The organism is Pantoea sp. X85 (assembly GCF_029623675.1).
Classification (GTDB): domain Bacteria; phylum Pseudomonadota; class Gammaproteobacteria; order Enterobacterales; family Enterobacteriaceae; genus Pantoea; species Pantoea leporis.
In genome coordinates this window covers 1,150,427-1,208,097 of the sequence record NZ_CP121108.1, presented here as the reverse complement: position 1 = coordinate 1,208,097, position 57,671 = coordinate 1,150,427, and the positions used below count along the sequence as shown (strand labels likewise).

55 protein-coding genes and 1 tRNA gene (2 of these 56 running past the window's edge) are annotated in these 57,671 nt (G+C 52.2%); 38 read left to right on the top strand and 18 right to left on the bottom strand.

Going from position 1 to position 57,671, the window contains the following annotated elements; all coding sequences use genetic code 11:
- Positions 1-754: the 3' portion of an aminotransferase class I/II-fold pyridoxal phosphate-dependent enzyme gene (locus P6287_RS05530; protein WP_277974637.1), read on the top strand. Its footprint begins 602 nt before the window's first position; 754 of the gene's 1,356 nt are visible here — the last part of the coding sequence; its start codon lies beyond the left edge, outside the window; the stop codon is at positions 752-754.
- Here the strand turns inward: P6287_RS05530 and P6287_RS05525 are convergent.
- From P6287_RS05525 to pagP, 3 genes are all read right to left on the bottom strand, one after another.
- The gene (locus P6287_RS05525) at positions 732-1,163 is read right to left on the bottom strand and encodes a GNAT family N-acetyltransferase (protein ID WP_277974636.1); all 432 of its coding nucleotides are present in this window, start codon (positions 1,161-1,163) and stop codon (positions 732-734) included. The two genes, P6287_RS05530 and P6287_RS05525, sit on opposite strands and share 23 nt — an antisense overlap.
- 354 nt (positions 1,164-1,517) lie before the next feature.
- Positions 1,518-1,727 (bottom strand): transcription antiterminator/RNA stability regulator CspE, encoded by a 210-nt coding sequence (gene cspE / locus P6287_RS05520; RefSeq protein WP_007890714.1) that lies wholly within the window; start codon positions 1,725-1,727, stop codon positions 1,518-1,520.
- A gap of 150 nt (positions 1,728-1,877) precedes the next feature.
- Complete coding sequence (gene pagP, locus P6287_RS05515; RefSeq protein ID WP_240632918.1) at positions 1,878-2,411, bottom strand: lipid IV(A) palmitoyltransferase PagP; 534 nt, start codon at positions 2,409-2,411, stop codon at positions 1,878-1,880.
- Positions 2,412-3,397: 986 nt separating this feature from the next.
- Between pagP and P6287_RS05510 the strand changes: the two genes are divergently transcribed.
- Positions 3,398-3,643, top strand: a complete 246-nt coding sequence (locus P6287_RS05510; RefSeq protein WP_110865704.1) for a hypothetical protein — start codon at positions 3,398-3,400, stop codon at positions 3,641-3,643.
- A 106-nt stretch (positions 3,644-3,749) separates the two neighbouring features.
- The gene (locus P6287_RS05505) at positions 3,750-4,832 is read left to right on the top strand and encodes a malate/lactate/ureidoglycolate dehydrogenase (protein WP_277974635.1); all 1,083 of its coding nucleotides are present in this window, start codon (positions 3,750-3,752) and stop codon (positions 4,830-4,832) included.
- A gap of 39 nt (positions 4,833-4,871) precedes the next feature.
- Here the strand turns inward: P6287_RS05505 and gntT are convergent, their stop codons facing one another.
- Positions 4,872-6,188, bottom strand: a complete 1,317-nt coding sequence (gntT, locus tag P6287_RS05500; protein ID WP_101763267.1) for a gluconate transporter — start codon at positions 6,186-6,188, stop codon at positions 4,872-4,874.
- A 283-nt stretch (positions 6,189-6,471) separates the two neighbouring features.
- On the opposite strand from gntT, the gene P6287_RS05495 reads away from it, so the two are divergent.
- Complete coding sequence (locus tag P6287_RS05495) at positions 6,472-7,623, top strand: iron-containing alcohol dehydrogenase (RefSeq protein ID WP_233501651.1); 1,152 nt, start codon at positions 6,472-6,474, stop codon at positions 7,621-7,623.
- A 32-nt stretch (positions 7,624-7,655) separates the two neighbouring features.
- Here the strand turns inward: P6287_RS05495 and P6287_RS05490 are convergent, their stop codons facing one another.
- From P6287_RS05490 to P6287_RS05475, 4 genes are all read right to left on the bottom strand, one after another.
- Positions 7,656-9,584 (bottom strand): methyl-accepting chemotaxis protein, encoded by a 1,929-nt coding sequence (locus P6287_RS05490; RefSeq protein ID WP_192236650.1) that lies wholly within the window; start codon positions 9,582-9,584, stop codon positions 7,656-7,658.
- 125 nt (positions 9,585-9,709) lie between these two features.
- Positions 9,710-10,537: a Cof-type HAD-IIB family hydrolase gene (locus P6287_RS05485; RefSeq protein WP_101763270.1), complete on the bottom strand. Its 828-nt coding sequence runs from the start codon at positions 10,535-10,537 to the stop codon at positions 9,710-9,712.
- 108 nt (positions 10,538-10,645) lie between these two features.
- Positions 10,646-11,131 carry an RcnB family protein gene (locus P6287_RS05480; protein ID WP_192414138.1) on the bottom strand — a complete coding sequence of 162 codons (486 nt, stop codon included), beginning with the start codon at positions 11,129-11,131 and terminating at the stop codon, positions 10,646-10,648.
- 798 nt (positions 11,132-11,929) lie between these two features.
- Positions 11,930-12,160 carry a DUF1272 domain-containing protein gene (locus tag P6287_RS05475; RefSeq protein ID WP_277974634.1) on the bottom strand — a complete coding sequence of 77 codons (231 nt, stop codon included), beginning with the start codon at positions 12,158-12,160 and terminating at the stop codon, positions 11,930-11,932.
- 204 nt (positions 12,161-12,364) lie between these two features.
- Here P6287_RS05475 and P6287_RS05470 point away from each other — a divergent pair, with 204 nt between their 5' ends.
- Positions 12,365-13,489 (top strand): AI-2E family transporter, encoded by a 1,125-nt coding sequence (locus tag P6287_RS05470; RefSeq protein ID WP_101763272.1) that lies wholly within the window; start codon positions 12,365-12,367, stop codon positions 13,487-13,489.
- 111 nt (positions 13,490-13,600) lie between these two features.
- Positions 13,601-14,281 (top strand): HAD family hydrolase, encoded by a 681-nt coding sequence (locus tag P6287_RS05465; protein WP_101763273.1) that lies wholly within the window; start codon positions 13,601-13,603, stop codon positions 14,279-14,281.
- Between the two features lie 125 nt (positions 14,282-14,406).
- On the opposite strand, the gene P6287_RS05460 is transcribed toward P6287_RS05465, so the two are convergent.
- The 6 genes from P6287_RS05460 to P6287_RS05435 are packed head-to-tail and all read right to left on the bottom strand — an operon-like array spanning position 14,407 to position 18,972.
- On the bottom strand, positions 14,407-14,982 hold the full coding sequence (locus tag P6287_RS05460; RefSeq protein WP_101763275.1) for a TerD family protein: 576 nt from the start codon (positions 14,980-14,982) through the stop codon (positions 14,407-14,409).
- 57 nt (positions 14,983-15,039) lie between these two features.
- Complete coding sequence (locus P6287_RS05455) at positions 15,040-15,618, bottom strand: TerD family protein (protein WP_008103744.1); 579 nt, start codon at positions 15,616-15,618, stop codon at positions 15,040-15,042.
- 50 nt (positions 15,619-15,668) lie between these two features.
- Positions 15,669-16,706: a TerC/Alx family metal homeostasis membrane protein gene (locus P6287_RS05450; protein WP_008103746.1), complete on the bottom strand. Its 1,038-nt coding sequence runs from the start codon at positions 16,704-16,706 to the stop codon at positions 15,669-15,671.
- Positions 16,707-16,730: 24 nt separating this feature from the next.
- The gene (locus tag P6287_RS05445) at positions 16,731-17,186 is read right to left on the bottom strand and encodes a tellurite resistance TerB family protein (RefSeq protein ID WP_101763276.1); all 456 of its coding nucleotides are present in this window, start codon (positions 17,184-17,186) and stop codon (positions 16,731-16,733) included.
- Between the two features lie 20 nt (positions 17,187-17,206).
- Positions 17,207-18,388 (bottom strand): TerD family protein, encoded by a 1,182-nt coding sequence (locus P6287_RS05440; RefSeq protein WP_277974633.1) that lies wholly within the window; start codon positions 18,386-18,388, stop codon positions 17,207-17,209.
- Positions 18,388-18,972, bottom strand: coding sequence for a TerD family protein (locus tag P6287_RS05435; RefSeq protein WP_101763278.1), 585 nt, complete (start codon positions 18,970-18,972; stop codon positions 18,388-18,390). The genes P6287_RS05440 and P6287_RS05435 overlap by 1 nt, the downstream gene beginning before the upstream one ends.
- Positions 18,973-19,292: 320 nt before the next feature.
- Between P6287_RS05435 and P6287_RS05430 the strand changes: the two genes are divergently transcribed.
- The 28 genes from P6287_RS05430 (at position 19,293) to P6287_RS05295 (ending at position 51,890) form a co-directional block, all read left to right on the top strand.
- Complete coding sequence (locus P6287_RS05430) at positions 19,293-20,351, top strand: ATP-grasp domain-containing protein (RefSeq protein WP_277974632.1); 1,059 nt, start codon at positions 19,293-19,295, stop codon at positions 20,349-20,351.
- Between the two features lie 10 nt (positions 20,352-20,361).
- The gene (locus P6287_RS05425; protein ID WP_277974631.1) at positions 20,362-21,489 is read left to right on the top strand and encodes a phosphoribosyltransferase domain-containing protein; all 1,128 of its coding nucleotides are present in this window, start codon (positions 20,362-20,364) and stop codon (positions 21,487-21,489) included.
- Complete coding sequence (locus P6287_RS05420) at positions 21,482-22,267, top strand: hypothetical protein (RefSeq protein ID WP_217547288.1); 786 nt, start codon at positions 21,482-21,484, stop codon at positions 22,265-22,267. The genes P6287_RS05425 and P6287_RS05420 overlap by 8 nt, the downstream gene beginning before the upstream one ends.
- Complete coding sequence (locus P6287_RS05415) at positions 22,257-23,336, top strand: cysteine protease StiP family protein (RefSeq protein ID WP_277974630.1); 1,080 nt, start codon at positions 22,257-22,259, stop codon at positions 23,334-23,336. Before P6287_RS05420 ends, P6287_RS05415 begins: the two co-directional genes overlap by 11 nt.
- Complete coding sequence (locus tag P6287_RS05410; RefSeq protein WP_271460072.1) at positions 23,336-24,280, top strand: HpcH/HpaI aldolase/citrate lyase family protein; 945 nt, start codon at positions 23,336-23,338, stop codon at positions 24,278-24,280. Before P6287_RS05415 ends, P6287_RS05410 begins: the two co-directional genes overlap by 1 nt.
- Before the next feature lie 175 nt (positions 24,281-24,455).
- Positions 24,456-24,938 carry a tellurium resistance protein TerW gene (locus P6287_RS05405; RefSeq protein WP_101763283.1) on the top strand — a complete coding sequence of 161 codons (483 nt, stop codon included), beginning with the start codon at positions 24,456-24,458 and terminating at the stop codon, positions 24,936-24,938.
- Positions 24,939-25,494: 556 nt separating this feature from the next.
- A complete protein-coding gene (gene tssL, locus P6287_RS05400) occupies positions 25,495-26,151 on the top strand; it encodes a type VI secretion system protein TssL, short form (RefSeq protein ID WP_277974629.1) in 657 nt (218 codons plus the stop codon).
- 36 nt (positions 26,152-26,187) lie between these two features.
- Positions 26,188-28,572, top strand: coding sequence for a type VI secretion system Vgr family protein (gene vgrG, locus P6287_RS05395; protein WP_277974628.1), 2,385 nt, complete (start codon positions 26,188-26,190; stop codon positions 28,570-28,572).
- 2 nt (positions 28,573-28,574) lie between these two features.
- Complete coding sequence (locus P6287_RS05390; protein ID WP_277974627.1) at positions 28,575-29,321, top strand: DUF4123 domain-containing protein; 747 nt, start codon at positions 28,575-28,577, stop codon at positions 29,319-29,321.
- On the top strand, positions 29,318-29,827 hold the full coding sequence (locus P6287_RS05385) for a DUF3304 domain-containing protein (RefSeq protein ID WP_277974626.1): 510 nt from the start codon (positions 29,318-29,320) through the stop codon (positions 29,825-29,827). The genes P6287_RS05390 and P6287_RS05385 overlap by 4 nt, the downstream gene beginning before the upstream one ends.
- Entirely contained in the window at positions 29,815-30,360 is a 546-nt protein-coding gene (locus P6287_RS05380; protein WP_277974625.1) for a DUF3304 domain-containing protein, read from the top strand. Before P6287_RS05385 ends, P6287_RS05380 begins: the two co-directional genes overlap by 13 nt.
- Positions 30,348-32,753 (top strand): DUF2235 domain-containing protein, encoded by a 2,406-nt coding sequence (locus tag P6287_RS05375; RefSeq protein ID WP_277974624.1) that lies wholly within the window; start codon positions 30,348-30,350, stop codon positions 32,751-32,753. Before P6287_RS05380 ends, P6287_RS05375 begins: the two co-directional genes overlap by 13 nt.
- Positions 32,750-33,013 carry a PAAR domain-containing protein gene (locus P6287_RS05370; protein ID WP_277974623.1) on the top strand — a complete coding sequence of 88 codons (264 nt, stop codon included), beginning with the start codon at positions 32,750-32,752 and terminating at the stop codon, positions 33,011-33,013. Before P6287_RS05375 ends, P6287_RS05370 begins: the two co-directional genes overlap by 4 nt.
- Positions 33,010-34,146: a hypothetical protein gene (locus tag P6287_RS05365; protein ID WP_277974622.1), complete on the top strand. Its 1,137-nt coding sequence runs from the start codon at positions 33,010-33,012 to the stop codon at positions 34,144-34,146. The genes P6287_RS05370 and P6287_RS05365 overlap by 4 nt, the downstream gene beginning before the upstream one ends.
- Entirely contained in the window at positions 34,127-37,453 is a 3,327-nt protein-coding gene (locus P6287_RS05360) for an ImcF-related family protein (RefSeq protein ID WP_277974621.1), read from the top strand. Before P6287_RS05365 ends, P6287_RS05360 begins: the two co-directional genes overlap by 20 nt.
- Entirely contained in the window at positions 37,450-37,971 is a 522-nt protein-coding gene (gene tssJ, locus P6287_RS05355) for a type VI secretion system lipoprotein TssJ (RefSeq protein ID WP_277974620.1), read from the top strand. The genes P6287_RS05360 and tssJ overlap by 4 nt, the downstream gene beginning before the upstream one ends.
- 29 nt (positions 37,972-38,000) lie before the next feature.
- On the top strand, positions 38,001-38,603 hold the full coding sequence (locus P6287_RS05350) for a CDP-alcohol phosphatidyltransferase family protein (RefSeq protein WP_277974619.1): 603 nt from the start codon (positions 38,001-38,003) through the stop codon (positions 38,601-38,603).
- Complete coding sequence (locus tag P6287_RS05345) at positions 38,596-39,525, top strand: phosphatidate cytidylyltransferase (protein WP_277974618.1); 930 nt, start codon at positions 38,596-38,598, stop codon at positions 39,523-39,525. The genes P6287_RS05350 and P6287_RS05345 overlap by 8 nt, the downstream gene beginning before the upstream one ends.
- Before the next feature lie 9 nt (positions 39,526-39,534).
- On the top strand, positions 39,535-40,167 hold the full coding sequence (locus P6287_RS05340) for a lysophospholipid acyltransferase family protein (protein WP_277974617.1): 633 nt from the start codon (positions 39,535-39,537) through the stop codon (positions 40,165-40,167).
- Positions 40,164-41,918, top strand: coding sequence for a bifunctional alpha/beta hydrolase/class I SAM-dependent methyltransferase (locus P6287_RS05335; RefSeq protein WP_277974616.1), 1,755 nt, complete (start codon positions 40,164-40,166; stop codon positions 41,916-41,918). Before P6287_RS05340 ends, P6287_RS05335 begins: the two co-directional genes overlap by 4 nt.
- Position 41,919: 1 nt before the next feature.
- Positions 41,920-43,239 (top strand): phosphatase PAP2/dual specificity phosphatase family protein, encoded by a 1,320-nt coding sequence (locus P6287_RS05330; protein ID WP_277974615.1) that lies wholly within the window; start codon positions 41,920-41,922, stop codon positions 43,237-43,239.
- Positions 43,224-43,625, top strand: a complete 402-nt coding sequence (locus P6287_RS05325) for a hypothetical protein (protein WP_277974614.1) — start codon at positions 43,224-43,226, stop codon at positions 43,623-43,625. Before P6287_RS05330 ends, P6287_RS05325 begins: the two co-directional genes overlap by 16 nt.
- A 7-nt stretch (positions 43,626-43,632) precedes the next feature.
- Entirely contained in the window at positions 43,633-45,414 is a 1,782-nt protein-coding gene (tssF, locus tag P6287_RS05320; RefSeq protein ID WP_277974613.1) for a type VI secretion system baseplate subunit TssF, read from the top strand.
- Positions 45,411-46,430: a type VI secretion system baseplate subunit TssG gene (gene tssG, locus P6287_RS05315; RefSeq protein ID WP_277974612.1), complete on the top strand. Its 1,020-nt coding sequence runs from the start codon at positions 45,411-45,413 to the stop codon at positions 46,428-46,430. The genes tssF and tssG overlap by 4 nt, the downstream gene beginning before the upstream one ends.
- 415 nt (positions 46,431-46,845) lie before the next feature.
- Entirely contained in the window at positions 46,846-47,994 is a 1,149-nt protein-coding gene (locus tag P6287_RS05310; protein WP_277974611.1) for a DNA cytosine methyltransferase, read from the top strand.
- 10 nt (positions 47,995-48,004) lie between these two features.
- Entirely contained in the window at positions 48,005-49,921 is a 1,917-nt protein-coding gene (locus tag P6287_RS05305; protein WP_277974610.1) for a DUF262 domain-containing protein, read from the top strand.
- Complete coding sequence (locus P6287_RS05300; protein ID WP_277974609.1) at positions 49,918-51,021, top strand: DUF3696 domain-containing protein; 1,104 nt, start codon at positions 49,918-49,920, stop codon at positions 51,019-51,021. The genes P6287_RS05305 and P6287_RS05300 overlap by 4 nt, the downstream gene beginning before the upstream one ends.
- Positions 51,022-51,023: 2 nt before the next feature.
- A complete protein-coding gene (locus tag P6287_RS05295) occupies positions 51,024-51,890 on the top strand; it encodes a hypothetical protein (RefSeq protein ID WP_277974608.1) in 867 nt (288 codons plus the stop codon).
- 318 nt (positions 51,891-52,208) lie between these two features.
- On the opposite strand, the gene P6287_RS05290 is transcribed toward P6287_RS05295, so the two are convergent.
- A tRNA-Arg gene (locus P6287_RS05290) sits at positions 52,209-52,285 on the bottom strand.
- A gap of 96 nt (positions 52,286-52,381) precedes the next feature.
- Positions 52,382-52,885: a DUF1198 family protein gene (locus P6287_RS05285; RefSeq protein ID WP_192236681.1), complete on the bottom strand. Its 504-nt coding sequence runs from the start codon at positions 52,883-52,885 to the stop codon at positions 52,382-52,384.
- A 174-nt stretch (positions 52,886-53,059) separates the two neighbouring features.
- On the opposite strand from P6287_RS05285, the gene folD reads away from it, so the two are divergent.
- On the top strand, positions 53,060-53,926 hold the full coding sequence (folD, locus tag P6287_RS05280; protein WP_036648219.1) for a bifunctional methylenetetrahydrofolate dehydrogenase/methenyltetrahydrofolate cyclohydrolase FolD: 867 nt from the start codon (positions 53,060-53,062) through the stop codon (positions 53,924-53,926).
- Entirely contained in the window at positions 53,926-54,138 is a 213-nt protein-coding gene (gene ybcJ / locus P6287_RS05275) for a ribosome-associated protein YbcJ (protein WP_007890771.1), read from the top strand. Before folD ends, ybcJ begins: the two co-directional genes overlap by 1 nt.
- A gap of 25 nt (positions 54,139-54,163) precedes the next feature.
- Here ybcJ and P6287_RS05270 read toward each other — a convergent pair whose 3' ends face one another.
- Together P6287_RS05270 and cysS are read right to left on the bottom strand one after the other, a co-directional pair.
- Positions 54,164-55,270, bottom strand: a complete 1,107-nt coding sequence (locus P6287_RS05270; protein ID WP_277974907.1) for an AAA family ATPase — start codon at positions 55,268-55,270, stop codon at positions 54,164-54,166.
- 33 nt (positions 55,271-55,303) lie between these two features.
- On the bottom strand, positions 55,304-56,689 hold the full coding sequence (gene cysS, locus P6287_RS05265; RefSeq protein WP_110865669.1) for a cysteine--tRNA ligase: 1,386 nt from the start codon (positions 56,687-56,689) through the stop codon (positions 55,304-55,306).
- A 218-nt stretch (positions 56,690-56,907) separates the two neighbouring features.
- Between cysS and ppiB the strand changes: the two genes are divergently transcribed.
- Positions 56,908-57,402: a peptidylprolyl isomerase B gene (ppiB, locus tag P6287_RS05260; protein ID WP_008103818.1), complete on the top strand. Its 495-nt coding sequence runs from the start codon at positions 56,908-56,910 to the stop codon at positions 57,400-57,402.
- On the top strand, positions 57,402-57,671 hold the 5' portion of the coding sequence (locus P6287_RS05255; RefSeq protein ID WP_277974607.1) for a UDP-2,3-diacylglucosamine diphosphatase. The gene runs 447 nt beyond the window's last position; 270 of the gene's 717 nt are visible here — the first part of the coding sequence; its start codon is at positions 57,402-57,404; its stop codon lies beyond the right edge, outside the window. The genes ppiB and P6287_RS05255 overlap by 1 nt, the downstream gene beginning before the upstream one ends.

Sequence of the window (57,671 nt, the reverse complement as noted above, 5' to 3'; positions counted from 1 at the left end):
GGGTGCTGAAATTCTGCCGCTGCCCTGCGATGAGCAAGGTCCCATTCCCTCGGCGCTGACCACGCTGATGCAGAAATCTCCGGCGATGTTTATCTATCAACCGCGCACCCATTCCGCCACCGGAAACAGCGTGAGCCAGCGTCGCAGTGCAGAGCTGGCGCGCGTGCTGGCAAACAGCAGCACCATCATTGTCGAAGATGACGGCATTGGCGATCTGTCGCGCTGCCCGGTGTTTAGCCTCGGCTTCCACTATCCCGAACGCGTGCTGCACGTGCACTCGTTTTCTAAAGCTTATGGGCCGGATTTGCGGCTGGCGGTGTTATCAGGAAACGCCGAAATGGTGAAGCGCCTGCAAGCGTGGCGCAACTTTGGCGTGAGCTGGACCAGCCGTATTTTGCAGGATGCCGTGGCGTGGATGCTCAATGATGAAGAGACTCAGCAGCGTATTCAGCAGGCCAAAGCCACCTATGCGCAGCGTCGCCAGCAGTTACTGGCCGCGCTGGCGAAACGCGGTCTGGTGCTAGAAGAGCGTGATGGATTGAGCGTGTGGATTCCGGTGGAATCGGAGCAGTACGCGATGATCACGCTGGCCGCGCGCGGTATCGCCGTGCTGCCCGGGGAGCGCTGTAGCATTAGCAGCCGGCAGTTCATTCGCGTCAGCGCGGCGCTGCTCCCTGTTGCACAACTCGACAGCATCGCCGATGCCATCGTGATAGCCAGCGGACGCGAGCTCAATCTAAACCCAGAGCTTTAATGTGATAGCGCGGTGATTCCACATAGCCTTCACGCGCATAGAACTGGTTGGCTTTGAGGCGCGATGAATGGCAGTGCACTTCCATACGATCGCAACCGCGTGACCGCGCCAGCTGTTCGGCGTGGTTCAATAACTGCTGCCCGCTGCCTTTGCTGCGCTCGCCTTCGGCAATACAGAAGTAGCTGATGCGGGCAAAATCGCCGGCCAATGCCAGCTGCGGAATAAAGTGCAACGAGTGGAAGCCCAGCACCTGATTGCCGTGTTCCGCGACCAACAACATTTCATCGGGATGATGAATAAGCTGCGCCAAACGCGTATCGATAAATCCTTCCGTCGCGCTATAACCTAATTCGGTTAGCAACGCGCTCAATGCAAAACTGTCTTTTGCCTGTGCCTGACGTATGTTCATCCTGCCTCCTCATTTTCCCTGAGCAGTTATATAGCGTTGCCGGACAAAAATCTGCAAGTAAGCATTGTTGTGGCTATGTTACGGAAGTTATCTGTGAGATGTGCCGCAGAATCTGCCTTGTCACGAGAATGTCATAACGGCTTAAGGCTGGCTTAATCTGGCATTGGCATGCTGAGGGAAATCTCTTTCTGAGGCAGGCGAAATGAAAAACCTTATTCCACGCACTTTCGATGAGTTAATGGCACTGAGCATCAGCATGCTTGCCTTAGCGAGCTGGATGATTATTTGGTGGCGAGCCTAAAATGAATAAAAAAAACCCGCCAGAAGGCGGGTTTTCAGAATTCGAACTGTTAATTACAGTGCGATAACGTTAGCAGCTGATGGGCCTTTAGCGCCGTCAGTGATTTCGAACTCAACGCGTTGACCTTCAGCCAGAGTTTTGAAACCGTTGCTGTTGATTGCAGAGAAGTGTACGAATACATCTTTGCTGCCATCTTCTGGAGTAATGAAACCGAAGCCTTTCGACTCATTAAACCACTTTACGTTACCTTTGATCTTAGACATCTATATTACCTTTACATGAAAAAAGGACACTAAACTGTGTCGACGTCTAGTACAGCAATTGCGGTGACATTTGTCCAGTGCGATTTGATGAAAAAGTGATAAATATTGATTTTTTGCATGCCGATCACACTTTATGCGTGCCGCCAGCGCTTAAAACTCAAATCTCAGCCACGCAAAGTAAACGTTGCCGTTATTGTAAGTGCCGGGAATATAAGTCATTTGGAAAGTGGCTGGACCATATCCAATTGATGCCAAAGGCAATATCAGCGGAACCGGGATGTAGCGCCAGTTATCCCGCGCCGTTACACCCGCCGTGTATCCGGCGCCCAAATGAAAGTTCTGATCGCTAAGCGGTCGCCAGGTCGCTTCCCAACCGTAACCGCCAATCGGCTCCCATTTGTTAAAGGAGTCCTTGAACGCCATCAGGTACAAACCGTGCCAGTTACCTTTCTCATCCCAGCGCGAAACGCCCGCACCTGCGCCCCACGGGCGCTCGTTGTATTTATCGATGTGTTCATCGTCGTAAGTCCAACGGTTGTGCCAGGTAATCGCCGGCAGATAAAAATCATAATTCTGCGGTTGCGACCAGGTTTGCGACACGTTATCGCTAAAGGTGTTCCAGCCTGATTTGATGGCTTGTGAAGTTGTTACCGCTGATGCCGAAAATGAGACCGATGAGGTCAAAATGCAGCCTAACAAAACTGCAGAAAAGTGCCGATTCACAACGTAATTTCCTGTTAATTCGTGCTGAAAAAATGCACTACCCTGAGGCAAAGTTTTCAGATTCTTGTACGACGCATTCCTAAGTAATCGCCAAAAGGATATTAAAAAACAGGCTTAATATCTCCAGGCTAATTCTCGGTTGACGGCGAATTTTACCTCATGCGGAACGTGAAATTGAAACGCCGGATAAACGGAAAGGCATTACTGAAGGATGTACACAAAGTGCAATCATGTTGTGATGATGACGGCAAGCAATGAGATAGCTTTCAGTGACTTAGTGTCAACTATTCACGCATGGAATAAATTAACAAAATTTATCAATTGAACTCGCCCGACGAATAAGATAAATCTCGATACTCCAGGACGGAGATGGGGAAAAAACTGACATGACTATTCGTTGTAGCCGCTGCGGTTGCACTAAATTTTTTTACACCTTAACGGACTGCAAACAGGTCGATGCAATAAATCATCATGGTGCCTGCTGCGCGCAGTGTCAGAAACCGTTGACGCTGGGCGATCTCATCCTGCCGATTGCGTCTTTTAATGACAGCGAAAAATCCTATGCTGAATAAAAAATTCAGGCACCCGCAGGTGCCTGTTGTTGTCAGAAAATCAGTTTAAAGACGCCTGTTAGTGTCAGTAACCCAACGATGAAGATGATGGCGATAACCCACAGAATTATTTTCATTGTTCGCTCCTTCAAGTATGAAAAATAACGTGTCTGCTAACCAGTATAGATGATCATTCTGCTTTCGCTGGGCGCTGCGAGAGTGGTCACAACCCTTTGCTATCGTTTCGCTTAATGCCGATTGAATTCTGCGAGACGGGTCGCAGCCTGCGATTTTCCCTCTCCTTGATTCCGCACTCAGCGCCTGTCGACAGTCTAAACTTATAGCGCCTGAAGAGGCCTCGATTGTTATCAATGCCGACGTAACAAGGAGATTCTTATGAGCACGATTAATACCAGCATGGGGCGTTATAGCCTTAAGGCAAAGGATTACGGCAACCACATCAGCGGCAGTATTGCGATTAATGATGAAGGTGGCACGCAACTCACCCTGCAGGAGTTTGAAGAACACTATCTTGACGATGTCGTCAACAATGTCATTTATCCGATCACTGGCGGAAACCGTGAAATTACCCGCGCACTGCGCGATCAGATGGTCAAAGCGGGCTTTGCACAGCCGCACTGAGTTTTTGGGCCACACGTTGTGGCCCTTTACTTCTTATCATTGACTTGCGGTTATTACTGGTTTCGGCACAGGATGCATGATTGTTCATGATAAGGAGATTGACCGTATGAGTACTCTGCATCTTATTCCCCCTTCTCGGCTTCATCAATTTGTTCAAGCCATTTGGTTACATGCTGGCAGCAGCGCCGAAGAAGCGCGCCTGGTCGCCGACCATTTGGTGGCCGCGAATCTGGCGGGTCACGATTCACACGGTGTTGGCATGATTCCGAGCTACATGAAATCGCTGGCACAGGGCTTTTTGCAACTCAACCAACATGCCAGCGTTGCAAAAGACGCCGGCGCGGTGCTGACGCTGCACGGGCACAACGGTTTTGGTCAGGTGGCGGCCTTTGAGGCGATGCAACTCGGTATTGAGCGCGCAGCCAGGTTAGGTATTGCGGCGGTTGGTTTACACCATTCGCACCACATTGGTCGCATCGGCCATTGGGCAGAACAGTGTGCGGCCGCCGGTTTTGTCTCCTTCCACTTCGTTAACGTGATGGGCGATCCGATGGTCGCGCCGTTTAACGGTAGCGATCGTCGCTTTGGCACCAATCCTTTCTGCGCCATTTTCCCGCGCCGCAATGCCAAACCGCTGCTGCTCGATTTCGCCACCAGCGGCATCGCCTTTGGTAAAACGCGAGTGGCGTGGAATAAAGAGCAGCAGGTCGCGCCAGGTTATCTGATTGATCATCAAGGCCAGCCGACCACCGAACCGGGCGTGATGCATCAGGCGCCGTATGGCTCACTGATGCCGTTTGGTCTGCACAAAGGCTATGCGCTGGCAACCATGTGTGAAATTCTCGGCGGCGCGCTGTCCGGCGGACGCACCACGCATGATGAGACGCTGGTCACCAGCCACGATGCCATTTTCAACTGCATGACCACCATCATCGTGAATCCGGATGCGTTTGATGCGCCTGCGATGCAGGAAGAAGCGGAATCATTCCTGGATTGGGTGAAACAGTCGCCGCAAAGTGGCGAAGCACCAATTCAGGTGCCCGGCGAGTGGGAAGAGCAGAACCGCGTGGCACGTGAACGCGATGGCATTCCACTCGACAGCAACAGCTGGGAGCAAATCTGTGACGCGGCGTTACAAGCGGGAATGCCGCAAGAGGAACTCGCGGCGTTCCGCGCCTTAACACAGTAAACCGCAAGCGGCTGAGGCGCAGTGCCTCAGCCTTGATACTTAGATGACGTTGGCGAGCAGTAAGCAACCCAGCAAACCGCACACCGAAATAATGGTTTCCAGCGCCGACCATGAGCGGAAAGTTTCGCCGATGGTCAGGTTGAAATACTCCTTAAACAGCCAGAAGCCCGGATCGTTGACGTGAGAGAAAATCACGCTGCCGGAGCCGACCGCAATCACCATCAGTTCCGGACTGGCGCCGCTGGTGATGATCAACGGTGCGACAATGCCGCCTGCCGTAATCGCCGCCACGGTAGCGGAACCCAGCGCAATACGCAGCACCGCAGCAATCGACCACGCCATGAAGATCGGCGACAGATTGGTTTCATGCATCATGCTGGCGATATATTTATCGACGCCGCTGTCCACCAGCACCTGTTTGAACGCCCCGCCACCACCAATCACTAACAGCATCATGGCGATGATCTTGATCGAATCGGTGATGGTGCCCATCACGTCATCCATGCTGCGGCCACGGTTGAGACCAAAGGTGAAGATGGCGATCAGCACGGCAATCAAGGTTGCCATAATGGGGTCACCAAAGAACTCGGCATAAGGCAACAACACGTGACCTTTCGGCAGCAGCATCTCCGCTACTGCGCGCAACGCCATCAGCACCACCGGCACCAATGCCGTCCAGACGCTGACGCCAAAGCCAGGCATCTCCGCTTCGGTAAAGGTTTTCGGGTTCCACAAGCCTTCCGGGATCGGCTTATCAATGCCTTTCAGGAAGCGCGCATAAACCGGACCGGCGAGAATAACGGTTGGAATTCCCAGCAGCGTTCCGTACAGCAGCGTTTTACCCATATCGGCATTAAACAGCGTGGCGATCGCAGTTGGGCCCGGATGCGGTGGCAGGAAACCGTGTGTGACCGAGAGCGCGGCCGCCATCGGCACACCCACGTAGAGCAGCGGCACGCGCGCGGAGGCGGCGATGCTGAACACCAACGGCAGCATCAGCACAAAGCCCACTTCGTAGAACAGCGCAAAGCCGACGGTGAAGCCGGTCAGCACCAGCGCCCACTGAATATGCTTCTCACCAAATTTAGCGATTAACGTGGTGGCGATACGCTGCGCCCCGCCGCAATCCGCCAGCAGTTTACCCAGCATTGCGCCGAAGCCCATGATCAGCGCGAGGCTGCCCAACGTGCCGCCGACGCCGGTTTTAATCGAAACGATAACTTTGTTGACCGGCATGCCCTGCATCATGCCAACGGCCAGCGCCACCAGAATCAGCGCAATAAATCCGTTCAGTTTGAAACGAATCATCAGCAACAGCAGTAACGCTACGCCAATCGCCACATAGAGTAATGGCATAATTTTTCTCCACTTTTGCGCACGGTAAGTTACCGGCAGCGGTTTATTTTGGTTATCCCAGAGGACATGAGAATCAACAACGTGCACCACAGTAAACATCCTGCTGAGCAATGTTACGGGTATCATGTTAAGGGTAACATTGCGTACAAAGCACCTGGCGCCGCAGCGGAATTTCTGTTTTGCGAAGGTGATCAACTTTTTGCCAGCGGGTTATCAGAATGTTTGCAGCGGGAGTGTCACGGCTTTTGGTTACACTTAGGTCTTTGAGCCAAACAAGAAGGACGTGCAGGTGAGTGAGAATCTGATCGAGTTGTACAGTAATCAACAAACCCTGTTTGGGCGCGGCAGCATTGACCAACTGATTCCGCTGCTGGCGGCCAATACCCAGCCGACGCTGCTGTTTTGCGGCCGCTCATTCCTGAATGGTCCGGCCTGGACGCGCTTAGGTGCCGCGCTCAACGATCACATCATCGGTTACGAGATTGTCAGCCATGAAGCCTCGCCAGATGAGATTGATGGCTGGGTGCGACGCTGGCGCGGCCATGTTGATCGCGTGGTGGCGATTGGTGGCGGCAGCGTGCTGGATGCGGCTAAAGCCTTTAGCGCGATGATGCAGCACCCGCTGAATACCGCGCGCTATCTGGAGAAAGTCGGTGATACGCCAGTGCAAGCGGTGACCTTGCCGCTGATCGCCATTCCCACCACGGCCGGCACCGGCAGCGAAGCCACGCAGAACGCAGTGGTGACCGATCAGCAGCATATTCAGGTCAAAGCGTCGCTGCGCCATCCGGTGTTTGTGCCGCAGGTCGCAATTCTCGATCCTGATCTGCTAAAAGGCGCGCCCGACAGCGTGCTGGCAACCTGCGCCATCGATGCCTTCACCCATCTTTTCGAAGCCTATCTGTCGCGCAAAGGCAATTTGTTCACCCAGCAAACTGCGCTTAATGGGCTGCGACTGTTCTTCCAGGCCTGGCCAGATTTAAACCGTGACGACGAGCGCGGAGATGCCGCGCGCGAAGCGATGATGATGGCGTCATGGTTGGGTGGCGTGTGTCTGAGCAGCGCCGGATTGGGCGTGATCCATGGCATTGCCGGTGAGTTGGGGGCGATCAAGCCGTTCCATCACGGCGAAGTGTGCGGACGTTTACTGTTCCCGTTCCTCGAGGTGCTGGCAGAAACCGAGCATGCTGAACAGCAACGTTTGATGGCGCAGTTCGGCCAACAGCTGCTGCCGGACGATCCCGCGCCGCCCGCGCTGGCGTTGAAAGCCTGGATCCAGCAGCAGGCGATCGTGCCGTTCTGGTTAGAAGGCCCAACGCTGTCAGCCACCGACGTTGACTGGATTGTGTCGCGCGCCAACAGCAAAAACGGCTGGGTCAGCTACGATGCACCGACGTTAACCGAGATGATTGCCGCCGCCTGGCGCATCGTCTAAATGATAACGGGCAGCCGACGCTGCCCGATTTTTTACTGCTCAGCCACTTTAAACATCGCCATCTCTTGCGCCAGCTGCGCCGCTTCATCACGCAGCGCCTGGGTATTTTCGGCGGTTTGCGTCACCAGCATCAGGTTTTGCTGAATACCGCGCTCCATCTGTGATACGGCCAGCGTCACTTCCGCAATACCTTTGCTCTGCTCATCACCAGCCACGCGCATCTCGCTGACTACCTGCTTCACTTTATGCACGTCGGAAACCAGTTGCGAAAGCTGCTGCCCCGCGCCTTCCACCAGTTTACTGCCGGCCAGCACGTTGCTGTCGGAATCGGCAATCAGCGCTTTGATCTCCTGCGCCGCCGTGGCGCTGCGCTGGGCTAAGGCGCGCACTTCAGATGCCACCACCGCAAAACCACGCCCTTGCTCACCGGCGCGTGCCGCTTCCACCGCCGCATTCAGGGCAAGGATGTTGGTTTGAAACGCGATGCTGTCAATCACCGTCAGAATCTCCGCCACGCGGCGCGACGAGGATTGAATAGCGCCCATGGTGCTCACCACTTCGCCCATCACTTCGCTGCTGCTGCGGGCAATCTGCGCGGTCTGTTCGGCGGCAGCATCGGCCAGTCGGGTATTTTCAGCGTTTTGCTGCACGGTGGCGTTAAGCTGCTCCATCGCCGCCGCACTCTGCTCAAGCGCCGCAGCCTGCTCAGCGATTTTCTCCGACAGCGCGGTGTTGCTGTGCGCTAATCCCGATGCGTTGGCCGCCACCGTTTCGCCGCTGCCCTGCACGCGGGTAATCACGCCAGCGATCTTATCGACAAAGCTGTTGAACGCACCGGCAATATCCGCCAGCTCATCGCGCCCACTTTTGGTCAGACGGCGGGTTAAATCGCCATCGCCATTGGCAATCTCATCCAGCGCCGCGTGCGTCGCCTTCAGACGTTGGCCAATGCGTTGGGTAAACGCCCAGGTTAACAGCAGCAGCACGATCATCGCCGGAATCAGGAAAGTGAAGATGTCGCGCATCATGGTACGCGCCAGGCCGCTGACGGCACTTTCCGGCGTTACCAGGCCAATCACCCAACCGGTGCCGGGCATGCGGAACAGCGTCACCTGCGCGCTGTTGTGCAAGTAGCCGTCTGCAAAATCCGACAGTTGTAATACATCGCCATCGCCCTTCAACTGGGTGATACGGGCGGCCAGCGGCGCCAGCCAGCTGGATTTTTCCGCCAGGCTGCTCAAGGTGGTGAGCGATTTCATATCCTGGCCTGGGTAATAGAGCAGATTGCCCGCGCTATCGAGCGCAAAGGCATAACCGCCCGTCACCTGCCCTTTCTGCTGCATAAAGCCCGCAAGATTATCCAGCTGCACATCCAGCGTTGCGACACCGGCAAACCGATCGCCCGCCGCATACGGCACGCTGCAGGTCACCATTTTCACACCGGAGACCGGATCCTGATACACCTCCGACCAACCGCAACGATCGCGCGGTCCGTTACGCACCGCGCTGTACCAGCTTTCCTGTTGATAGCCGTTGCCCGCAGGCAGGTTGTAGTCATCGGAATAGGCCAGCGCGCCATCACCCTGTCGCGCCCAGAAGAAGCTACGACGTTGCACACCGGCGCTAAACGCATCGGGTTCCGGCCACACGCCGCCGCCGGCAATGGTTTTATTGCCGCTGCTGTTGATGATTTGTGGGAAGCTTTGCTGCCACAGCGTGGCATCGTGCGGCAACACTTCAGCAAGGCGCGCCATGCTGACGGCCTCGCCTTCAATGCGCACCAGCTGCTGATTTAATTGGCTGACCAGATTGCTACCGGCCTGCTCAATCAGCGTATGGCTGGCTTCGATGACGCGCGGCTGACCGCGCAACAACAGAACGGAAAATACGACTGCGGTGGTGACGCACAGTAATAGCAGGCCACCCAGCGTCATGCGGGCAGCCAAACGGGTTGGCAACATAATTTATCCTTTCTAACCGACTGCATTAACGATTGAGATAAGAAGTGCCGCTCAGCGGCGAATTGTGCGTTCCGTCACAATCGAATATCGGCAAAGCAAAGAATAAATTCAGCTGTAAATGACGATCAGATGACAAACGGCGGTTTGCCAGCCAGCATCTGCTCAATCACCTGTAAAACGCCCTCGTCGTTATTACCCGGCGCTTCAAAGCGGGCCGCATCTTTGACCTTCTGCGGTGCGTTCGCCATGGCAAAGCTGAAGCCCGACTGCTGCAGCATTTCGAGATCGTTACCGCCGTCGCCAAACACCAGAATTTCACTGCGTTCGATGCCCCAGCGTTTGCCCAACAGATCGAGGCCGTGACCTTTATGGTTGCCCGGCACGATCAAATCCACCGATCCATGACCGCTGGACGTGGCGGCAGCCGCCCCCTGATGCAGACGCTCAATGTCCGCCATCAGCGGTTCCACGTAATCATCAGACAGATTCAGCGCAAACTTGAACAGCTTATCGCCCGCCACGTCATCGAGGCTGCGAATCGCCTTCAGGCGGTGGCAATAGTGACGCATTTTCACCAGCCACTTTTCATCAAGGCCTTCGAAGTAGTACGCGCTGTCGCGTCCGCACAGGATGTAACGCAGTTCGGGATAGTTACCGTTGTGCAATGTATCCAGCACCGCATCAATATCCGGACGGGAAAACTCGCCGCAGAATAACTCTTCATCACAATCGATAATCCACGCGCCGTTCTCCGCCACGAAGGCAATTTCGTGGGCGATCTCAGGGAAGAAGGATTTGAGTTGGTAATACTGGTTGCCGCTGGCTACCACAAACTTGATGCCGCGCTGCTTCATTTCCTGATAGCAGGCGTTAAAACGCGCGCGATTGTACTGTTTATTGTCGTCGAGAAAGGTGCCGTCTTTATCCACCGCCACCATTTTTACCACGGTCATCATCACTCCTTAACGTATCGAAAGGAAAAACGGGTCGTAGAGAGAATAACCTGGTGAGCGGACAAAGCGCAGAGAAACACGGATGGCCGTAGCCATCCGCCGGGGAGATTAGTTGAACGCGCCGTTGAGCAGAATCGCGGTAATGATGCCGGTTGCTGCGGCCACCAGCACGTAATTACCGTCGATGTAAGCCCAATGCTCACCGCGCGGTGGTTCATACAGACCACGGTCACGCCAGTCATCTACGCGATAATGCGGACCACGAAACTCCGGCGGTGCCGGATAGCCGCGACGGAAGTCATGTCCGCCCCAGGCGAAGCGGTCGCCGTCACGATGCCCTTCCGGCATACGATGGTCAGCATAACGGTCATGACGATCCGGGCCGGGGCCGCGATCGTGACCACGGTCATGATGATTGCCGCGATCCGGTCCGCGGTCGCCGCCACGATCCGGGCCACGTCCGTGGTCTTGATGCTGGTCGCCGCCGTGCGGCTGCCAGCGCTGGTCACCTGGGCCGTCTGCCCACGAGACGCTAGAAAACAGTGTGCTGCATGCAATAAATGACGCAATAAGAGTTAATGTTGTTTTTTTCATGGTGTTGCCTCCAATGATAACGGCGGTTGCTGTGCCGTTAAGCATTACTATTGATTAACTGGAGACAGAAAAGCATTTCCAAAACTCTTAAAAACCGCATACTTACAGGAAATTACGTCAACTTATCACTTTCTTAACGATTGTGTATTTTCTGACATTAACGGGATCGAAGAGACGCATCAGCGTTTATTGCGGCGAGAGCGGGAAATATAAAGAAAAACCCGATCGCAAGGATCGGGAGGATAATTCAATTTCCATAAATTGCATAAAGGGGTAAACCCTGCAAAAGTGAGGGTAAAACTGAAGCACACAACGCCACATCACTAGCATTGCCAGCAAACAATACCATTTAAAATTGAAAACTTCTTTTGAAAAGGGCTATTTTTCAGAAAAATACGCAAAAATTAAATGACAGAAACAAATATTATTTTAGGAACGTTGTTTCAGGATAAATAAGGTCTGTGCTCTGACCAGATTCAGCAAAGACACAACAATAAGGCATTCAAGCAGCTAATCCATGCTATCAAGAATGGTTAATATCCCTTTAAAAACAAAACTATTTGCTTTTTAAACCTTTATAATCTCAGCACGCCGCACGCGCAACCTGATGAGTATTTAACAATTACTGCTACTTATTAGGCGCGGATTGTTTATCACCAACATTAATACACGGCGGTGATTACTATCGTGCTCAAAATTACCCTGCTTGCGTAACGTTTAAATATCACGAGGCAGCCTGATAAACTATTTAGGGTAAACGTTTACATGAGCAGAATATTGGTTTGCACGCTCACTATCTCATGAAGAAGATAAATAGCGCGTTGAGGACGCCGGATGACGTGCTAACGCTGCAGCAGGACGAATCGGTCGACGCACCAGTTCACCGCTGCAATTCGGGCAGCGCTGCGCCAGGATACCTTCCGCGCACGCCACACAGAACGTGCATTCAAATGAACAGATGCGCGCCTCAAGCGACTCCGGCGGCAGATCTCTATCGCAGCATTCGCAGTTAGGACGTAGTTCCAGCATGATTTCCTCCGGTGAGTTTCAGCCACCATCATCACCGTAATAGTGCTGCCGCGCCAGCCAGTGAACAGACATCAGGCGGACAAATCGGGACATCCTGTGTCTGCTCTCTTCACGAGCTTGAGCGAACCATCGATCCTAAAAACATTACTTTCCCCGTTAAGCGTTCTATAGTTCATTCGCCCTATCTACTGACGAGACTATGTAATGCGTATTAAAGGACTTAATTTAGGCTTCTTTATCGTTATTTTGGCGATCGTCACCTTCGCCTTTTTTGATGTGCTGACACCCTATTTTTCTGCCATTTTCTGGGCCGCGATTCTGGCGGTGATCTTCCATCCACTGAAGTCGCTGCTGCGCCGTAAAATGGGCGATCGCAACGGCCTGGCTTCGTTCGCTACGTTGCTGATTATCTGCCTGATGGTGTTCACGCCGTTGGCGCTGATCACCTCTTCAATGGTGGTTGAAGTTAACACCGTCTACACCAAGCTGCAGAACAACTCCGCGCAGTTCCCTGCGGTGTTTGCCGATCTGCTGCAGCATCTGCCTTCCTGGGCACGCAACTATCTCGCCGATAACAACCTGAACAACGCGCAGGAGATTCAGCAGAAGCTCTCTGGCTTTGCGCTGAAAGGCGGCCAATACATGGCGGGCAGCGTGTTCCTGATCGGTAAAGGGACCTTCACCTTTACCGTTGGCTTTGGCGTGATGCTCTATCTGCTGTTCTTCCTGTTGAAAGATGGCGCCTGGCTGGTGAATTTAATTCTGGAAGCGCTGCCGCTTTCAACCTACGTGAAACATCACCTGCTGATGAAGTTCGCAGCGGTATCGCGCGCCACGGTCAAAGGCACGGTGGTGGTTGCGGTGGTACAAGGTGTGCTGGGCGGCATCGCCTTCTGGATCACCGGCATTGATGGCAGCTTGCTGTGGGGCACCTTGATGGCATTCCTGTCGCTCATTCCGGCGGTCGGTTCCGCCATTGTCTGGGTACCGGCAACCATCTTCTTCTTCGCCACCAGCGCCATCTGGAAAGCGCTGTTCCTGATTGGCTTCTTCGTGGTGGTGGTTGGCCTGGTGGATAATATTCTGCGTCCGCTGCTAGTCGGTAAAGACACCAAAATGCCGGACTATCTGATCCTGATCTCCACGCTGGGCGGCATGGAAGTGTACGGCATCAACGGCTTTGTCATTGGTCCGCTGATCGCCGCGCTGTTTATTGCCTGCTGGAATCTGCTTTCTGGTCGCGATAACCGTGAGAACTCCGAAGAGATTGACGAAGAGTTTATCGAAGAGGGTAAAACCCGCGAGGAAGAGGGCAAAATCCGCGAGTAAGCGTTTCAAACGGCTACCGTTTATCGGTAGCCGCATTCACGCATGAGAATATCGGCCAGCCATTTGCTATCATCGTGGCATTGATTACGGCTTGCGACAAAAGAGAACAACATGTCCATGGAATCCTCCTTAGCGCGTGAAAATCAGGTTCTGTCAGTCTTCGATTTTGACGGCACGCTGACCATTCACGACAGCTTCATCCCCTTTCTGCGCTTCAGCTTTGGCAAACGCGCGTTCGCACGCAAAATTGCCAAACTGGCATTCCCAACGCTGCGCTGCATGCGGAAAAAGCTAACGCGTGATGAGTTAAAAGAAGTGTTGATTCACACCTTTTTAACCGGCGTTGAGGAGCAATGGATTCGCCAGCAGGCGCAACTTTTCTGCGCGGCAAACTGGAATAAGCTAATGCGCCCAGCCGGGCTGTTAGCGGTTGCCGCCGAAGTGAACTCCAGCGCCGAAGTGACCATCTGTTCCGCCTCGCCGGCGATGGTGTTAGAACCGTTCGCCGAGCGACTGGGCATCAATCTGATCGGTACCCAATTAGAAGTCGTTGACGGCATTCTTACTGGTAAAATTACCGGCCATAACTGCCGCTGCGGGCAAAAGGTCAAGCGACTGGAAAGCGTTTACGGCCCGCTGCATAACTATCACCTGCGCGCCTGGGGCGATACGCGCGGTGATTTTGAGTTACTGGCCGCCGCGCAGGATCCACACTGGCGTCATTTCCATCCAACGTGGAAAAAACGCCGCGTGCCAATGGAAAAACTGCGCATGCTGCGTCTGGATCCTTAGGGGCACAATTCATGGCGACCGATTGACACTTCGTCGCTACGCAATAAGCACTTAGTCGTTTTGATCCATTATTGAGACAGTAAAAAGCCCCGGACCAGCCGGGGCTTTGTTAGCAATGCTTTGAATCAGACGCTCACGCCGTGCTGCGAAGCCAGCGCTGACAGGCCGCCTGCGAAGCCCTGACCAACGGCTTTGAATTTCCACTCGGCACCATTGCGATACAGCTCACCAAACACCATCGCGGTTTCGGTAGACGCATCTTCAGACAGGTCAAAACGGGCGATTTCAGCACCGCTGTCATTATTGAAGATACGCATGAAGCTGTTGCTCACCATGCCGAAGTTCTGCTTACGCGCTTCGGCATCATAAATGGTCACCGCGAAGACCAGCTTCTTCACCTCAGCCGGTACTTTAGACAGGGTAATTTTAACCTGCTCGTCATCGCCATCGCCAGCACCGGTGCGGTTATCGCCCTGATGCTCAACGGAACCACAAGCGCTCTGCTTGTTGTTGAAGAAGATGAAGCTGGCATCGCTCAGCACTTTACCGTCGTCACCGACCATAAATACTGACGCGTCGAGGTCGAAATCCTGACCATCTGTTACACGTGCATCCCAACCCAGACCCGCCATGGCAACATTCATGGTTGGTGCTTCTTTAGTCAGGGAAACGTTACCGCCTTTTACCAGAGAAACTGCCATTTTAAAGCTCCTGCTTTTAATTGGATGATGCGGGCAGCGCGAAGCTGCCCGTGATAATTAAGACGCGTTGATACCGTACTGAGCACATACCGAAGCGAGGCCGCCGGCATAACCCTGGCCTACCGCGCGGAATTTCCACTCGGCGCCGTTACGGTACAGCTCACCAAACAGCATCGCGGTTTCGGTGGAGGCATCTTCGGTCAAATCGTAACGCGCCACTTCACTGCGATCGTCATCGTTGACCAGGCGGATAAACGCGCCGGAAACCTGGCCAAAGCTCTGACGACGGGTCTGCGCATCGTGGATGGTGACCACAAACACAATCTTGTCGACGTCAGCCGGAATCAAATCCAGTTTGATTTTCAGCGATTCATCATCGCCATCGCCTGCACCAGTACGGTTGTCACCGGTGTGGGAAACGGAACCGTCGGAAGAGACCAGATTGTTGTAGAAAATAAAGTCAGCATCGCCGCGGACTTTGCCGCTGGCGGACAGCAAGAACGCTGACGCATCAAGGTCAAAGTCCTGACCATCGGTGGAACGTGCATCCCAGCCAAGGCCAACGAGGACGTTTTTCATGGTTGGTGCCGCTTTGCTCAGCGAAACGTTACCGCCTTTAGAAAGAGAAACGCTCATTGTAATTACCTCTTGGTTAATGATTTTTCAGACTCATTGCTGGCAGAAGATCAGCTCTCTTCTTTTTCCTCGGGTTTACCGGGGAACATCACGCTGAGTACGATACCGACCGCTAACACGCCGAGTACCACAAACAGGCTGGCGCTAGCAGAGATGCTGTAGCCGTGATGCCAGATATGATCGGTAGCATTCAGACCCAGTTTCACCGCGATGAAGAACAGCAGCACGATAACGGCTTTCTCGAGGTGAACCAGATACTGCTTCAATGCTTCAAGTACGAAGTACAGTGTACGCAAGCCGAGGATGGCGAACATCATGGCGCTATAAACGATCAGCGGTTCACGGCTTACTGCGATAATCGCCGGCACGGAGTCAAAGGCGAACATCACGTCAGAGAGTTCTACCACCGCCACACACAGCATCAACGGCGTGGCATACAGCGCCGCTTTCTTGCCGCGACCAATCGCTACGTCTTTGTTTTCTGGCTTCTGCAGCTCTTCATCAACTTCCTTCTGATTCAGCAGGAAGGCGTTACCGCGCATTTTTGGCCAGATTGGGAAGAAGCGCTTCACCATGCGATAAGCAAGGTGCTGCGAGTAGTCTTCGATCTCGTCGCTGTCATCGCCGCTTTTCAGCATCATTACCGCCGTCCACGCGACGATCAGCGCAAACACGATTTCGACATACGGACCAAGGCTCAGCAAGCCGGTACCGATCGCCACGAAGATGCCACGGAAAACGATGGCACCGATGATGCCCCAGTAAAGCACGCGGTGACGATAGCGGTCCGGAACGGCAAACCACGAGAAGATCGCCATCATCACGAACAGGTTATCGACGGAGAGTACTTTCTCCAGCGCATAACCGGTCACGAACAGGCTGGCAACTTCAGCGCCGTGATGGATATAGAGGAAGCCGGCGAAACCCATCGCCACCGCCACCCAGAACACTGACCACAGCGCCGCGCTTTTCAGCGAAATCGGCTTGTCGCCGCGGTGCATGAACAGGTCGATAAAAATAGCGCCCACCGACAGCGCGATGAAAACCGCGACTGTTTCAGTTGGGAAGCCAATGTGCGTAGACACCATGATGAACCCTTAAAAGATAAAAAATTACAGACCAAATATTGCTGGATCAAAGCCCAAAGCGACGGCGATTTCACGCACCGCTTTCTGCTCGTCAGCATCAAAATCACCATCACTCTTACCGACAGCAATACCTACGCGGATCGCCAACTGTGCGGCTTCCGGCTGATCTTTCAACGCCATGATGTACTTCATGGTTTCGCCCTTGCCGATTTCCAGATCGAAATCAAAGCTGCTCACCAGTTTGTTGAAGAACTCAATCACTTCATTGGTATCAAAGACTTTCAACTCTTCGGAGGCGCGCAGAAAACCGATCATCTTCTGCTTCTCTTCCGCGCTCACGCCGCCGTCTGCCACCGCAATGCGTGCGCACACCGCGACGGTGCCTTGCATAAATTTCTTGTTCTTAAAGCGGCTAACCTGTTTGGTTAATTCATCGCGGCCGGAATTAAATGCCCCTTTGACCTTGTTGAAAAAGCTCATAGTGAATCCTCTGTCTGTTATTATTTGGAGCCAGCTCGCCAGTTGAATCCCCAACCGAAAGCTTTGTCCATATCGGAATGCCCGTTAAAGAACTGATTGATACGCTCGACGCGGATACTGCCGTTCTCATTGACCAGGCGAGCAATCGCACACATGTTGCGGCGGTTCTCCCCTTCAGTCATACGCGTTTCAATCGGAGGCTGGTCTGGAATGTGCAGCGTGACTACGCCATCCGTTTTGTCCCAGCTCGCCGCACCTTGATAGATGAAGGCGAAAATTAATACCTCGCGAATCTGACTCCATTCGCGACCGTTGATGTGCAGCCATTCGCCGTCGGTCACTTCGCCGGTGCGATCGTCGCCCTGCAAGTGTACGAAAGGTTTGCCATGCATAGCGCCAAAATTGCCGCCCAGCGCCTGGATCACACCGCGCGAGCCGTCTTGCAGCTCAACGAAGGCGCCGAGATCGAGATCCACGCCTTTGTTGCCGCCGAACAATCCGCGCAACCCGCCGCCACCGCTGCTGGTTTCACGGTGCCAGTTCAGATTGATGCGGATCTCACCGAAGTTATCGCGCTTGGTCAGGCTGATGGCTGGCTTCTCTTTGGTAAGAGACACTTTGCTCAGATTGATTTTTGCCGGCGCGGGTGTCGGTGCTGGAGCCGGTGCCGCCTGCGGTGCAGGCGCAGGCGTTGGGGCAGGCGCGGGTTCAGCCACATCCACACCAAAATGTTCCGCCAGCGGCTTTAAGCCGCCGTTGAAACCCTGCGCAATAAAGCGGAATTTCCACTCATTATTACGGCGGTAAAGTTCGCCGAGGATCAACGCTGCTTCCTGACGTCCTACCAGCTCCACGCTGCCATTCAGCAACACTTCACCGCTCTGCTCCACCTGAATCGCCAGACGTTGCAAACCCGACACGTTGCGGCCGCCGTCACAGGTAACGGTAAAGGCCACTTTCTGCACGTCAGGACGCAGGCGGGTGAGATCGACAGAAAAGGCAGAGTTGTGCCCTTCGCTTTTCAGGCTGATGGTGCGGTCATCGTTATCCGGCTGACCGTAGAACACCATATCGGCATCGCCATTGACTTTGCCGCTGGCGAACAGACGAAAGGCCGAAGCATCAACGGCGGCGCCAGCGAGTACGCGCACCGTCAGCAGATTAGCGGGAACGGGAGCATTGCTCCCCGGCGTCATATTCATTAGCGCACCACTGCGGCAACGATGTCGTTTTGCATCGCGTCAATGGTACGGCCGGCACTCGCGCGGCCATGCGCCGTGAAGTCCCACAGTCCGCCGTTGCGGTGCAGCGAAGCAATCACGATGCCGGTATGGCTGCCTTGCTCAGTCAGCTCATAGCGCGCCAGCTCTTTGCCGTTTTGATCCACCACGCGGCAGAAGGCATTTTCCACTTCATTGAAGGTTTGGCCCTGGAAGCTGTTCACGGTGAACGCCAGATACTCAACGTTAGCTGGCAGACGTGACAACTCAACGATGATCACTTCATCGTCGCCATCGCCTTCGCCGGTACGGTTATCGCCGCTGTGTTTCACCGCACCACATTTGGAGGTTAATGCGCGGAACCAGATGGTATCAATGGCATGACCGGATTGATCCAGTAATACGCAGCTGGCATCCAGATCGATGGAATCGCTGCCACCACCAAAAAGCTTGCCCATGAAGCCTTTCTTTTTAATGGGATCCCAGCCTAAGCCGAAATGTAATTTATTCAGCGAAGCGGTTTGTTTGCTGAGTGAAACCGTCTGATTCTTGCTTAATGAAACCATGTCATAATTCCTTCAAACAGGTTTGAAAAGGGTTTTATATTTGCAACAAATTCCATGAGGGCAAAATCATAACATGAGGATATTCATGTTCAGCATTAATTTTCACAGCAATTTTATGAAACACAATAAAGCCTTGCAGAAGAACAACTTAAAAGAATCCCACCCGAACCAGCAACGCACTAAACATGACAATTCTTTACATTAAAATTCATAAGGTTACGTTAGGGTAAAAAATCATATTATGATTGACTCATTTCGAAGTGAGAAATAAACTCGCAAACCATAATCCAGCCACCAGCCTCTTGCGGAAATAATTAGAAATGTCTCACAAAATTTGGCTAATGGAAGGTTTATCCTCCCAGCGCGATATAATTAATGGCATAACATCTGCAGCTAAAAAACATAACTACAACGTGTCGATTTATGCATCACATCGCCAATCGCGTAATGAAATACTTTCGCTGGCGGATCATGCATTAATTGAACCTGATGATATTAATCAGCGCCTCGAATTTATTCTTTCCACCGTAGAAAAATATGCCATTCAGGCGATCCATACCGGTCGACATGCTCATTGGTTTGAAGCCCATCGCGCCGCTATCGAAGCCAGCGGTGCGCGCTTAACCACCGGCGCACGCGATGTTGCGATGCTGGATCTGGCCGATGACAAAATCGCGTTTGCCCACCATATGAAAAGCCTGAATTTGCCGGTGGTGCCTTCACTGCGCATTGATTCGCCCGTACAGTTGCGTGAGCTGATCGCCGGTAAACCCTTTGGCGATCTGCCGCTGTGCGTAAAACCGGTTACCGGTATTTATGGCATGGGATTCTGGCAGTTTGATGAAAGCGTCTCGCCGATGGCGCCGTTTACCCATCCCGACGCACGCCGGGTGAAAGCCGAATATTACTTACAGGCGCTGGAGGCCGCCGACAGCATGGAGCCGCTGGTCCTGATGCCGTATCTGCCGGGCCCGGAATATTCGGTTGATATGCTGGCGGAAAACGGCAAGGTGCTGGCCGCCGTGGCGCGCCGCAAAGAAGGGGCGCTGCAGTATCTGGAAAACCGCGGCGAAGCCTTTGAGCTGGCGCTAGCCTGTGCCGCTGCGATGGGCGCGGATGGATTGATCAACGTGCAGACGCGCAATGACGCCAGCGGCAAACCGCTATTACTGGAGATCAATATGCGCCCTTCCGGCGGCATTGGTTACACCCGTTTCAGCGGCGTCAATCTTCCCGGCTTGTTTGCCCTGCGCCAGCTAGGCTTGATCAGTCAGCAGCAGGTGATCGACAACGCCCGCCGCGACTTCACGCCAGCCACCGTCCGCGCGCTGAGCGACGTGGTGGCGTACAACCCCGTCCTGTCCAACCAGGTTCAATAAGGAACAATCCATGACCACACTTTGGAGCAGGACGCTGTCATGCGGCACGCTGAGCGTTACGCCAACCGGCGGCATCAGCGCCATCGACGATCTGTTCGAGATCGCCGAGCGCCGCAATCCCAAGCGCGCTTTTTTGTTCGTCAGTAAAGTGCTTGGCCGCCACATTCCGGTGGCGCCGGAGAAAATGCGCGCCGTGTATCGCCAGCTGGCGGAGCAGTTTCCGCCGCTTTCTGACGGCCCGGTGCTGTTTATCGGCATGGCGGAAACCGCCGTTGGCCTCGGCGCAGGCGTGTTTGATGAAGTGCGCCAGCACGTCAGTGAGCCGGTGTATCTCACCTCAACGCGCCATCCGCAGCAGGCGGATTTGCTGTGCGAGTTTAAAGAGAATCACAGCCACGCCACCGATCATCTGATCTACCTGCCCGATGATGCGCAGCTGCGTCAGCGCGTGCTCAACGCGCGCACGCTGGTGACGATTGATGACGAAGCCACCACCGGCAACACCTTTATTAACCTGCTCGACGCGCTGCGCAACGACGGCGGCTTAACGCAGATCGAGCAGGTTATCGCCGTCACGCTCACCGACTGGAGCGGCGATGCGTTATCCGCGCGCTGTCCGGTGCCGATGCGCAGCGTGTCGCTGGTGCAAGGCGACTGGCACTGGCAGCAGGATCCCGACGCCGCACTGCCACCGATGCCAGCGATGGTGCTTAACGATGCCGCCACCGTGCCCATCACCGGCAAACAGCGCTGGGGCCGACTTGGTATGGCAGCGCCAGCGGGCGATCTGGGTTGCGCGATTCAGGCGCAGCCGGGAGAAAAAATCCTCGTGCTCGGCAGCAGCGAATTTGTCTGGGAACCCTTCTTGCTGGCTGAACGTCTGGCGGCACAAGGCGCAGCGGTGAAATACAGCTCCACCACGCGCTCGCCGATCGCTACCGGATTTGCCATCGAATCAGCTATCGCCTTCGGTGATAACTACGGTCTCGGCATCGCCAACTTCGTATACAACGTGGCGCATCAGCAGTTTGACCGCATTTTGCTGTGCATCGAAACGCCGGTCGACAGCGTGGATCCGCTGTTAACAACGGCACTGGCCCAGGTTGCGCCACAGGTGGAGGTGATCAGCTATGAATAAACCGGTGATTTTTTCCGACCTTGACGACACGCTATTTCAAACGCGCCGCAAAATGGTGGACGAGCTGGATCTTGAGCCGTTCCGTACTGGCGCGCTCGATCTCAGCCTGCAGCCGCGCAGCTTTATGACGGAAGAGCAGTCGATGCTGGTTGACTGGATGATCGAGCAGGCCGATTTGATCCCGGTCACCGCGCGCGGCACCGAAGAGATCGCCCGCGTGCAGATCCCTTTCCGATCGTGGGCGGTGACCACGCACGGCGCGGTGATCCTCAATCCGCAAGGCGAGGAAGATGCCGAATGGCGCGCGCACATGCTGGAAAAACTGACGCCGTACGGCCCGGCGCTGCTCTCGATGCAGCAGGCGATCACCGACCTGATGGCAGAGCGCGATATCAACGGCTGGGCGCGCATCAACTATGAATATGGCGTCACGCCGATCTATCTGGTGATGAAGCACCGCGACAGCACGCGCCTCGAAGAGCTTTACGCCATCGCCGATGAAATCGAGCAACGCTTCCCCACCGCTGGCTATTACATCCATCGCAACAGCAACAACGTCGCCTGGCTGCCGAACGTGGTAGAAAAAGGCTTAGCCGTCAGCTACCTGCTGGAAAAGCTGCGTAACGAGCGCGGCGTTTTCCCGGTGATTGGCCTTGGCGACAGCCTTAGCGATCACCGCTTTATGAAGCTGTGCAGTTGGTACGGCATTCCGCGTCAGAGCCAGTTTGCCGAACGCATCAACCAGGCAATATTCGGAGAACAAACAGATGGTGAATAACTTGCCTTTCTCTGGATCGTACCGAGCCGGCGACGTCGAATTTCTGCTGAAGCCGGTTGAAATCGACATGACGCCGGTGGAGCAAAAAGAGCAGCTGATCCAATCTGGCACGCGCCACTATTCCGAGATGTTGAGTCAGGAACCGGAACCGACGCGCTGGCACCTTGAGCTGTTTTCCCGCGCGCTTGACGCCGGTGCCGGACGCCTGGCGCAAGAAGTCACCATGCTGGCGCGGACGCTGGCACACCAGTTTGGCGACACGCCGATTGTGCTCGCCAGCCTGGTGCGCGCGGGCGTGCCGCTCGGCGTGATGCTGCAACAGGCGCTGCGCGCGATGGGTCGCGAATCCTACCATTACGGCATTAGCATCATCCGCGATCGCGGTATTGATCAGGCCGCGCTGGAGATCATCGAAGCGCGCCACGGCACTGCAGGCATTGTGTTCGTCGATGGCTGGACCGGCAAAGGCGCCATCACCGGCGAGCTGATCCGCAGCCTCGAACATCGTCCCGGCTATCCGGCACAGCCGCGCTTGGTGGTGCTGGCCGATCCGTGCGGTCGGGCGTGGCTTTCGGCCAGCGATGATGACTGGCTGATCCCGTTTGGCATTATGGGCGCGCCGGTTTCAGGGTTGATCTCGCGATCATTGTGGTCTGAAGCGGGCTTGCACGGCTGCGTACAATGCGACCATCTGGCGCAATACGATTGCAGCCAGCAGCTGGTGAACACCGTGGCGGAATATGCGCGATCGCTGGATGTCAGCGCCCTGCCCGCGTGCCAGCAGGATCCACAACATCAGCAGCAGCTGGTGGCGCAAAGTGAAGCGGTGATCGCCATGCTGGCGGCGCGTTATCAGGTGAACAGCATCAACCGCATTAAGCCGGGCATCGCCGAAGCCACGCGCGCCGTGCTGCGTCGCGTGCCGGATCAGGTGCTGGTACGTTCGGTGAACGATCCCGACGTGGCGCTGCTGGTCTATCTTGCCCAACAAAAAGGGCTGACCATCACAGAAGCGGGTGCCGATCTTGGGCAATACCGCGCCGTGACGATAATCAAAAAGGTGCTGTGATGAACGGCCGTCTCTCTCCATGGCGATTGGGCGCAACGCTGTATATGCCGGCGGTGCGCAGCGATATCGTCGATGCCATTCTGCACAATAAAATCAGTGGCCTGCGCTCGCTGGTGATCTGCCTGGAAGATGCGGTCAGTGATGCGGATTTGCCGCAGGCGCTGCACAATCTCCAGCAGATCCTGCTGGTGTTGAATGCCGAACAGCGTGCCAATGGCAACGCGCAGTGGCCGTTGGTGTTTATCCGTCCGCGCAACAGCGAGATGGGCGCGTGGCTGGTGGAAAACCTCAACCTCAGCGCGATAGACGGTTTTGTGCTGCCGAAATTCACAGCCGACTCCTTGCCGATGTGGTGGCAGATTCTCGAACCGAGCCATCTGTGCATGATGCCGACGCTGGAAACCGAAGAGGTGTTCGATGTGGTGGCGATGCGCGAGCTGGCCCTCACGCTGCAAAACCATGCCTGCCGCGAGCGCGTGATCGCCCTGCGCATCGGCGGTAACGATTTGATGAATGTGCTGTCGCTGCGCCGTTCGCGCCACTTCACGCTGTATGACAGCCCGATGGGTTACACCATCAAAATGCTGGTGGCGGTATTCGCGTCGCGCGATTTTGCGCTGACCGCGCCGGTGTGCGAGCACATCGACGATCAGCAGATTATGGATCAGGAACTGGCGCTGGATATCGCGCACGGTTTGGTGGGCAAAACCGCCATTCACCCGAGCCAAATCGGCAAGATTCAGGAGATGTTGATGGTTTCCGCCAGCGATCAAGCGGATGCCTTCCGCATCCTTAATTCAAGCCAGGCGGTATTCAAATCGCAGGGCGCGATGTGCGAACCGGCGACGCATCGCCGCTGGGCCGCCGCCATCCTGGCGCGCGCGCAGGAATATGGCATCGCACCCGATACCCGCTCAGACGGCGCCTTGATGCTGGTAACCTGACAACCCCCGCAGGGTGGGCATTCCTGCCCACCGCGTTACCACTGAATCACAAACCGGACGTAGGAATTTTCGGACCCTATTTACCTGATATTTAAATACCCTCTGATACTGTCGAAAACCATTTGCCAGGAGGGCGATACCGACCATTGACCACTAACGCAGGCCTCAATCGACCATGCAACTCAGTACCCGACAGACACGCGTATTCATGCTCGCCTCACTGCTCAGCAGCGGCAAACCGGTTGCATCCAGCCGCATTCTCGCCTCGCTAGACTGCTCCGAACCCACGCTGACGCGCGCGCTAAAAGAGCTGCGTGAATCCTGGTCTGCGGAGATCAAATACAGCCGCCTCACCCACTGCTACCAACTTACTGAACCTGGCAAGCTGGACAAGAAAAGCCTGCGCCATATTAATGAAGCGCTCAAACTCAATGCCGAACTGCAACAAAGCGAAACCGTCAGCCGGGTATTTCTGGATAAAGAGAAAAAGAAAGCGGTGTCGTTGTCGTTGCGCATGTCTGTTTTGAGGAAGATCGACCAGGTTGTAAGACTGAGTGAAACGACAAGAAGTGATGCGGTGGAAATGCTGGTTGAGAGTGGGTTGGATGAGTTGATTGAAAAGTTAATGCTTAAAAAGAATGAGTTAAAACGGCAGTAATATTTCAGCAGTGGTTTAACAACGTTGAGTGGTGGGATGTATTGCCAACGCACTTCAGCGATACCAATCTACCTCAGGCCCTTAAATTTTTGCTGGACCTTATAGACCTTGCCAATGTCCCCTAACCTGCCAAAACTGTTAACGTAATCACGTTTCATCGATCGTTATTTTCATCCTCAACATTCACATCTTCACACCGCATGATTACTCACGCAGAACAGACTTCCCCTTTATTGAATTATCAAAATTCGTTCAAAATCAGAATGTAAAATAAAAAACCGCAGTTACTGAATCGCATTAGGATTACTAGTAATGTCGAGTGAAAATCCTTGCTTAAAATTGGAATCCTGTTTCACAAACTCAAATTGTTAGTTTGATCAACTATCACTCCTTGTAATATCCTCAGGGCCGTTGGTAGGTGGAGATCGCCCTTTCAGGGCAGCGAGTCCACCTTTGCTCGGCTAAGTAAGCAGCGTGAGCAACAGCCATTTCTCGATTGAAATCGGTAATTGGATTAATGGATTAACAATGTTCAGGCGTTACCAGGAAGGTGCCCATGACGTTTTCACAACACAACATCACAGCGAATACTCTCGATGAGCTGATGCAGGATACCTGGCTATTGGCGCTCGCGATCCGTAATGGGCAATCCATCACGGTTGATGATGCACTCTACCAGCGCTGCTTCAATACGATTCAACAGGTTCAGCATCACCTCACGACAGCGGGAGCATCCGCTTCTCTCTGCGAAGAAATCAAATTTGCGCACTGCGTCTTTCTCGACGAACTGATCATGACCATTCCGCAAGCTGATATCTCTGCCTGGTGGAAACGCACACCTTTGCAGGGGCACTTTCTCGGGCACCTCATTGGTGGTGAGCAATTCTTTGACCGCGTCAAAAATCTGCTTCGTGAACCTGCAACAGCTCAAGCCGCTATTAGCTGCTACTACAGAATGTTGCATTTGGGTTATGCCGGAAAATACCGAACGGAAGACGATGAGGAGCGCCAGTTGCTGATGCAGCAGCTAAAAGCGCTAATGCCGAAGCAGATTGGATCTGCCGACTCAGCAATAATTATCCAGCGCTCGAAACATAAAATATCTTTCTGGCAACGTTCTCCGTGGCTTATTCGCAGCAGTGTGCTGGTTGCCATTATTCTCGCCACTTTCATCATGAACGGTCATCTGCAATATCTGTTAGTCAAAGGGTAGGCTTCAGGCAAACAAATTTCAGGAAGGAATCTGTAAATGGGCAAGAAGGATTTTGTGATTACGGCTGGCAAGACGCCGATATACAGCCACTATCAACTGAGCATCCAGACGCTGAAAAATCAGCGTCCCGATATTCTTTTGTCAGTGCTGCGTTTTAGCGGTGAAGAGGCATTAAATTCGCCGTGGAAGTACAGTATTGAACTCACCAGTGCTACACGCGATATTCCCGCCGATATTCTGATTAACAGCACGGCCCAGTTATTGTTTTACCCTGACGGCCAACCCTGGCAGTCAGTGGAACCCCGCATTTTGCGCGGTGTAGTTACCGCTTTCCAGCAGTGCGAATCCTCTGCTGACCAAACACGTTATGTGGTCACGCTGGAATCGCGCCTTGCGCTGCTAAAAAACAGCCTGACCTATGCCGTTTACCAGCATAAAAGTGTACCGGGTGCGGTAGAGGATATCCTTAAACGCTGGGAATACTCCTCGCTGGATTATCACTTTCGCCTGAATACTCAATATCCTATTCGCGATTTCTATATCTCATATGCGGAGAGCGATCTCGCCTTTATAGAGCGTCATCTGTCGCGCATTGGTGTCTTTTATTACTTCACCTGGGATGAAGAAAACCACCGAGATGTGCTGGTACTGGGTGACAGCGCGCAGGCCTATGGTGCTGAGCAAAGCATCGTCTTTCGCCATCCGTCAGGGTTATTTGATGGCGGCCTGGAATCTCTCTGGGATATTTCCGTTAATCGCCAATCCGTTGCCGCCAGCACACGACTCAATGATGAGTATTACCGCAACGCGCAAAATGACATGCAGGCGCAAGCGGAAACCGATCCTGATAAGCCTGCGCTTACGGGAGAGCTGTATCGCTATGGTGAAAACTATCAGTTGCTCGGCAAGGAGTACCAGGCTCTACCGGAACAGGGACAGTGGTTTGTCAGACGTCGCCAGGAACGCCTGATCACCGAGCAGGTCACTTTCGACGGTATGAGCAACGGCATGGATATCCGTCCGGGCATGGTGATCTCGCCACAAGGTAAAGAGTGGCCAGACGCGCCGGATGGCCTGCTGGTAGTGTCTACCTCATCAACCCGTATTTCGCGCGATACCGCCTATGTTATCCGCTTTACCGCTGTGCCCGTTCGGCCGCAAAGCACTTATCGTCCACCGTTGAAAAGCTGGCCGCACATTGCAGGCACGCTGCTGGCTCGCGTCACCAGCCCGGTAGAAAATGCGCAATATGCAGAACTTGATGAACATGGCCGCTATCGGGTGCGTTTTCAGTTCGATCTAAACGAATCCTGGCAGTCTGGTTTTGAAAGTGTACCGGTGCGGCTGGCGAAGCCCTATGCAGGCAATGTCTACGGCTGGCACTTTCCACTGATAGCCGGAACGCAGGTGATGATTGCCTTCACCAACGGCGATCCTGACAGACCTTTTATTCTCTGCTCGGTACATGATTCTCGCCATGAAGATCATGTCAATCTCTATAACTATCAACGCAATGTGCTGAGGACGCCGGCGAATAACAAACTCCGCTTTGAGGATCGCCGTGGATATGAGCATGTCAAACTGTCGACGGAATTTGGCGGTAAGAGTCAACTCTCACTCGGACATATCGTTGACAGTTCACGTAGCAAGCGCGGCGAAGGGTTTGAGCTGCGTACAGACAGCACCGGTACGCTGCGAGCCGGTAAAGGCCTTTTCCTGACAGCTGATAAGCAGACCACGGCAACCGGGCCGGTGCTGGAAATGACACCGGCAATAAGCCTGGTCAAAGGTGCGATCAGCCAGATGAGCGGCTGGCAGTCGATCACTCAGTCGCACCATAATCTCCAGCCTGATGTCACGCATCTGAGGGCTTATCTGGCCGCTGTCGACCAGCTCAAATCCCCTGCCATGTTGCTGAGTGCGCCAGAAGGCATTGGCGTTGTCAGCCCCAAAAGCATTCTGCTCAACTCAGGCAGCACTCTGCATCTGCAAAGCCAGACGGAAACCAGCATTGCCAGTGGCAAACGCATTCAGGTCAACGCCGGTCAGGCGATTTCCCTGCTGTCGCAGCAGGAAGGGATTCGCATGGTGTCGGGCCAGGGCCCGCTGACGGTGGAATCGCACGGCGATACCCTGGGACTGACGGCGATGAAAGATATCAGCGTGCAGACCGTTCAGGGTGAACTGCGCCTGACCGCGAAAAACGGCATTGTGCTGGGATGTGGCGGCGCAACCATCAGGATTACGCCGCAGGGTGATATCCAAATTCATTCGCCGGGTAAAACCAGCATCCGTGGCGTTCATGCCTGGAATTCTCCTGCCAGCGAAGAAACAACGCTGCCTGATCTGCCTAAATCCGTGTGCAAAGAGTGCCTGAAAAAAGCGCAGGAAGCCGCGCTGGCTTTTGCGCCAAGGGGATAGCGATGACGGACATGAATAATGGATGGTTGAAACAGGCTAACGCGCTTTGCACTGCTGCCGGACAGGATTATCTCGATGTGCTGGTTGATCAGGCTGGCACAGCACAGCCGCTGCAACAGGCGCTGAACCAGATTAACCCGCCGTTACGCTGGTTCGAGCTGTTTGCGAACACGCCTGAAGCGGCAACGCCAGAGTATTCACCGCTGGTGATGCGATTGCATTTTAGCATCAGCAGCCACCAGCGCTGGCTTGAACAGCTGGTGGAACACTTCTCCACGACACCGCGATTGACGTTGCTGATATCGCCACTGGCATTCGACCTGCTGAGTAGCCATTTGCAGGCACTGTCACAGGTTCACTGGGAAGAGCAAACCGGTTTACTGCGCTATTACGACAATCGCGTATTTCCCTCGCTACTTGAGCACGTCCTGACGCCAGAGCAGCAGGCGGCTTTCACCGATATTGCGCTGTTCTGGGGCTGGCGAGATCGTGATGACGAGGTGGTATGGAAAACCGGTACCTGGAACCCGGGTCGACAACTTGCTGATGCGCCAGAGATGCACCGCATGAGTGATGAGCAGGTTGAGCTGATGGGATGTATCAGTGATGCCGAGGCGCTGATGTTGAAAACCAGCGAACCATGTTTCTCAAAAGAAGCGAAATATGCACGATGCCTGCAGATAGCAATGCAGGCAAGTCAGGCTGGATATCTGGGAGATCTATTAGCCTTCACGGAGCATCGACAATGAGTGATACAACCAAGCTGTTAAAAACAATTATTTTCAGTGCCGTGGTTATTTTAGCTGGTTGTGATCAATCAGGAGCTAATGAATATAGCGGTGGGAACTTAGGGGCAATTAACCATGTTGCCGGACAAAGTATTAATTGGTTCAAGGTAAATGACTATCGCGTACCCGGAACGGGTGGCGGTTATTGCTGCATCATGCTACCAAATAAATGGCGTCCAAACCTATCCGCTCATATTGAGTGGGAAATCGACCCAAATACTAATGCTCACCTTCCGCCATTGGGTACTCCTGCATATAACGAAGCTTACGCTCTGCATAAAGCGAAATATCGTCAGTACAGCGCTGATGTGCCTATTTCTGAATACGACGGTGCATGTGGTTTAACTGTGCACTTTTTAACTTGCCAGCAGGTAAAAGTGACGGCCTCATGCCTGTCGCCGTCTTTACCCGATTATCCAATTAAAGAGCCCATAGATATGCAGGAGCCAGCAACATGTCCCAAATAAAATTATTACACGTTGCATTGCGTTGGCTCCGCCGTCGTACACAGTTCGCGGCGCTCTGCAGCCTGCTTATCCTGGCTGGATGCGATCAATCAGGAGCTAATGAATATAGCGGTGGGAACTTAGGGGCAATTAACCATGTTGCCGGACAAAGTATTAATTGGTTCTCCGTTGATGGTTACCGCGTGCCTGGCACTGGTGGAGGATATTGTTGTGTCATGATCCCAGATAAATGGCGGCCAGGATTAGTGGTTCATATTGAGTGGGAAATCGATCCTAATCCTCATGAAAAAATTCCCATGAGAAAAGAGGGGGCCGGATATGACCAAAATGCTTACGCTCTGCATAAAGCGAAATATCGTCAGTACAGCGCTGATGTGCCTATTCCTGAATATGATGAAAGTGCAGGCATCACCGTGCATTTTCTACCCTGCCAGCAGGTGAAGGTTTACGCCGGTATCGCTAGCTACGGTGCGGATACTTACCCGATTAAAGAGCCAACGGATATGAAGGAGCCAGCAACATGTCCCAAATAAAAACCAGAGAAAATGTCTGGGCTCCACCGCATTTTCCGGAAAACGGACGTCTTTGGGTTACCTATAAAGCGGTCATCAAAAATTATTTGCAGCAAAAGCGAGAGGAAGAGCAGTATATGCAACAATTTAATGCACAAACTGAGCGACGTAACGGCGCGGGGTTTACTTGCTCGCAAAGCCTACATATTAGTTTCTTCTTTGATGGAACAGGTAATAATGAAGATAACGATACCAATCACTCTAACCCCACCCATCCGACAAATATTGCCAAGCTTTATCATGCTACTTATGACAAAGCTGCTGAGAATGATGGGTACTATCGCTACTACATGCCTGGGGTCGGAACAGCATTCCCTGAAATCGGTGAATTGAATTACAGTGGAGCTGGATTGGCCTATGCCACTGGTGGCGAAGCCAGAATTAACTGGGCTTTATTGATGCTCGCTGATGCTGTTATGCATGCCTTAACAAAAGGGCAAAAACGTATATCCGCCGCATCTGCAAAGAGCAAAATCTCACATATGGCAGCCGACTGGCCGTTTGATAATCCTGAAAGTCGTAAAGCTGCATTCTATTCATTCTTGAATGCAGAAATGAAGGCGAAGGTTGCTACAGCCAAACCTAAACTGCTTAAGATAAAACTGTTTATCTACGGTTTTTCTCGTGGTGCGGCAGAGGCACGTACTTTCGTGAACTGGCTCTCAGATCTATTTGAAATCCCAAAAGGTGCAAATAAACCGGAACAATCAATACTCGGCATCCCTTTGAGCATTGAGTTCTTAGGTCTGCTGGATACTGTGCCATCCGTGGGGATTGCCCATATTGCACCTCTGGTCGATGGGCATATGGGATGGGCCAACAATACGCAGTTGCTGCCTAATGAAAAACGCTTTCCTCATTTAATTAAATGCTGTCGCCATTTTGTTGCGGCCCATGAGCAGCGCCTGTGCTTTCCGCTCGACTCGGTATGCCGCCCAGGCGGTGGCTATCCGCCAGCCACTCAGGAGGTCATCTACCCCGGTATGCATTCGGATATCGGCGGCGGCTATCCGCCGGGCGACCAGGGAAAAGGGCTGGTGGGCGGACAGAGTGATGACCCCAACTACCCGGGAAATCTGTTGTCGCAGATTATTCTGCATGATCTCTATGCTGCTGCATTTGCAGCAGGTGCACCTCTGACGGTGATGGAAAACTCAATACCTGACGAATTACGTTTAATGAAACCGTCAAGGGTAATGCCCTCTTCCACCTTCCAGGAATTCGATATAAATAAATCCCTGGTCAAGCGCTTCAATGCATGGCGACAAACCATCCTGTCTGAAAAAGATCAGACCAGCCTCGACCAGCAATGCACTATTGATGATGGTTATATCCCACATCTTCTTTCGCAATCTCTGGATGACGCCGTTGCCGATCAAATTGGCTTGATCACCGCATGGCGTATTGGTCGCTATGCTAACGGCAGCTATGCCAGCCAACCTTTTTATCTCAATGCTAAACAGCATTCAAAAGAAATGCTGGAGCAGACAAAAAAAGCGCGTGAGGAAAAGGCGCAAGAGATTGAATACTTACGCAAAGCGGCAAAATCGAACCCTGCATTGAAGGGCGCGGGGGCGATGCTAAATAAGGCTGGTCCGCCAGATTTTGAACCACTGATAGATAAACAACAGCTTCAGGAAGCCGCAGATGAATTTAAAAATCACTACCTGAATAAGATAAGGCCGCAAAGCTGGAGTGAATTTGTTCTTAACCAAATCCCCAAAGGCATTGTATGGCTGATTAACACTGATGATGAGATTACGCAGCAGCGGAATATAAAGCAGGATGGTGAAAGGCTTTATCCGCGTCTTTTCTCCTCGAAACAGGGCACAGTCACAACCGATCCAACGATAGCGCTGGTGGTCGCGCTGTTTGACGATCAGATTCACGATTCGCGCGCCTGGTTTATGCACTCAGCGCTGGGCACACGTGAACCCTGGGGCGGCTATTTTTTCTATCGCTCGATCTATTACGGCAGCCAAAGCAATAAAGATCAGTATTTGTTCTCAATTCACCAACAGTTGATAGGCGTTCCTGTTACTCACGATGAAACATCTTATCGCGTTAAAAATAATGCGCTCTATTATCCATCCAGCAGCATAAGCAACGCTGAAATGCAGAATATCTTCCCGGGCACGAAGGTAGATAAGCCCGTTCCATTCTGGACGGTTATTGACAATGCAACTGGCAAAGCTATTCCACTTCAGGACAGTACAGCACAGTTACTGAACTCCACTCGCGAGCCGGGCACATTAGTCGCCCATGCTAGCCAGCAAATGCTCACATCACAGCACCAGGCCATGATGACCTCTGCCGTCGATATGCTGAAATCATCGGGAGCGCGAGTGGTATGACACTTAACAAACTGGTGCGCGTGGGCGATACGCTCAAACCTTACGGTGGTGAAGTGCTCAGCGGGAGCTTTGACGCGTTTGGCAAGCCGGTGGCCTGCGTCAATGACAAAGCAAAATGCAACGAGCACGGCATGACCACCATTATTCAGGGAGCAACCAACAGCACCGTAAACGGTAAAGCGGTGGCGCTCGATGGGCATAAATGTGCCTGCGGCTGTACGCTGGTTAGTTCCCTGCCGGATATGGATGTCTGCGGATGAATCAACCGCCGGTTTATGCCGATTACGCCACCATTTATCCGGTCCGCTGGCGGCGCTGGTGGGTGGCGTTGCCCGTGCTGCTGTTTATATCAGCGATGACCACCATGCTGTTGTGGCCGGAGGGAAAACCGACCCGTTCGCCGCTTTTCTGGTTCTGCGCACTGGTCTTGCCGCTGCTGTGCTGGTTGCTGGCGGTAACGTTGCGCTGGCTGGTCTGGCTGCAATCTACCGATAACCGCCGCACGCATTATGCAGAAATCTCGCTGGCGCTCGATGCCTGGTGGCAAAAGCGCAGCCAGGCCTTGCCAGTTGAAGCCGTGTTGCTGGTGACGCCAGCCGGAGAAGACGCATCGGAACATCTGGCACTGTTGTCGCAACCAGCGGACGCTCCGCAACCGGGCATCACTGCGCAAGGTTATGCTGCGTTGCGTTGCCCACGGGTGCTTAACAGCGCCCGCAGTCGTCCTGTGATGCTGGCGGCTTATCTCGCCAATCGCCTGGTGACGCATATGCGTCAGTCAGGTGATGCACGCCCAATCAACCATCTCTGTTGGCTGGGTGATGACCAAAGTCTGCTCGCCTTTCGCGAAACGCTACTGGCAGCGGGCATGACGCTGCCAGAGGAAACCCTTCGACTCAGTGCAATTGATGGCGCAGATAGCGTTATCGACCTTTTCGCCAATACAGCTCCGGCTTTGCTGCTGTGTGCCGGAAGCGGCGAAGGATTGTCTGATCGCACCCCGGTTGCCGGGGAAGCGGCCTTTGCCTGGTTCTGCTCGGCGCAGGGGACTGCGCTGATGCATCGCTCGGAGTGCTGGCAACCGGCGTTGGGTGAAACGGCCACTCTGGCCGTTTCACAGCTTTCCCGTTATGCCGGATTAAGTGATATGCCGGATACGGTGATCGCGGCAGATGCCCCTGCCATGGAAGCATTGCTGGAGGGCGGCTGGTCCGCGCTGGATCACGTACTTGCCCCATGGCTCGGCCATGCCGGGCAAATCACACCGTTTACGTTACGGTCGCTGGCGCTGCTCTCGGCGCTCAACGGCCAGTCCTGCGGCTGGATCGCCGCGGAAATGGAATCTCAATACATTACAGGAGTTTGTATTCCCCGTGGAAACCTCCCGCACTAATTCCCGGCACTCGCTGTTCTGGCTGGTTTGTGGCTATTTGCTAGCCGTAACCCTGCTGGTGCTGACTGGCGCAGGGCTCTATTACTTCGCAGGCAGCAGCATTGATCTGCCGGAAGCTCTGCCGCGCCAGATTGCTTTCTGGTCATTGATGGTCTGGCTGGCGCTGGTGTGGTTCTGTCCTCTGTTTATTCTCGCCTGGCGCGGGCTGGTGCGACTCAACGCGCGTGAGGCTACGGGCTCGCAGAAACAGCGCCCTGCCGAGAATCAGTGGGTGCAGGAGATCATTACCCAGATGCGCTACCAGTATCGGTGGCGTTGGCGTAGCCGGGTACGCATTCTGCTGGTGTTCGGCGATGAGCATCTGGTTGAACGGAGTATTCCCGGCCTGACAACTCAACACTGGCTTGAGGGGCATCATACCTTGCTGCTCTGGCACGGTAGTCCGCAGGAAGATCAGCTACCCGCGCAGCTGCGGGCGTTACGCAAAATTCGCCGCCATCTGGCCGATGCGGTGGTGTGGGTAGTGAACGCAGAGGCGGAAATGACTCAGGATGTGCTGGATACCACGGCTCGCCAGATGCAGAAGCGCTACAACCTGTTGGGCCAGGATATCCCACTATGGCTGTGGGAGATTCACGCGCCCTCTCTGCATAATGCCCCCGCGCAGGGGATCGGATTTACCATTGCGCAAAGTGATAGTGCGGACGATTACCGTCAGTCACTGGATGATCTTGAGCACCAGTTGGTTGAGCGCGGCATGCAGCAAATTGAGCGTAATCGCCAGCACAGTTTTTTACTGGAACTGGCGCACGTGCTGCGCAGCGGTGGCGCGGATCGCCTGACCCGAACCTTGTCGCAGCTCTCCGCAGGCGCAAGAGCGCTGCCGCTGGCGGGAGTCGTGCTCAGCCAGCCGGAGATCACCGGAAGCGCTTCATTGCGAAATGCCTGGCAGCCGGGAAAAGCCTGGCGGGATTTACTGGCGCTACGCTGGCGCAGGCCGCTAACTAACGGTGCCTCATGGCGGAAAACGGTGCTGACGCTCTGCTCCTGCCTGCTGGTGATGTGGATGGCCTGCCTGGTGTTTTCCTGGATTGCCAATATGCGTCTTATACAGGCAGATCAGCAGCTTGCCGCCGCCGCAACAGATTTCCGTCAGCCGCTGCAGCAGCAACTTTCAGCCTTGCGCGAGTTGCAGAGAGAGATCGAGCGTCTGCAGCATCGTCAGCAATATGGTGCGCCCTGGTATATGCGTTTTGGCCTCAGCCAGAATGACACACTGTTGGATTCGCTGTGGCAACAATGGCAGCAGGCGGCCATGCCGCTGCTGCGTGATGCCTCCGTCAAGCGCCTGGCTACGCTGATGAGCGGCTGGCGTAACCTGCCGCCCGATAGCCCGCTGCGGGCCGATGAGGCCAAAAGCATGTATGACCTGCTGAAAGCGTACCTGATGCTGGCGCATCCCGAACAATCCGATCCGGCGTTTTTCAGCGCCACGGTAATGAAGGTCTGGCAACGGCGTGATGGCATTCCGGACGCAAGCTGGCGCAACAATGGCGGCGCTATGCTGGCCTTTATGATGACGAATCTGCCTGAGCACCCAGAGTGGCAGTTACAACCGGATATGCGACTGGTCAGCAGTATGCGCTCAGCGCTGCTGCGTCAGATTGGTACCAGCAATGCGGAGACCTCGCGCTATCAGCAGCTCATTGAGCAGGTGTCCCGTGATTATGCTGATATGACGCTCAGTGAGATGGTCAGCGGCACCGACAGCAGCAGGTTATTCAATACCGATGAAACCGTGCCCGGCGTCTTTACCCGTAAAGCGTGGGAAGAGGCAGTACAGCCTGCGATTGAGCAAGCGGCGAAAGTGCGTCGCGATGAAATTGACTGGGTGCTGAGCGATAACAAAACGGCCAGCAATAATGATGTCTCTGCGGAAACGCTGCAAGCGCGGCTGACAGATCGCTATTTCTCCGATTACGCCGGAGCCTGGCTGAAATTCCTCAATAGACTGCAATGGCAGCGGGCGGAGAGCCTGTCAGAATCGATTGAACAGTTAACCCTGCTGGCCGACATACGCCAGTCACCTCTGATTGCGCTGATGAACACGCTGAATGTGCAGGGCCGGACGGGGCAAACTGGCGGTAATCTTACCGATTCGCTGGTGAGCTCTGCAAAGAATTTGCTCAGCAGTGACAAAACCCAGGCCATCGCCAGACCACAAGGTGCACGTGGCCCATTGGATGACGCCTTTGGACCTTTGCTGGCGCTAACCGATACCGGCGCAGCGGCTAAAGATAGCCTCAGCCTGCCAACCTTCCTGACGCGTATCACCCGTGTTCGGCTGCGGCTGCAGCAGGTCACCAACGCGCCGGATCCACAGGCCATGATGCAGTCGTTAGCATTGACGGTGTTTCAGGGCAAAGCCGTTGATCTGACTGACACCCGCGATTACGGCAGTCTGATTGCTGCCAGCCTCGGACAGGAGTGGAGCGGGTTTGGTCAGGCGATATTTGTCGAGCCGATGGTGCAGGCGTGGGAGCAAGTGCTCAGCCCCACCGCTGAAAGCATTAACAGTCAATGGCAGAACGATATTGTAACGCCATGGGATCAATCGTTTGCCGACCGCTATCCGTTTGCTAAACGACAAAGCGACGTCTCCTTACCGCATTTAGCGCAGTTTATGCGTACCGACACCGGACGTATCGCGCAGTTCGTTAACAGTCGCCTCGCTGGCCTGCTACGGCTTGAAGGGGATCGCTGGGTGCCGGATGCCATGAACAGCCAGGGACTGACGTTTGATCCTGCTTTTCTGAATGCGCTGAATAAACTGACGCACATCGCGAACACCGCATTTGTCCGGGGAGATGTGGAACTGCATTTTCAGATGATGGCAAAACCTTCCCGCGACGTGGTGGAATCAGAGCTGACGGTGGATCGCCAGAAGCTGCAATATTTTAACCAGGAAGAGAGTTGGCAAACGCTGAACTGGCCTGACAACCGCTGGCAACCGCAAACCACGCTAACCTGGCGCAGCACCCATACCGGAACCCGCATTTATGCCGATCACCCTGGAAGCTGGGGCCTGATCCGCCTGCTGGATAAAGCCCGCATCACCAATCTGGGGAACAACATCTATCGTGTTGCCTGGCCGACGCCAGACGGGCTGACACTCAACTATCAGATACGTACGGAGCTCGGCAGTGGCCCGCTGGCGCTACTCGAATTGCGCGGCTTCCGCATGCCTGCGCGGATATTTATTTCCGCTACGCAAAATGAAGATGCGTATCAGGGAGGTGAACAATGAAAGTTCGCTTCGCTCATATGTTGCTGATTTTGCTGTCGCCAACGTTGCTGAGCAGTTGTGGAGCGTGGCAAAAAACCAAACAGGGAACAGCAAGCATTGCCGATGCCGTGTTTTATCGTCAGGTCAATATCCTGCACCTGACCTTCACTGCGCGTACGGCGATCAATCAGGACGACGCCCAGCAGTCGATGCCTTTACGCCTGAATATTTTACAGCTCAGCACGCGTCAACATTTCGATAACGCTGAATACAGCAGCCTGCTGACACAGCCAGATTGGGTGCTGAAAGAGAGCCTGGTGGCGCAGCGGCAACTCAGCGTCATGCCGGGACAAAGCATCAGCCTGGATATGCCAATAGAGAAGCAGGCGCAGTTTGTCGCAGTCGTGGGCTTGTTCCGCCAACCGGACCGGGAGCGCGGTACATGGAAACAGGTGCTGAGCCGTGAGGAGCTTGATGCGGATTCACCACGCACGATTGAAGTAAGGGATAACACCCTGAATTTGGAATTATTGAAGTAACTATTCAATTTAACGGCAGGAGCCACAAAGTGACGCTATACGATATAAAACCGAAGTTTCAGCATTTATTAAGACCGCTGGTCGTCAGGATACATGCGCAGGGTATCACTGCGAACCAGGTAACCTTGTTTGCCATGCTCACCTCTGTAGTACTGGGCGCATTGTTGATGCGTTTCCCCGATCCACGCTTTTTTATCACCCTGCCCGTTTTCCTGTTTTTCCGCATGGCGTTAAACGCCATTGATGGCATGTTAGCCCGCGAATTCAATCAGCAATCCACCCTCGGGGCAATCCTCAACGAGGTGGGTGACATTATCTCCGACGCCGCACTCTACCTCGCTTTTGCCTTTGTTACTGGCATCTCTGCCTGGTGGGTTGTGCTGGTGGTGCTGCTTTCCTGGCTGAGCGAATTTTGCGGTGTGATGTGCCAGACGCTGAACGGCATCCGTAGCTACCGTGGCCCGTTAGGCAAAAGTGACCGCGCATTTATCTTTGGTGCTCTTGGCCTGGTGATTGCGCTGTGGCCGCAGTCTATCGGCTACGCTAACGCAGTGTTTGTCCTTGCCACCCTGTTGCTGTGCTGGACCTGCCTGAATCGCTGCCGCAATGCGATGGAGGCGAAAAATGGCTGATTCCAGTCAAGTGCTTTATTACTGCCTGGGCGGTATCTTCGGCGTTCTCATTCTGGCGACGCTGATTATTTTTGTGCTGAGAAAGTGCCGCCCACAACGCAACTGGCTGGAATTGCAGCAGCGCGTTAATAGCTGGTGGGTGATTATCTGCCTGTTCTCGTTAGCAATGCTGTCGCCGAAGTGGCTGGCGCTAACCTTTTTCGGCTTTATCAGCTTCCTGTCGTTAAAAGAGTATCTGACGCTAGCACCCACGCGGCGTTCTGACAGTATGCCGCTGCTGTGGATGTATGCCGCTATCCCGGTGCAATATCTCTGGACCGGCATGGCCTGGTACGGCATGTTCATCATTTTTATCCCGGTTTACGTCTTCCTGTTCCTGCCCGCTCGCATGGTGATTGCCGGTGATACCAAAGGTTTTCTGCACTCTGCGTCGGTAATGCACTGGGGCATGATGACCACCGTGTTCGCTCTGAGCCACGTTGCCTACCTGATGACTTTACCCGGTGCCGACGCCAGCGCCGGTGCGCTGCTGGTGTTCTTCCTCGTTGCGCTGACTGAGCTGAATGATATTGCCCAGTATCTGTGGGGAAAATCGCTGGGCAGGATTCGCGTGACGCCCAACGTCAGCCCGAATAAGACGCTGGCCGGTTTGCTGGGTGGTATCGTTACCACCATGTTGCTGGCCGTGATTCTTGGCCCACTGCTGACACCGATGAGTTATCTCCACTCGCTGGGTGCTGGGTTGATTATTGGTGCAAGCGGCTTTTGCGGCGATGTGGTGATGTCGGCGATCAAGCGCGATTTTGGTGTGAAGGATTCCGGCAAATTGCTGCCCGGACACGGTGGCATTTTGGATCGACTCGATTCACTCATCTACACTGCGCCGCTGTTCTTCCACTTCTATTACTACTTCTACGTGTAGGAGGCGCACATGAACCGCATGCTGCGCTGGATCTTTACCCTTTGCATCGCTTATCCGGTGGTGTGGATCTGGCTGGGTGTCGCCGTGGCCAACCGCAAGAAGCTACCGAAAACAGGCCCGGCGATCATTGTGGCAAACCACAACAGCCATCTTGATGTGCTGACGCTGTTCACCTTGTTCCCCCTCTCGACATTAGTGGACGTACAGCCGGTGGCTGCGGCTGATTACTTCCTGAAAAACAAAGTGGTGGGTTGGTTTGCCCTCAAGGTGATTGGCATCATCCCGGTATATCGAGGAGCACATCAGGCTAATCCATTGCAGGCCTGCGTCGATGCACTGGCGGAAAAGAAAATCGTGATTATTTTCCCGGAAGGCACGCGCGGCGAGCCGGGGAAACTGTCAGAAATTAAATCTGGCCTGTGGCATCTCAGCCAGCAGTGCCCGGATGTGCCCATCATTCCGGTCTATATGCACGGGCTGGATCGCTCAATGGGTAAAGGTCAGAAAATACCGGTGCCGTTCTTTATCGATATTTATATCGACGATCCGCTGCGTTATCAGGACAACAAGGCCGAATTTAAAAGCGCGTTATTAAATCGTTTTGTCGAATTACAACAGCAAGCCATAAGGAAATCATCATGAGCCAGGAAGCACGTTTATTTCAGGAAGGATCTTTTTCAACCAGCGACGGTGAATCTCTCTATTTTCGCCACTGGCCCGCGCAGGATGCGCAGAGCAAAAAAGTGATTGTGCTATTTCATCGCGGGCATGAGCACTCCGGACGTTTGCAGCATGTTGTCGATGAGTTACTTATGCCGGATGCCCATTTTTACGCATGGGATGCGCGTGGACACGGACATTCGCCGGGAGAGCGAGGTTATAGCCCAAGCCTGGCTCGCTCAGTGCAGGACGTCGATGAATTTGTTCGCTTTGTCGCTGAACAAGCCAGGGTGAGCATTGAAGATATTGTTGTGATTGCGCAAAGCGTCGGTGCGGTGCTGGTCGCTACCTGGGTGCATGATTACGCACCTAAAATTCGCGGTATGGTGCTGGCCTCTCCAGCGTTCAAGGTGAAGCTGTATGTGCCTTTCGCACGCACAGGATTGGCTATGCTGCAACGTATTCGCGGTCTGTTTTACGTGAACTCTTACGTCAAAGGGAAATTTCTCAGCCACGACCCCGAGCGCATTCGCAGCTTTGAGCAGGATAAATTCATCACCCGTCAGATTGCCGTGAATATTCTGCTGGATCTGTATAAAACGGCGGAGCGTATTGTTTCTGACTCTGCCGCCATCACCGTGCCAACACAGCTGCTGATTTCCGGCGATGATTTTGTGGTGCACACCAAACCGCAGAAAAAATTCTATCAGGGGCTGCGTAGCGCCATCAAAGAGCAGCATATTCTGCCCGGTTTTTATCACGATACGCTGGGAGAGAAGGATCGCCAGCTTGCCTTCGATAAAATGAAGCCGTTTATTGAACAGCTTTACCACGCTGCGCCTTACACCTTCGATTACAGCCATGAAGATCAGTGGAGTCCGGGCGCTGATGCGTACCGTGAGTTGCAGGCGCCACCTAAGCGCTGCTCACTACAAGGTGTGTCCTACGCTTCATTAAGTTTTGGCATGAAAACCATTGGTCGGCTGTCAAAAGGCATGCGCCTCGGATATGAAACCGGCTTTGACTCTGGCAGCACGCTGGATTATGTCTACCGCAACACGGCTGAAGGCACCGGCATTATTGGCCGTATCATCGACAGGCAGTACCTCAACAGCATTGGCTGGCGCGGCATTCGCATGCGCAAAGAAAATATCCAGCAGGTGATTGCGCAGGCCGTAGCAAAACTGCAAGAGCACAATTTGCCGATTCGCGTGGTCGATATCGCCGCCGGACATGGCCGCTACGTTCTTGATGCACTAGAGAAACAGCCGGGAATTGAAAGCATCTTGTTGCGAGATTACAGCGATCTGAATGTGGAGAAAGGCCAGGCGATGATTGAAGCGCGTCAATTAGGCCACCTCGCGCAGTTCAAAAAAGGCAATGCCTTCGATTATGACTCGCTCGCCACACTCGCGCCTGCGCCGACGCTGGGCATTGTCTCCGGCCTGTATGAACTGTTCCCGAGCAACCAATTAATCAAAACTTCGTTGGCCGGGTTGGCAGCCGCCATTTCGCCGGGCGGTGTGCTGGTTTATACCGGGCAACCGTGGCATCCGCAGTTAAAAACCATCGCATGGACCTTAACCAGCCACCAGAACGGTATTCCCTGGTTGATGCGCGTACGCAGCCAGAAAGAGATGGATACGCTGGTCGAAGAAGCTGGATTTGAGAAATGCCACCAGCTGATCGATGAGTTTGGCATCTTTACCGTGTCGCTGGCGGTAAGAAAATAGCATGACTGAATCGTTGCTGACACAACGCCCTTTTAGCCCCTGGAAACAGGGGCTTTGCTGGCTGATGTTGCTGGGGCCCCTGTTTTTTCTCAGCTACGGGCAGGTGAATACCTACACCGCTACCCGCGACGATGTGGAAAGCCTGGTGTTTGCCTGGGAACGTTCGATTCCATTTGTTCCCTGGACCATCGTGCCTTACTGGAGCATCGACCTGCTTTACGGTATTTCACTGTTCATCTGCACATCAAGACAAGAGCTGATGCGTCACGGCTATCGCCTGCTAGTAGCATCGCTGGTGGCGTGTGCAGCGTTTTTACTTTTCCCGCTGAAGTTTACCTTCACGCGCCCGGAAACCCAGGGTGCCTTCGGCTGGTTGTTCCGTCAGCTTGAACAGTTTGATTTACCCTATAACCAGGCCCCTTCGTTGCACATTATTCTGACCTGGCTGCTCTGGCTGCGCTTTCGCCAGCATCTGAATCGCAATGCGAGAATTATTGCGGCCAGTTGGTTCCTGCTGATTGCTGTCTCGGTACTGACCACCTGGCAGCACCATTCTATCGATGTCATTAGCGGGATTGGGGTCGCGGTCATCATCAGCTACCTGATTCCAATTAGAGGAGAATGGCGCTGGCAGCGCCCCACTTGGCACGCGCGACGTCTTGCTGGCAAATACGGCCTGGGTGGAATGCTGTTTTTACTGGCGGGGATAGCGATTCCCTGTGGTCATTTGCTGTTGTGGCCTGCCATAGCGCTACTGGCGGTGGCTGCGGGCTATGCCGGCTTGGGCGTGACGGTGTTCCAGAAAAACAGTTGCGGCAACTTATCCCTCTCCGCACGCCTGCTGCTTTTACCCTATCTGACAGGCGTGAGGATTTCCCGCCGCTGGTTTTCCCGGCATAGCGCGCAAAGTAATGAGATTGTCGCTGGCGTAGCGCTGGGCAGGTTCCCGGGCAAAGCGCAGCAGGATTTTGCCGTTTTTGATCTGACCGCAGAATTACACAAAGGCAACCGGAGCGCACAGCGATGGCAGGCCTATCCGCTAATGGATCTGCTAGTGCCCGACATTGCGCATTTGCAGACTGCGGTAAGACAGCTTCAGCAACTGCACCAGGAAAATGACAAGGTGTTGGTTTGCTGCGCGCTGGGTTTATCGCGCAGTGCCACAGTGATTGCGGCGTGGCTGCTGGCGGAAGGACATGCAGCTTCTGTCGTTCAGGCCGTTGAACTCATTAAGTCCCGACGCCCGCAGATTGTTCTCACCCCTGCACACATTGCAATCCTCGAAGCCTTCAGCAAGGAACAGCTATGTCTGACATCATGATGACCAACCGAATTGTGCAAATTCATCTGGCCAGCTGGCGCTACTTTGCCGCGCTGACGCTGCCACCTTTGGTGCTGATACTCAGCCTTTTCTACTCCGCGCTGAGTCTGCCGTTAATGGTGTTGTTCTTCATCACACACTACTACTGCTGGCGTTTATGGCTCGATGAACGGCTCTTCGCACTGCTCAATAATGAAGAAGACCTTGCTGAGTTTGACCGGGGCATGGCGCAGCTATGGCCGAAAAAATTTGCCCGCCCGCGTTCTCTGGCTGATCGCCTGCACGGAACAAGAGTCATGTTTTACCGGGCAATGATCTCACTGCTGGTGTTGTGGTTGGCTTCACTTTGCTCAGTGAGTTATCTGGCACTCACGCTGGTTGAGTAGGTGAACCATGAACGACCATGATTTTCTAAAATATTTCGACAGCGAAATGCGTTATCTGAAAGCTGCTGCCCAGGAGTTTGCGGAGCAGTATCCGGAGGCGGGACGGCGACTGGGCGTAGACGGCAAATCTCTGAAGATGGACGACTCGGTCGAGCAACTGTTTCAGGGCTTCTCGCTGATGATGGCGCAAATGCGTCGCAAGATTGATGATGATATTCCGGAGCTGACGGAGCCGCTGCTTGGGCATCTGCTGCCCGTGGTGAACCGCACGCTGCCATCAATGTCTGTGGTGGAACTTACGCCCGATAGCGTCGCTCAGGTACGTGATGCGGTGCTGCCGGAAGGTACAACGCTGCTGACTCGACCGATGGATATCACTGGCCTGCGCTGCCCGTATCGCACCACTGATGCGTTGAAATTACACCCTCTGGTATTAGGCAATGTCACAACCTCGTTTCACCCCGACGGACACCAGATAATTTCCCTGCGTTTTACACTCAGCCCTCAGGCCGATCCGAGCCAGGTCGATCTCAGTGATATCCCGCTCTACATCCACGGAGATCGTCCAGTGCAGTCGCTGCTATACCATGCGCTGACCTGTCATCTGCGCAACATCACTTTACGCCTGCCGCAGAGTGATTACCTCGAGCAGCCATTTAGTGGCGACATCCGTGCCCGCTGGCAACAAGAATGGCGTCCGGTCTGGCCGGAAAGCGACAGTCCTGCACTCTGTGGTGAAGTGCGCCCGCTACTGGAATATTTCAGTTTTCCGGCTCGCTACGCCTTCTTTACTCTATCGGGGCTCAACACGCTACCTTTCGACGAAAGCTGCCGCGAGGTGATGCTCGATATTCACCTTAGTCAGCCGCTTCCGCATGATATTTCCCTGCCGGCAGACGCGCTGCGCATTCACTGCGTGCCGGTGATTAACTTGTTTACGCTGAATGCAGAACCGCTGAAGGTAAAACCTGCGGTGCTCGATTATCGTCTGCGTCCCCACCGCCTGCGCGATCGGCACACTGAGATTTACAGTGTTGATGAAGTTGCCGCCAGCGAAACACTGGATAAGCGGCGTTATGTGCCGTATCGGCACTTCCGGCAAAAAGGGGGCATGTTGCAACGCAAAGAGTCCTGGCCGGAGCGATATTTCCATACGCGCATCTGGCGTGGTGTCAGCGGTCTTTATGAAACCCTGCTGATGTTGGGTGGCGATGCAAGCGAGACCGATCGGGCCGAGGATGATGCCACGCTGTTTATGAACATCACCAGCACCAATGGTAACTATCCGCGCATGGCGCTGGAGAAAGCCGTATTTGATGGAAGCGCGGTCACCGGCAACCTGACGTTGCAGTGCACAACGCGTCATCCACCTTCTATGCCTTATTACCCGCCAACCACACAGCTGTATCAGTGGCATGTGATGTCGCTGCTGCATCCGCGCGCGCTGAGCCAGATGATTAGCGATGCTGCAAGCCTCCGCGCCGTGCTGGCGCTGTTTGACTGGAGCAATGACGATAACAACCGCCGTCGCATCAGCGGTATTCGTCACGTCAGCTGGCGTCAGGACTATAACGCCTCGTATCACTGGCACGGCGTGCGTATTCGCGTGGCGCTCGATGAAACCCAGTTTAGCGGCACCGGCGATGCCCGCCTGTTCTGCGAGCTGCTGGAACAGTTTCTGACGCAGTACGCCAGTGTTGTGCGCTTTACCCAACTGACGGTGCTGCTGACTGCTTCGGGCACCGAATGGGCCTGGCCGGAGCGACGCATTGATAGGGTGCTGATGTGAGCGAAGAAAACAAAAAACCGTTCTGGCTGGACGATAACGGCAATGACCAGACCGCGCGGTATAACTTTTACCGCTTCTGCCAACTGCTGGAGCAAACGACCGGCAGCCGTCTTGGCACGAGCCGCACGCCAAAGAGTGATCCGGTACGATTTCGTCCCAATCCGCACCTGGGCTTTCCCGCCGGGGAGCTAAAACGCACGGAAATTGCCCCCGATAACCCGGATGCGATACCAACGGTCAGAACCAACTTCTTCGGTTTGTACGGTGTGGATTCGCCGCTGCCCACCAGCATCATTGATGACATCAACCAAGGCCGCGATGGTGCGGATGCGATGGCAGCGTTTCTGGATATCTTCAATCACCGACTGATGACGCAGTTTTACCGCATCTGGCGCAAGTACAGCTATCCGGCCACCTTTGAGCCAGGCGGTACCGATACGGTTTCGCAAAGCCTGATGGCGCTAACCGGCATTACCCACAGCGGTGACCAACCTTCGTCGCGCCTGCTGGCGATACTGAAACCGTTGCTGCACACCACGCACACAGCTGAAGGTATTGCAGCGGTGATCAACAGCCAGGCACCGAATACCAAAGTTGAGGTTTTCGCACATCATCCGGTGACGATGCCGGTGGCAAAACGCGCCCGCCTCTCACTGAACGGCGGCATGACGCTCGATCAGAATCTGATCCTGGATGATGAAACCCGCGTGCCCTGTTACTGCTCACGGGTTGAGCTTTCAACAGACGATCCTGATGAGGCAAAGGGCTGGATGCCTGACGGACAGCTCAGGCAGGATGTGATGGCGCTACTGCGCACGTATCTGGGCTGTGACTATGATTTGCGGTTTTGGCTGACGATTCCAACCCAATTGCTGCCAATGCCGCGGCTAGGCGATGCCGGGTTGTTTAATGGATACAACATGATGCTGGGGTTGAGGAAGGATAATCGGAGTGCGATGCCGGAAACGGTGCGCATTAAAGTGGGAAAGCTGCGAGAAAAAAATGTTAAGTCATAAAAATATCGTGAGTGAATAAACGGAAGAAATAAACTCAACAATTAACTTCTCAACTTTAATAAGCACCGAGTCGCTTAAGTTATCTCTAGGTGTACTTATTCCAAGATTAATAAAAGCAGCATTACCCTTTATTAAAGGGTAGGCAGGTATTCATTATACTGAGAAGGTCACTATCATTATATTTCCCACAGCATAATAATCTTTTATTAAAAAACTTATAATTAAGCATGATAATTTCATGTACTTTTATCTTAGTTGATAGGTTTAAGATAGCCATTATGGCTTTATAAAAATCAATTAACTCGCTAATTTAATTGACAATTCCATTTAATTAAAAAACAAAAACCTGTAGATAAAAACAGTATTTCATGTTAAAATTTAAGGAGGTTAATACTGGGAAATAGGGTGTAATAAATTGGCTAGATCTGTTTTATCATTTTTCACAGGTGCAGGACTCTTGGATATAGGGTTTCGCTCTGCCAATTTTGATGTTGTATGGCATAATGAGATAAATCCTGATTTCATCAAAGCATTTATGTATGGCCACGAAAAGTTGTATGGTTTAGAAAAAAAAGAACTAAACCTTTTTGAAGGCTCAATTGAGTCGGTAAGAAAAAGCGTCATTTCTGAAAAAATTGGAACTGGAATTATTCAGAGTAGTGAATTTGGAATTATAGGTGGGCCGCCATGTCCAGACTTTTCAAATGCAGGAAGAAACTTAGGTCAAGCTGGTGAAAATGGTAAACTTACAGGGATTTTCGTTGATCTAATAAATGATTTCTTACCTAAATTTTTTACTCTTGAAAATGTAAAAGGGCTTATTCAAAAAAGCAATCATCGTAATTACCTTGCTGAATTACTATATAAGCTATCTAAGGAATATTGCTTTGATGTCAGAGTATTAAATTCTTTAGAGTTTGGTATCCCGCAGGACAGGGAGAGATTATTTGTTGTCGGATTCAGGAAATCTCATATTTTTGACACATTAGGTTATGCCAGCTTGATTGAAATTGAGAAATCGAATCTACACTTAATTAATGAATTAAAGAAGAAAAAAATAAAAAACTTAAATTCTTTTAATTGGTTTGATTGGCCTAATAATCCTTCTTTTCAACATGCAAGAGAGAAATTCTCGTGGCCTCAAACGGGGCCATATGGTGATGATCCTATGATGCCGATTACAATTCCTTCAGACTTATTTGTCGAAACAAAGGTATTTAATGCGTCAATTGAAAATCTTGCTAATCAACAAGATGTGTTCAAAGCATATAGTGACAAATTTATGACAATTGAAGAAGGTGATATTTCAGGAAAAAGCTTTAAGCGCCTTCATCGTTGGAGATTCAGCCCTACAGCTGCTTATGGGAATAATGAAGTACATTTGCACCCTTACAAGCCGAGGAGACTCTCAGTGCGTGAAGTTATGAGAATTCAATCTGTCCCAGATGAATTTGAGCTTCCTGAAAATATGTCACTCTCAAGTAAATTCAAAACTATTAGTAATGGAGTGCCAGTTAAACTTGCAACAGAAATAGCATTAAGTATTTCAAGATTTTTAGATTAAGGAAAAAATTATGAACTTTCAAAGTTTACTAAATGATCTAAAAAACCTCATAGGCATGCCTCTACGCCCAATAAACTCTAACGCTGATTCAATTACTTTATTAGATATTGATTTGGAAACCGGAAGATACTTCGTAAAACCGAATACTGGAAAAAGAGTCTCCAGAAATATAGATGAATTTGAGATAATTTTAAAAGATCTTTCAGAATTTGGATATACTAATGTAGAGGCCTCATTGGGCGGTAGTGGAAGTAGCAGGCATCATCCCGAGACAATATTATCAAACCTGCCTTATATTGAACACTTTAAATATAAAAACAAAAAACATATATTGCTAGCTAACAGCAACACTCATGATTATGCAACACTAAAAGAAGTTACTGGGAATGAACTCAGGAAAACAAGGATAGCCTTGAGCTCACGCGAGAAACTGAGCTTGTATGACATACATATTAAATTAAATTCCATCAACACAATTATTGATGGTGCTTTACAAGAAATTAGCATGAAATATCCTGGAGAATTAAAACAGGATAGCATATCAGAATGCAAGGATATGATTTCTTCACTCAATGAGGATTTTTCTCAAATATTTTATAAATCTCATGCAAATTATAAAAAGGTTTTTCCAATTGCAATTTCTCCTAAAGTGGACATTGATAACCTCACCTCTTCATTAGTTGACGATGAAGATATAGAAAGTGATATTGATGACTCCTCAGAAAATAACGTTAACTTTGACAGGAAAAACCTCAAAATAAGACAAATAGGGATGAGCTTTAGTCTTATTTATGATCGAATACAGCATAAAGAAATAGAATTACAACCTGATTTTCAAAGAAAAGAACGGGTATGGAGCTCAAAAGAAAAAAGCTTACTAATTGAGTCGATCCTTTTAGGCTTGCCTATTCCTATGTTTTATTTCGCGGAAAGAGAAGATGGCTCTTGGTTAATTGTAGACGGACTTCAGCGAACGACTACAATATTTGATTATATGCGTGGAGGATTTTCATTAACCGATTTGAAATACTTCAATACACCCGAAGAATCAGTTTTTAAAAAGAAATTTCAAGATTTACCAAGACAGTATCAACGGAAAATCAGAGAGTATCAAATTAATGGTCATTTGATATCTGTTGAAAAAAATGATTTTGAGATGGTCCGAGAGTTGTTTCAAAGAATAAATACCTATGGGAAAGCGCTAAGCGCTCAAGAAATACGTTGCGCTCTTAACCCTGGCTCTTCAATTCCTTTCATTCGATACTTAGCTGAGACAGAAGATTTCATAGAAGCAACTTTAGAAAAAATAAATGCAAAACGCATGAAAGATATGGAGTTTGTTTTAGGAATAGTTTCACATATCTTATTTGGATATAATGAGTATTCTTATAATAGAGAAGATGATTTCTTAGTCAATACCATGCGACATCTTAATAAATTTTCTTTCAAACTAGACGGTAATTTTTCCGACGGTGATATTAGTTATCTTCCCGCTTGGAAAGATAATGAGTGCGATTTGATATTTTTTAGAATCCATCAAAAATTTAAAAAAGGATTAAGAGCTTCAGTTGAAATATTTGGAGATGGAAGATTCAAAAAAACAAAATCGGATAGTATAAACAAACAACTTGTCATCATGCTTGTTTCTATTTTCGCCTTATTAGATGATGAAGTGATTGAGGAGTTAATTAATAAAAAAGATGAATTTATAGTTCAGTTTTATAAGCTTTTAAATGGTGACATCCAGGCTTTTATTCCGTGGATCTCAGACACCTACAATAATCAATCTGAGAAGAATTTCGACTATTCGATTAGCCAATCCACAGGTAAGCGAGCTACAATAATGTATCGGTTTAGCAACTTCGTTGAGTTAGTTCGCTCGTTCACTGGAAGAGATTTTATAATAAAAGGAATTAATGAAAAATGAAAATTGATAGAATTAAACTGGAAAACTTTAAGTGTTTTTTGGATTCCGAGCTCAACCTTAATAAGTTGACATTTTTAGTAGGGTTAAACAGTGTAGGTAAAAGCAGCGTATTACAATCTATTCTTTTACCTCTACAGTCTGTGCATAAAAAAAATATTGAGCTTAACGGAAGCCTAGTTGGTGTTGGCGATTATAACGATGTTCTCAACATCCATGCTCCAGATGATAGTATAAGAATAACAATAGATATTGATAATGAAACATATACTTGGGGTTATAAAAAAGGACATATAAGCAATGGCTTGCAAGAGGCTGAACTACCCTTGCTTACTGGAAAAAGTCACAAAATCCATTCTATTAAAAACAACTTTCAATATATTTCCGCAGAAAGATGGGGGCCCAGAGACAATGTACCGGTAATGAAAAAGTATCGGCATGGGTGGCTGGGAAAAAATGGGGAAAATGTCATAGATTATTTATTCTCTCTGGCAAATGAGAATTCAAATAGTAAAGATTTTAGCCTGAAAATTAACGATCCTCGCATTCATTCAGAAGCAAAGAGCTTAACAATTCTTTCCTCGATAGAAGCTTGGTTGGGTGAGATTTCACCGGGTGTGAATTTCGATGTTAATGTATATAGAGAAGCTAACATTGGATGGAGCTTATTTGGATATGAAGGAGATTCAAAGAAATTTCGAGCCAGTAACATTGGATTTGGTATAAGTTACTCATTAAGCATCATATCGGCAATTATTGGCGCAAAAAAAGGAGATATTTTAATAATTGAAAATCCAGAAGCTCATATACACCCTAGGGGCCAAAGCCAGCTTGGAAGGTTATTAGCTTTAGCTTCGCACGCAGGTATTCAGGTTTTAGTTGAAACTCACAGTGAACATATAATCAACGGTGCAAGAGTTGCCATTAGGATAAATAAAGTTAATCATGAAGATGTTATTATATTTTACTTTGATAAGAGTAAGAACTCATCTTCCCCGCAGATAACTGAGATAAAACCAGACCAAAGAGCAACACTGAGCAAGTGGCCTGAAGGTTTTTTTGATCAAACTGTAATTGACATGGAAAAAATAATTAAGGGGTGATTATGCAATGTTGTAACCTTTTATCTTTACAATTTCATTATGCCAATGCTGAAATTTATGATCTTGATAAAATATCTGAAATTGAAAAAATTATCGAATATTGCATTGGCAAGGATTTCATGGAGTTAAAATCAACCGAAGATTGGTATCAGTTTGAAGATACTAATATGTTTGATTACATATCAGAAAATATCAAAGATAACGGTCTGCGAGGTATTATTTATACCAAACTTTGTAACATTTACTCTAAGTATGTTGATGAAAACTTTTATAATGAGAATGCAATTACTTATGCCACCCAGAAAAGTGATGAAGAAAAATATTATGCTTTGCCTTCATACTTCACTTTTAAACCCCAATATTCGAATTGCAATAAGATTTATAGCACTGATGATTATCAGTCTCTCCATGAAAGTTACTTGTCGAGCCACCCTACATCAAATGAAAACTATGCTGAAAGATGTTCATATATTTTTGAAAAGATAAAGTTTGACTCTAATTTTGTGAAAACACTCTCTACACTTGGCTCAGGAAAAGGGATTGTAGATTTTTCAGAGCCAGTTACTCAAGCTATAAGTACTTTAAATAGATTAGACCCTAATACGAGAAATATTCAAGAAGTTATAAACTGGATAAAATCTGAATGCGGATACGACTGTAGTCCACAAGGAAGTGACAAAGGTCATCTTAAATGCAAAATAGAACTTGATGACGGATCAAATAAAGAAATAAACTGCGAGTTTCATATTAAGATAAGCAATAGCAACCTTGTTAACCATGTTAATTATTACACTAGGATTTATTTCGGGCTATTACCCTTAGGACAAAAATGTTATAGCTACATTTTCCATTGCGGAAAACACTTATAAATTAAGTCAGATAAATGGATGCTTAGTTTTTCAGAAAAAATCATATTTCTTCTTAAATTACACTAAATATTATCCATGCTGATTCTAGCTATTAAGAGTTGACGATTATTAGCAGTAAAGTTGTCTGTATTTCCCCACACTTAGCAGGATATATTTTAATTTTTTAATGTCGCCTTGAATTTAAAAACAAAAAAGGAAGTTAAAATATTGTGAACATCACACTTGTGGATCGAAAATTTTTATTTAAAGAAAATCGTTACAAAAATGCTCCTTTGGGCACAAAAAAGACGTCATTCGACGTCTCTTTCTTTGAATTTTTGGTACGCCCTACAGGATTCGAACCTGTGACCTACGGCTTAGAAGGCCGGTGCTCTATCCAGCTGAGCTAAGGGCGCATAGTGATTGGGTCGGATTATACGTCCAGCGGCTCGCGCGTCAACGTTTTTGCCCTTCCAGAGCAGCGAAGTGCTGGCAGATTAACCAAAACCCCCTTAATGCCGCTTACGCCACTCGCTCATCGACACCAGATTCCCGCCCTGCTCCGTTTCGCCTTCCAGCTCAATCCCTTGCTGCGTGAAGTGCGCATTGTACTGGTCGCGCAGCGCATGCAGTTCCTGGCTGTCCGGTTCCAGCTGACGCAAGAACCCCAACGCCAGCAACAGCTGTTGCCGTGAAATCAACGCAGAAAACCCCGCCCGGCTCAAAATCCCATGCCAGCGCTGCCTATTTTCGTCGCTGCCATCGACAATCAGCACCTGCCAAATCAGCAGCACCGCCGCGCCATTATGCAGATGCGTGTCGTTATCGCCCGCGATGTAGTCGGTAAACTCTTTTGCCGCCTCTTTGCCCATCAGCGACAACATCGATTCGATATGCACCGGCGGCAGTTGCAACCGTTTATTGAGCGCCTGCACCGCATGGCGCGAGCTGGCCGTCAGCAGCTGAAAACCTACCACGAACACCACCGCCAGCGTGGCGAGAATTAACCAAATCATCACGTCATCCATCTCATTCACTGCCGGGCATCATAAGCGCTAACGCGGGCGGGCGCCACGGCGAAAATCGGGAAAGCGGCGTTGATGGCGAATCTCTACCTGACAGCCGCACGCGCTTCTGACAGAATAGGCGCCATCCCCGATTTAACCCTCTACAGATGGATTTCCTCTCTGATGGCAGCAAAAATTATTGACGGTAAAACGATTGCGCAGCAGGTGCGCCTTGAGGTTGCCGAAAAAGTACAGCAGCGTTTGGCGGCCGGTAAACGTGCGCCCGGTTTGGCAGTTGTGCTGGTGGGTGAAAACCCAGCTTCGCAGATCTATGTAGCCAGCAAACGTCGTGCTTGTGATGAAGTGGGCTTCATCTCCCGCTCCTACGATCTGCCCGCCACCACCAGCGAAGCCGAGCTGCTGGAGCTGATTGATACGCTCAACAACGACAACGACATCGACGGCATTCTGGTGCAGCTGCCGCTGCCAGCCGGCATCGATAACGTCAAAGTGCTGGAGCGCATCGTGCCGGACAAAGATGTGGATGGCTTCCATCCGTACAACGTCGGTCGTCTGTGCCAGCGCGCGCCGAAGCTGCGCCCGTGTACGCCGCGCGGCATCGTCACCTTGCTGGAGCGCTACAATATCGATACTTACGGCCTGAACGCCGTAGTGGTTGGCGCATCGAATATCGTTGGCCGTCCGATGAGCATGGAGCTGCTGCTCGCCGGTTGTACCACCACCGTCACGCACCGTTTCACCAAAGATCTGCGTCATCACGTTGAGCACGCCGATCTGCTGGTGGTGGCGGTCGGCAAGCCGGGCTTTATTCCGGGCGACTGGATCAAGCCGGGCGCGGTGGTGATTGATGTGGGTATCAACCGTCTCGACAGCGGTAAAGTGGTGGGTGATGTGGAGTTCGAAGCGGCTGCTGAGCGCGCCTCGTACATCACGCCCGTTCCAGGCGGCGTCGGTCCAATGACGGTCGCGACACTGATCCAAAACACGCTAACGGCGTGTGAAGAATTTCACGACATTGAGGAGGCATAATGGCCAGTTTTTCTCTCGGTAAACATGCCCACGTTGATTTGTGCGACCTGCTGAAACTCGAAGGTTGGGTGCAAAGCGGTGCGCAGGCGAAAGCGGTGATTGCGGAAGGCGAAGTGCGCGTTGATGGCGCAGTCGAAACGCGTAAGCGCTGCAAGATTGTTGAAGGCCAAAAGGTCGAGTTTGCGGGCTTTAAGATTACGGTTGTTGCCTGACCTTTAGGCGTCCCAATCGGGACGCCTAAATCCGCTCTTCCCCCACCACCCGAGTTTCCCCTTCAATTTGCTCCAGCGCGATATGATTCACCGCCGTATGCTGCGCAATCAGCGTCGCCAGTTTCGGTGAATGGCTGGTGATCCACAGTTGGCTAAACTGGCTGGCTTCGGCGATCAGTCGCGCTAATGCAGGCAACAAATCTTCATGCAAACTGTTTTCCGGTTCATTCAGCGCCATAAACGCCGGCGGACGCGGGCTGAGCAGCGCCACCACTAAGCAGAGAAAGCGCAGCGTGCCATCCGAGAACTCGGCGCTCTCCAGCGGACGCAAAATCCCCCGGCGTGACATCAGCATCTGAAAACGCCCGTTCTGCACATCAACGTGAAATTCCGTGTCCGGGAAGGCTTCGGCCATCACCTCAAGCAGTAATTCGGAATGACCGCGTTCAACAATCGTGGCCCAGGCTGCGGCCAAATTGCTGCCATCGTGGCTCAGTACCGGCGCGCGCACGCCAATCTGCGGCGCACGAATTGGCGAACCGGGCCACACCGCAAACTCATGATAGAAACGCCACTGGCGTAACCTTTCACGTACCTGCGAAAGCTCGGGATAAAGATGCGGCTCGCCAAGCTGCCCAAACAGCGACTCTTCCGGATGCAGCACCGCAGGATATGCAACGCGTTCGCCATCAACGTTGTGCAGGAAAGCGGTTTGATTTTGCCGCTGCAGGATGCAGGAGGAAGGACGCCGACGCTGGCCGCTCATCCATATACGCTCCTCTTTCACCAGCGGATCGAGGTTAAACATGCTGGTGGCTAACGGCTCAGGAAAACCGATATCAAGCTGATAATCCATATCATCCATCACCACCGCGAGCGCCAGACGTTTAGGATCGTGGCGACGATCGCCGCGCCGCAATCCGCCCGCCCACATCGCTTTCTGGATGCCGCCCTCTTCCGCCAGCGCCAGCGCTAAACGTCCGCTCGCCGCTTCGTGCAGCAATCGCACCGCTTTATACAGGTTGGATTTACCGCAGCCGTTCGGGCCGCTCACCACGTTGAGCTGTTGTAGCGGTAGCGTCAGGTCGCGCACAGAGCGGAAGCCGTGAATATGAATCTGTTCAATCGCCATCAATAAAAAAGGGCGATTTCTCGCCCTCTCCGGTTATTTGCGTCGCCAGCTGGAACCTTGCGGCCCATCCTCAACGATCACGCCCAACTCATTGAGCTTATCGCGCGCCACATCCGCCTGCGCCCAATCTTTGGCTGCACGCGCGTCGGAACGGGCTTTTACCCAATGCTCGATTTCCGCCACTTCATCGTCATTCACCTGCGCACCGCTTTGCAGGAACTGCTCGGGATCCTGCTGCAGAATGCCGAGCACGTTAGCGATCTGACGCAGTTTCGCTGCCAGCGCATCAGCGGAGGCTTTGTCTTCGGTCTTCAGGCGATTCACTTCACGCGCCATATCAAACAACACCGAATAGGCTTCCGGCGTGTTGAAGTCGTCATCCATCGCGGTACGGAATCGCGCTTCAAACTCTTCGCCCCCCGCCGCCGTGGCATTGGCATCGGTATGACGCAGCGCGGTGTACAAGCGCTCGAGCGCCGCACGCGCCTGGTTGAGGTTGTCTTCGCCGTAGTTGAGCTGGCTGCGATAGTGTCCCGACATCAGGAAGTAACGCACGGTTTCGGCATCGTAGTGCTGCAACACATCGCGCACGGTGAAGAAGTTATCCAGCGATTTTGACATCTTCTCGCGATCAACCATCACCATGCCGGAGTGCATCCAGTAATTTACATACGGGCCATCGTGCGCACAGGTGGATTGCGCCACTTCGTTTTCATGGTGCGGGAACATCAGGTCCGAACCGCCGCCGTGAATGTCGAAATGGGTGCCGAGCTGTTTGCAGTTCATCGCCGAACACTCGATGTGCCAGCCTGGACGGCCGTTGCCCCACGGCGAGTTCCACGCCGGTTCGTCGGCTTTGGACATCTTCCACAGCACGAAGTCCATCGGATTGCGCTTCACATCCGCCACTTCAACACGCGCACCGGCCTGCAGCTGCTCCAGATCCTGACGCGACAGCACACCGTAATCTTTGTCGCTCATCACGTCGAACATCACGTCGCCGTTGTCCGCCACGTACGCGTGCTTACGTTCAATCAGCCTGCCGACCAGCTCGATAATCTCGTCGATGTGGCGGGTGGCGCGCGGCTCCAGATCCGGCGGCAGAATGCCGAGCGCGGCGAAATCGTTATGCATCTCGGCGATCATGCGGTTGGTCAGCGTTTCAATGCTTTCCCCGTTTTGATTGGCACGTTTGATGATTTTGTCATCGATGTCGGTGATGTTACGCACATACTTCAGCTGATAGCCCACGTAACGCAGATAACGCGCCACCACGTCGAATGCCACAAATGTACGCCCATGGCCGATATGACAGAGGTCGTAAACCGTGATACCACACACGTACATACCGATTTCACCGGCGTGGATAGGTTTAAATTCCTCTTTCTGTCGACTCAGGGTGTTATAGATCTTCAACATTGAATGGTTCCGTTATTGACGTTTGCGGGATACGCCCTTGCAGCGTAGCCGGTAATTGTGCCGTATTTTTCTGACTTGTGCATCGCTCGGTTGCCAACTGCCGTCCGGTTACTGACGCGTTATTGGAAATTGTGATATAAGAAGCGTCTACAAAAATGCCCCGCCGCCTTACAGGCGTGGCAGTTGATACTGACGACAACCTTGACAGGAAGAAAATAATGGTCACTTTCCAGACGAACCATGGCGATATCGTAATCAAAACTTTCGATGACAAAGCGCCGGCTACCGTGAAGAACTTCCTGGAATACTGCGCGGAAGGTTTTTACGATAACACTATCTTCCATCGCGTAATCAACGGTTTCATGATTCAGGGCGGCGGTTTTGAGCCTGGCATGAAGCAGAAAGATACCAAAGCAGACATCCGCAACGAAGCGAACAACGGCCTGAAAAACACCAAAGGCACCCTGGCGATGGCGCGTACTCAGGCGCCACACTCTGCAACGGCCCAGTTCTTCATCAACGTGGCAGACAACGACTTCCTGAACTTCCGTGACGAAAGCCTGCAAGGCTGGGGTTACTGCGTGTTTGCTGAAGTGGTTGAAGGCATGGACGTGGTTGAGAAAATCAAAGCGGTGAAAACCGGCCGCAGCGGCATGCATCAGGACGTTCCGGTTGAAGATGTTGTCATCCAGAAAGTGACTGTTAGCGAGTAATGTCGCGCACGCTGTTTATCGCAGATCTGCATCTGTGTCATGAAGAACCGGCAATTACTGCCGGTTTTCTGCATTTTTTGCAGGGTGAAGCGCGCGCCTGCGATGCGCTTTATATCCTCGGCGATCTGTTTGAAGCCTGGATCGGCGACGACGATCCTAACCCGCTGCATCAGCAGATCGCTGCGGCGCTCAAGGCGCTGCCGGTGCCGAAGTTCTTTATTCACGGCAATCGCGACTTCCTGCTCGGCCAGCATTTTGCGCGTGCCAGC

Bases quoted from the DNA above. Each gene is read 5' to 3' on its own strand.
- P6287_RS05525 (WP_277974636.1), bottom strand. From the start codon at position 1,163: ATGAACATACGTCAGGCACAGGCAAAAGACAGTTTTGCATTGAGCGCG.
- cspE (WP_007890714.1), bottom strand. From the start codon at position 1,727: ATGTCTAAGATCAAAGGTAACGTAAAGTGGTTTAATGAGTCGAAAGGC.
- P6287_RS05510 (WP_110865704.1), top strand. From the start codon at position 3,398: ATGAGCACGATTAATACCAGCATGGGGCGTTATAGCCTTAAGGCAAAG.
- P6287_RS05505 (WP_277974635.1), top strand. From the start codon at position 3,750: ATGAGTACTCTGCATCTTATTCCCCCTTCTCGGCTTCATCAATTTGTT.
- gntT (WP_101763267.1), bottom strand. From the start codon at position 6,188: ATGCCATTACTCTATGTGGCGATTGGCGTAGCGTTACTGCTGTTGCTG.
- P6287_RS05490 (WP_192236650.1), bottom strand. From the start codon at position 9,584: ATGTTGCCAACCCGTTTGGCTGCCCGCATGACGCTGGGTGGCCTGCTA.
- P6287_RS05485 (WP_101763270.1), bottom strand. From the start codon at position 10,537: ATGACCGTGGTAAAAATGGTGGCGGTGGATAAAGACGGCACCTTTCTC.
- P6287_RS05480 (WP_192414138.1), bottom strand. From the start codon at position 11,131: ATGAAAAAAACAACATTAACTCTTATTGCGTCATTTATTGCATGCAGC.
- P6287_RS05475 (WP_277974634.1), bottom strand. From the start codon at position 12,160: ATGCTGGAACTACGTCCTAACTGCGAATGCTGCGATAGAGATCTGCCG.
- P6287_RS05470 (WP_101763272.1), top strand. From the start codon at position 12,365: ATGCGTATTAAAGGACTTAATTTAGGCTTCTTTATCGTTATTTTGGCG.
- P6287_RS05465 (WP_101763273.1), top strand. From the start codon at position 13,601: ATGTCCATGGAATCCTCCTTAGCGCGTGAAAATCAGGTTCTGTCAGTC.
- P6287_RS05460 (WP_101763275.1), bottom strand. From the start codon at position 14,982: ATGGCAGTTTCTCTGGTAAAAGGCGGTAACGTTTCCCTGACTAAAGAA.
- P6287_RS05455 (WP_008103744.1), bottom strand. From the start codon at position 15,618: ATGAGCGTTTCTCTTTCTAAAGGCGGTAACGTTTCGCTGAGCAAAGCG.
- P6287_RS05450 (WP_008103746.1), bottom strand. From the start codon at position 16,706: ATGGTGTCTACGCACATTGGCTTCCCAACTGAAACAGTCGCGGTTTTC.
- P6287_RS05445 (WP_101763276.1), bottom strand. From the start codon at position 17,186: ATGAGCTTTTTCAACAAGGTCAAAGGGGCATTTAATTCCGGCCGCGAT.
- P6287_RS05440 (WP_277974633.1), bottom strand. From the start codon at position 18,388: ATGAATATGACGCCGGGGAGCAATGCTCCCGTTCCCGCTAATCTGCTG.
- P6287_RS05435 (WP_101763278.1), bottom strand. From the start codon at position 18,972: ATGGTTTCATTAAGCAAGAATCAGACGGTTTCACTCAGCAAACAAACC.
- P6287_RS05430 (WP_277974632.1), top strand. From the start codon at position 19,293: ATGTCTCACAAAATTTGGCTAATGGAAGGTTTATCCTCCCAGCGCGAT.
- P6287_RS05425 (WP_277974631.1), top strand. From the start codon at position 20,362: ATGACCACACTTTGGAGCAGGACGCTGTCATGCGGCACGCTGAGCGTT.
- P6287_RS05420 (WP_217547288.1), top strand. From the start codon at position 21,482: ATGAATAAACCGGTGATTTTTTCCGACCTTGACGACACGCTATTTCAA.
- P6287_RS05415 (WP_277974630.1), top strand. From the start codon at position 22,257: ATGGTGAATAACTTGCCTTTCTCTGGATCGTACCGAGCCGGCGACGTC.
- P6287_RS05410 (WP_271460072.1), top strand. From the start codon at position 23,336: ATGAACGGCCGTCTCTCTCCATGGCGATTGGGCGCAACGCTGTATATG.
- P6287_RS05405 (WP_101763283.1), top strand. From the start codon at position 24,456: ATGCAACTCAGTACCCGACAGACACGCGTATTCATGCTCGCCTCACTG.
- tssL (WP_277974629.1), top strand. From the start codon at position 25,495: ATGACGTTTTCACAACACAACATCACAGCGAATACTCTCGATGAGCTG.
- vgrG (WP_277974628.1), top strand. From the start codon at position 26,188: ATGGGCAAGAAGGATTTTGTGATTACGGCTGGCAAGACGCCGATATAC.
- P6287_RS05390 (WP_277974627.1), top strand. From the start codon at position 28,575: ATGACGGACATGAATAATGGATGGTTGAAACAGGCTAACGCGCTTTGC.
- P6287_RS05385 (WP_277974626.1), top strand. From the start codon at position 29,318: ATGAGTGATACAACCAAGCTGTTAAAAACAATTATTTTCAGTGCCGTG.
- P6287_RS05380 (WP_277974625.1), top strand. From the start codon at position 29,815: ATGTCCCAAATAAAATTATTACACGTTGCATTGCGTTGGCTCCGCCGT.
- P6287_RS05375 (WP_277974624.1), top strand. From the start codon at position 30,348: ATGTCCCAAATAAAAACCAGAGAAAATGTCTGGGCTCCACCGCATTTT.
- P6287_RS05370 (WP_277974623.1), top strand. From the start codon at position 32,750: ATGACACTTAACAAACTGGTGCGCGTGGGCGATACGCTCAAACCTTAC.
- P6287_RS05365 (WP_277974622.1), top strand. From the start codon at position 33,010: ATGAATCAACCGCCGGTTTATGCCGATTACGCCACCATTTATCCGGTC.
- tssJ (WP_277974620.1), top strand. From the start codon at position 37,450: ATGAAAGTTCGCTTCGCTCATATGTTGCTGATTTTGCTGTCGCCAACG.
- P6287_RS05345 (WP_277974618.1), top strand. From the start codon at position 38,596: ATGGCTGATTCCAGTCAAGTGCTTTATTACTGCCTGGGCGGTATCTTC.
- P6287_RS05340 (WP_277974617.1), top strand. From the start codon at position 39,535: ATGAACCGCATGCTGCGCTGGATCTTTACCCTTTGCATCGCTTATCCG.
- P6287_RS05335 (WP_277974616.1), top strand. From the start codon at position 40,164: ATGAGCCAGGAAGCACGTTTATTTCAGGAAGGATCTTTTTCAACCAGC.
- P6287_RS05330 (WP_277974615.1), top strand. From the start codon at position 41,920: ATGACTGAATCGTTGCTGACACAACGCCCTTTTAGCCCCTGGAAACAG.
- P6287_RS05325 (WP_277974614.1), top strand. From the start codon at position 43,224: ATGTCTGACATCATGATGACCAACCGAATTGTGCAAATTCATCTGGCC.
- tssF (WP_277974613.1), top strand. From the start codon at position 43,633: ATGAACGACCATGATTTTCTAAAATATTTCGACAGCGAAATGCGTTAT.
- P6287_RS05305 (WP_277974610.1), top strand. From the start codon at position 48,005: ATGAACTTTCAAAGTTTACTAAATGATCTAAAAAACCTCATAGGCATG.
- P6287_RS05300 (WP_277974609.1), top strand. From the start codon at position 49,918: ATGAAAATTGATAGAATTAAACTGGAAAACTTTAAGTGTTTTTTGGAT.
- P6287_RS05295 (WP_277974608.1), top strand. From the start codon at position 51,024: ATGCAATGTTGTAACCTTTTATCTTTACAATTTCATTATGCCAATGCT.
- P6287_RS05285 (WP_192236681.1), bottom strand. From the start codon at position 52,885: ATGATTTGGTTAATTCTCGCCACGCTGGCGGTGGTGTTCGTGGTAGGT.
- folD (WP_036648219.1), top strand. From the start codon at position 53,060: ATGGCAGCAAAAATTATTGACGGTAAAACGATTGCGCAGCAGGTGCGC.
- ybcJ (WP_007890771.1), top strand. From the start codon at position 53,926: ATGGCCAGTTTTTCTCTCGGTAAACATGCCCACGTTGATTTGTGCGAC.
- P6287_RS05270 (WP_277974907.1), bottom strand. From the start codon at position 55,270: ATGGCGATTGAACAGATTCATATTCACGGCTTCCGCTCTGTGCGCGAC.
- cysS (WP_110865669.1), bottom strand. From the start codon at position 56,689: ATGTTGAAGATCTATAACACCCTGAGTCGACAGAAAGAGGAATTTAAA.
- ppiB (WP_008103818.1), top strand. From the start codon at position 56,908: ATGGTCACTTTCCAGACGAACCATGGCGATATCGTAATCAAAACTTTC.